This window comes from Agromyces bracchium (assembly GCF_009709675.1).
Taxonomy (GTDB): domain Bacteria; phylum Actinomycetota; class Actinomycetes; order Actinomycetales; family Microbacteriaceae; genus Agromyces; species Agromyces bracchium.
In genome coordinates this window covers 1-57671 of record NZ_WMLB01000042.1, presented here as the reverse complement: position 1 = coordinate 57671, position 57671 = coordinate 1, and the positions used below count along the sequence as shown (strand labels likewise).

The following is a 57671-nucleotide window of genomic DNA, read 5'->3' as shown; positions in this document are numbered from 1 at the left end:
GCGCCGGGGCGCCGCGCCGCACCGCTGGACGCGAGTCCCGCGAAACGGCGGCACTGGTCGCCATTCGACGGGACTCGCGGGCGCCGGCCATGGTGCGCGCGAGCGACCTGATCGTCAACCCCCGTGCCGCGTCGCGGGTCGCCGCGTAGCCTGCCCGGACGATCGCGATCGTCGATCGTGGAAGGGACGAAGACATGACCGTGGCACGCGACATCATGAGCACCGACCCGACCTGCGTGAACGAGGACCAGAACCTCATCGAGGCGGCGCGGATCATGCGCGACCTCGACATCGGGTCGATGCCGATCTGCGGCAACGACTCGAGGCTGAAGGGCATGCTTACCGACCGCGACATCGTCGTGAAGTGCCTCGCCGAAGGTGCCGACCCGGGCCGCATGACCGCGGGAAGCCTCGCCGAGGGCACGCCCGTGACCGTCGGCGCCGACGACGACATCCGCGAGGCGCTGCAGATGATGCAGCACCATCAGATCCGCCGGCTGCCCGTCATCGACGGGCACGACCTCGTGGGGATCATCGCCCAGGCGGACATCGCCCGGACGCTGCCCGAGATCGCGACGGGCCGAACCGTCGAGGAGATCTCGGTCCCGTGACCGCGCGCGCAGCAGCGCGAAGCGGCGTTCGGCGGCGGGTGGGACCAGCCGTGCTCTGCTTGGCGCATGCCCCGAAGGGAAGGCCGCCTGAAACCCGGTGCTCCCGCTCTTGTCTCACGGCTCGGCCGGACGCGGGCCACACGCTACTCGCGTGTCGGCCCGCGCCGCGCGGGTCGAAGGTCCCGGCGTCGACTCGGCCGGGCCCGGATCACTCCGCGCCGAGCGCGCGGCGCGCGTGCCGGTACTTCTCGGCGAGGCGCTGCTGCTTGGCGAACTCCAGGCGGCGCAGCCGCCACGGCGCGGTGTTGTCGTCGATGTCGGCGAGCTTGACGCGCAACGCGACCGGGTGGCGCCGGATGCGCGCGTAGTACTCGTCGGGCGCGACCTCGGGTCGGCGGGTCAGGAGCTCGACGACGCCGACGATCTCGATCAGCACGCCGGCCTCGAACAGCTCGCGCGAGGTGAGCGGGGTGTCCTCGAGCACGTCGTGCAGCCACGCGGCCGCCGCAGCGATCGGGTCGGTCACCGGATCGAACCGCTCGGCGATGCGGCCCGGATGGTCGATGTACGGCGTGCCGCTCTTGTCGAGCTGCCCGCGGTGCGCGGCGAACGCGATGCCCTTCGCGAGCGCCACCTGCGCGACGGCGTCGAGCGGTGAGAGCGGTGCGGTCGAACGGTGAGCGGCCGGCGCGGGCGCCGGCAGCGGTTCCGGTCCCGGCGCTCGCAGCGGCTCGGCATCCGGCTTCACGTGGTCGACGGACTCGGTCCGGTCCAGAGGGAGGGGCGGGGGCCCGATCGGGTCGACGACGTGATCGACGGATGCCTCGGAGACGTCGCTCGACTCCGGATCCGCCGGAGCGCACGGGGGAACCGGCTCGAAGGTCGACCGACGCGGCCCCGGCACCCCGGGTTCGGACGCCCCGGGGACGGGTGCGGCCGGGTCATCCGCCCAGAGCAGGGCGATGCCGTCCGCGGGGTCGTCGGCCGCGGCATCCGCCCCCGATTCGGCCGGAACGACCGGTTCGACGCCCTGCGCCGCGGATGACGCGGCCTCGGCCGACGTCCCGTCGACACCCAGCCCGGGCGTCGCGGCGTCGTCGTGCTCGGGCGTCGCGACGTCGTCGTGCTCGGGCGTCGCGTCGAGGTCGTCCTCGGGCGCCGCTCCCGCCATGTCGTCGGTCGTCGCATCGGCCGCCTCCACCCCGGGCGGCGCGACGGACACGATCGCCATCGGGCGGGTCGCCTCGAGCGACGCCTTCCTCGCGGCGGCGACCTCGGCGATCGGGTCACGACCGTCGAGCGGTCGCACGAAGATCAGGGCGCCCTCGAGCTCGCGCAGTTCGTGCTCGCCGATCTCGAGCATCGAGCGCGAGCCGCTCTTGCGACGCTGCTCGAACGAGAGCTCGTCGACCTCGATGAAGTGGGAGCCGTCGCGCGAGCTGAAGTACCGGCGGCTCGCTCCGTCGGTGATGGCGACGATGACGGCCTCGTAGTCGCCGCTCGGCTGCAGCGAGCTCAGGAAGTACCGGCGCCGATCGGGGTCCTGGTGCTCGGGCGCGTCGAACGCGAGCGTCGCGGCCCGGCGGCGCGGCCGCCGCCCGGGGTGCGCGCTCGCGCGCATGGCCCAGCGGTCGCGCTCGAGCGCGCTGTCGTCGGCGGCCGGGGTCTCACCCGGGCGGCGACCGTCGGACTGCCGGTCGCCGGGCTCGCCGAAGTCGGGCATGGGCTCGTCATCGGCGGGGGCTCTCAACGGGGTGCTCCGAGGGGATCGGGGGCGTCGTCTCGGCGGAACTGCTGGGCGTCGCTGGGTCGGCGTTCGGGGGTGGTCGGCGGCGCGGGCTCGCGCGTACGCCGATCGTACGGCTTCGCCCGATTCTCCGCTGCCCCTCGCCCGCGATTCGGCGAACTCGTGCGAACGCCGCAGCGGGGCGGATGCCGCAGCATCCGCCCCGCCCATGCCGTTCACCCGCCGAAGCCCGCCGGGCGCGCCGCGTCAGCTCCCGCTGGAGGTGACCTCGGGCGTCACGACGTCGTCTGCCGCGGACCGCACCTCGACCTTGCGCGGCTTCGCGCGCTCGGACACCGGGATGATCACGCTCAGCACGCCGTTGTCGTAGTGCGCGCTGATGCCGGTGGTGTCGATGCCCTCGCCGAGGGTGAGCTGGCGCAGGAACGACCCGCTCGGCCGCTCGTGCACGAGCCAGCGGACGTTCTCGTCGTTGCGCAGGGTGCGCTCGGCGCGGATGGTCATCAGCTGGCCGTCGACGTCGATGTCGATCGAGCCGGGGTCGACCCCGGGCAGGTCGGCGGACAGGACGTAGTGGTCGCCGTCGCGGTGCAGGTCGATCGGCATCATCCGCGGCCCCCGGCTCGAATCGATCATGCTCGCCGCGAGACGGTCGAGGTCGCGGAACGGGTCCCAGCTCATTGCCATGAGCGTCTCCTCTCGTGAGATCTGGAGTTGAGTCACCTTGGCTCAACTTGTTCAGAGATTAGCACTCGACTCACGAGAGTGCTAAGACTTTGGGCCCGTCGTTCGCCGAGGGCGATCACGGCGGCGGCGCGCCCACCGGTCCGAGCTCTCGTGCATGAGGATCCGGGATTCGGGGCGCCTGGAGCGCCTCTGACCCGGATCCTCATGCATGTACCGCTTCCGACCAGCGGATGTCACATTCGAGCGCCCTGCGGGGTCGTATGTGTGAAGCCACTCACGAGGAGGCATCCATGCGCACCCCGGCTCCGAGCACCGAGATCGCCACCCGCGGCCACGACGGACCCGACGCCCGCCCCTCCGGCGCCCGTCCGGGCCGGCCATCCCTGACCGACCGGGTCGGCGAGCGGATGTCACGCGCCACCCTCTTCGGGCGGCGGCTCGGTGACATCCGCGCCGACCTCGCGCGCCGGCCGGTGCCGCAGCACTGGACGAACCTGTTCGGCGTGGTGACCGTCGCCTGCCTCGTGGTGCTCACCGTCACCGGCATCCTGCTCATGTTCTGGTACACGCCGTCGAGCGCGACCACCACGTACGACGGCGCGTACGCGCCGCTGCGCGGCGCCGAGGTCTCGCACGCGTTCGCGTCGACGATGCGGATCACGTTCGAGATCCCGGGCGGGCTGCTCGTCCGGCAGGCGCACCATTGGGCGGGGCTGCTGCTGCCCGCGGCGATCATCATGCAACTCGTGACGACGTTCTTCACCGGGGCGTTCCGGAAGCCGCGTCGCGGAATGTGGGTGCTGCTGTTCCTGATCTTCGTCGCGGCGCTTGCGGGCGGATGGAGCGGCTACGCGCTGCCCGACGACCTGCTCTCGGGCACGGGGCTGCGCATCACCGAGGGCATCGCGCTCGGCATCCCGGTCGTCGGCACGTGGCTGGCGTCGCTGCTCTTCGGCGGCTCTTTCCCCGGCGAGGTCATCGCGAACCTCTACCCGCTGCACGTCGTGATCGTGCCGGCGGTGCTGATCGGGCTCGTCGCGCTGCGCGCGTTCGCCGCGTGGCGGGTCGGGCCGGTGCAGTTCCCGGGCGCGGCAGGCGCGCGTGCGGAAGAGCATCGACCGTCGACCGGTGGGAGAAACGTATCCCCGGACCACCTTTCTCCCACCTCTGAAGCAGGAACTCCCTCTCCGAATCGTCTGGTCGGCGTGCCGCTGTGGCCGAACGCCGCGGCGCGCGCCGGCGGACTTCTCGCGCTCGTGACGGGCGTGCTCCTCGTCATCTCGGCGACGGTCACCGTGAACCCCATCTGGCTCTACGGCCCGGCCGACCCCGGCAACGCGGGCGCGGGCAGCCAACCCGACTGGTACACCGGGTTCCTCGACGGGGCGCTGCGGCTCGCGCCATCCGGGTGGGAGATCGTGCTCTTCGACCGCACCTGGACGCTCGCCCTGCTCGTGCCGCTCGCGGTCGTCACGGCGTTCCTGGTCGCGATCCTCGTCTACCCGTTCCTCGAGGCGTGGGCGACCGGCGACCGCCGCGAGCACCACCTGCTCGAGCGTCCGCGCACCACGCCCACGCGCACCGGCATCGGCGTGGCCGCGATCGTGTTCTACTGCACCTTGTGGGCGGCCGGCAGCGCCGACCTCATCGCCACGCAGTTCTCGGTGACGCTCGAGGGCGTGATCACGGCGCTGCAGGTGACGCTCCCGCTCGGCCCGGTCATCGGGTTCGCCGCGGCACGACGCGTGTGCCTCGGGCTGCAGCGGAAGGACCGCGACGCGGTGCTGCACGGCTACGAGACCGGACGCATCGTTCGCCTGCCCGGCGGCGAGTACGTCGAGGTGCACGCGCCGCTCTCCGCCGAGGCGCGGGCGCGCATCGAGCGGCCCGAGCCCCGCTTCCTGCTCGTCCTGCACCCGGATGAACGAGGCCGCCTCCCGCTCGCCCGGCGGCTCCAGGTGCGCCTGTCGCGCTGGTACCTCGCCGACAGCATCGACTCGGAGACGGGCGCGCGGATGGTGCCGGTCGGCGGCGCGGTTCGGCGGCCGTAGCCGGGGCGGCGCCGGGGCTCCTGTGCCAGCCACCGCCGCGCGAGTTCGCAGGACCAGGCGCACCATGGGTCCCGAGAGCCGGGGATGACGCAGCTCATCCTGCGAACGTGCGCACCCGCCGCCCCCGGGCGGGCCCTGCGGGCCGATCCGCCGAACGAGTTCGCAGGACCAGACGCACCATGGGTCCCGAGAGACGGGGATGACGCAGCTCATCCTGCGAACGTGCGCACCCGCCGCCGACCGCGCCCGTCCGGACGCGCGGCCGCCGCCCCGCGCCTCAGAACAGGCGCCGCTGCGCGACGACCTCCGCGCCCTCGAGCTCGAGCAGCCGCCGCTTGCGGTCGAGGCCGCCGGCGTAGCCGGTGAGCGAGCCATCGGCACCGACGACCCGATGGCAGGGCACGAGGATGCTGATCGGGTTCCGCCCGACGGCCCCGCCCACGCGCCTGGCGAGGTTCCGGTCGCCGAGTCGCAGCGCGAGCTCGCCGTACGTGACCGTCGACCCGTACGGGATCTCGCGCAGCATCCGCCACACCGCGTGCTGGAAGTCGTCGCCCGTCGGCGCGAGCGGCAGGTCGAAGCGGATGCGGCGTCCCGCGAGGTACTCGTCGAGCTCCGCGCCGAGCCGGCTGAACAGCTCGTCGCCGCGCGCGTCGACCTCGACCCCGAGCGCGTCGGCGGCGGGCGGATGCCAGTGGCCCGGGAAGTACAGCCCGGCCAGCCCGTCGGCGTCGGCGACCACGAGCAGGTCGCCGAGCGACGTGCGGAGCGTGGCGTGGCGGCGGGGCATGCGACGATTCTCGCGCGTCCGTGTTCCCGCAGCGCGCCATCCGTCGGCGGGAATCGGACCTGACGCTCCGCGGAGAGGCAACGGCGCGGCGCAGTCCAGCGCATGACAATCCGCCTGATGCGCCCGGGAGAGCGGCCATCCGCCGGATCCTCATGCAGCAGTTGCCGACGCGCCAGGAGACACGGTGCCGCTGGCCCGAGCAGCGCATGAGAATCCGCCCGATGCGCCCGTCAGGGCGCCCATCGGGCGGATCCTCATGCAGCAGGGTGCCGACGCGCGGTCGGCGGCGCCGCCTACTTCACCGTCACCTTCACCGGCTTCGACGCCGTCTCGCCGTTCGCGTTGGCGAACACGGCGACGATCGTGTGCACGCCGGGCGCGACATCCGTCAGCTGCACCGTCGCCGACTGGGCGTTCGGCGTGTCGGCGACGAGCGACCCCGAGCCCACGACCTCGCCGTCGAGCTCGAACCGGTACGACGTCGCGTTCGTGCCCCACCAGAGGTCGGCCGTCACGGTGAACGACGACTTCTTGCCGTTAGCGTTGTCGTGGCTGACGACGGGTATGCCGGGAGCGGCATCCGTCACCTGCACGGTCGTCGACGTCGTCGCCGTCGTGCCGATCGCGTTGATCAGCTCGCCCGTGTAGACGTACGTGCCGTTCGGCTTGCCCTCGACCGTGAGCCCCGTCGTCTGCGGAAGCCCACCCGAGGCGTCGAGCACGCGCGTCAGCACGAGCTCGCCGTTCTCGTAGAGCCGGAAGATGCTGCCCGGCGTGCCCGACCACAGGTTCATGACGACGTCGTAGTTCCCGTCGTGCAGGCCGTGCTCCCAGCCGCTCGTGTTCGACAGCGTGCCGCGGCCGGGGGCGGATGCCGCGCCCGTGTCGGGCACGACCAGCAGCGTCGACGAGGCCGACGACGCCAGTCCGGCGTGGTTCGTCGCCGTCACGACGACCTCCACCTCGCCCGCGAGGCCGAACTCCGCGAGGTCGACCGTCGCGTCGGGCGCGACCGCCTCGCCGCCGATCGTCACCGAGACCGAGCGGATGCCGCTCTCGGGGTCGTCGGCGGTGATCGCCAGCTGCAGCGGGTCGCTGTCCACGACCGTGCCGGACGGCAGTCCGTCGATGGCCGGAGCGGTCTCGTCGGGTGCCGGCGCGTTCGCATATGCGATCGACGGCATGGGCGGCTCCGCCATCCCCGCACCGATGAAGAACGACGGGTGCGGCGGCTGGTTGTACGACGTGTTCTGCCACGCGACGGCCTGCCGGTACTGCGAGTCGTGCATCAGCGTCGGGATGCGGTGCTCCGTGACATCCGTCGTCGTGTAAATGCGGAGGGCGTCACCGGACTGGTGCCGGACCACGAGCTCCTCGCGCCAGTCGCCGAACAGGTCGGCCTGGAGCATCGGGGTGCCCTTGGTCGTGTTGTTCGAGTACATGCCGTCGGCGCGCAGCAGCTCGACCTCGGTGTTCGTGGCCGGATCCCACTTCGAGATGGTCGGCACGCCCGCGCTGACCGCCTCGGAGTAGTCGTGGTCGGTGATCTCGCGAGTGAGGTCGCCGTCCCACCAGGTGACGAAGTTCGCCGCCGGGATGTCGGTCGCGATCTCCTCCCCGTCGGCCGTCTTCAGCGAGCCGACGGGCGAGTTCCACGCAGCGTCGCCGCCGACGCTCCACGCCTCGGCGCCCGGATGCGTCGGGTCGATGTCGGCGGCGGCGCCGCGGCCGGTGTCGCGGTTGCCGTTCGTCTGCCAGACGATCTCGCCCGTCTCGCCGTCGCGGAACGATGCGATGATGCCGCCGTTGCCGCTCGGCGACTCGTGCACGCCGAACACCTCCTGGCCCGGGCGTGCCGGGTCGAGGTCGCCGACGTGCAGCGCGTCGCCGTGGAACAGCCGCGTGTTGTAGAGCGGCGTGCCGTCGTCGTCGATCGTCATGGCGCCGAACACGACCTCGTCGAGGCCGTCGCGGTCGACGTCGGCGGTGACGAGCTGGTGGTTGCCCTGCCCCTCGTACGACGAGCCCGCTTCGTTCGAGTCGAAGGTCCAGCGCTCGACGAGCTCGCCGTCGCGGAAGTCCCACGCCACGAGCACCGAACGCGTGTAGTAGCCCCGCGTGAACAGCAGGCTCGGTCGCTCGCCGTCGAAGTACCCGACGCCCGCGAGGAACCGGTCGACGCGGTTGCCGTACGTGTCGCCCCACGAGCCGACGTTGCCGCGACCCGGCAGGTAGTCGACCGTGTCGAGCGCGGCGCCGGTCGCGCCGTCGAACACCGTGAGGTACTCGGGGCCGCTCAGCACATAGCCGCTCGAGTTGCGGTAGTCGGCTGCGGCGTCGCCGATCACGGTGCCCGTGCCGTCGACCGTGCCATCCGCCGTCTTGAAGCTCACCTCGGCGCGGCCGTCGCCGTCGAGGTCGAAGACCTGGAACTGCGTGTAGTGCGCACCGGCGCGGATGTTCACGCCGAGGTCCATGCGCCAGAGCTTCGTGCCGTCGAGCTCGATCGCGTCGAGGTAGACGTTGCCGGTGTAGCCCGACTGCGAGTTGTCCTTCGCGTTCGACGGGTACCACTGGAAGACGAGCTCGTACTCGCCGTCGCCGTCGAGGTCGCCGACGCTCGCGTCGCCGGGCGAGTAGGTGTACGCCTGTCCGGCGGGCGTCGTGCCGCCGGCGGGCCGGTCGAGCGGCACGTCGAGGAACTGGTCGCTCCACACGCCGAAGTCGTCGGTCACCGAGACCTCGCGGCCGTCGACGTCGACCGTCACGAGGTAGGTCGAGTCGGCCGTGCCGTCGGGGTCGACGAGGTTCGTCGCGCCCGTGACGGGCTCATCCGTGATCTGCTCGCCGTCGCGGTAGACCGTGAAGCCGAGGTCGCGGTCGTCGAGGCCGAGCAGGCGCCAGCCGACGTAGACGCCCTCGCCGTCGTCGAGCTCGACCGCGACCGGCGCGCGGTCGAGGTACTCGGCCTGGCGCACGAGCGTCGTCGCGACCTCGGTCGCGTGCGTCTCGGACGTCTCGGACGTGCCGCCCGCGTTCAGTGCGACCAGCCGGTACAGGTACGGCCGCGTCGTGAGCACGTCGGCGTCGGTGAACGTCGGCTCGTCGACGGTCGCGACCTGCTCGAACGGGATGTCCTCGCGCGTCGACCGGTACACCTTCCACAGCACCGCGTCACCCGGGTCGTTCCACGCGATGGTGAGCTCGTCGCGCGCGATCGCGGTCGTCTCGATGCCGGTCGGCGTCGCGGGCACCGCGACATCCGGGTCGACGACGGATGCCTCGATCGGCTCGCTCGGCCGCGAGACGCGCTGGCCCTTCACGGTCGCGACCGCGTACTCGTACGTCTCGCCGAGCGCGACGGTCTCATCGGTGAACGTGGTGGTCGCGCCATCCGCCACCCGGGCGAGCTCGGCGAGCTCGCCACCCGGCGCCGCGCGGAAGACGGCGTAGCCCGTGGCATCCGTCACGCCCTGCCAGTCGAGGGTGACCGAGAGGTCGCCGTCGGCGTCGATGGCGGATGCCGCGAGGCCCGCCGGCGCCGCGAGCGGCGTCTGGATGCGGATGCCGTTGATGCGGCCGTCGCCGCCAGGGACGCGGATGTTCAGCTGCCCGTCGGCGACCTCGATCGCCTCGAAGAACTGCTCGTGGATGGCGCCGCTCGACGTGCGTGGACCCGAGAACGCGGTGCCCTCGACGTCGAAGTTCGTGGTGTTGCCCGCGATGAGGTCGCCCGCCCAGGTCGTGACCTCGTAGGTGCCGTTCGGCACGTCGACCGCGAAGGCCTGCGTGTTGCCGATGGTGAAGTCGCGTGCCATGAGGTCGTCGCCGCCGCGGTCGCGGAATCCGTTGGAGGCGGGCGCGGTGGTGAAGCCGTAGCCGCGTTCGGCGGTGTAGGCGGTGCCGGGGTTGACGCCGGTCCAGCCGGCGGCGACCGGGGTGGACGGACCGCCGAAGTCGAAGGCGAGGTCGACCTCTCCTTCGGCCGCGGCGGCGGGTGTCGTGGTGAGGACGGCGCCGGCGACGAGTGCCGCGCCGGTGATCCCCGCGATGAGTGGCCGCGCGCGGCCACGTCGAACGTTCGGACCCACTGGATCTCCTTCGATCGGTGTCTAGGGTGTTCGCGTTCGCGGCGTCCGTGCTCGCCACGGTTCGTTGGGAAAGCGATTTCCCGCTGAATCGTGTCAATCCTCGCGCGCCGGGGGCGATGCCGTCAAGGGTCGCTGACTCCTGCCGCGTGTCGGCTGGCTCGGCACGCCTGCGCAGGTGCCCGGCCGAGGACTCCCCCGCATTCGCAGGACCAGCCGGCCGATAGGCCCCCCAGAGCCCCCACCCCGCAGCTCATCCTGTTTTCGCCGCCACACGGCCGACGCACGGCCGAGCCAGCGCCCCGCAGCACCATCGCATTCGCAGGACCAGCCGGCCGATGCGCCCCGCACAGCCCCCATCCCGCAGCTCATCCTGTTTTCGCCGCCGCCCGGCGGACGCACGGCCGAGCCAGCGCCCCGCAGCACCATCGCATTCGCAGGACCAGCCGGCCGATAGGCCCCCCAGAGCCGCCATCCCGCAGCTCATCCTGTTTTCGCCGCCGCCCGGCGGACGCACGACCGATCGGGGCCGCCATTCGCTGCTCGCCAGACCACCGCTGCCTCGCCCTCCGGGCCACCCCGGACCCGGCCTGCCCGCGGTCGGAGTAGCCTGCACCCGATCGGAGCGCGCCGCGGCGCGCCGGGCGCCGCGCGCCGCCTCCGCATGAGGGAACGGGGGCCCATCATGCTGTCATCACAGTTGTTCGCCGGCGACGCCCTGCTCGAGCTGATCGTGAGCGGTGCGCCCGACCGCATCTCGCAGACGCGGAACCGGTTCGATCCGGCCGTCGGCAAGGTGCAGCAGGCGCTGCTCCTGTGGCAGCCCGACGTGCTGCCGCTGCACGGCGCCGACGGCGAGTACGGCGACGAGACGGAGGCCGCGGTCGTCCGCTTCAAGGTCGAGGAACTCGGGGTCCCGAACCCGTTCCCCGACGTGGGGCCGCTCACCGTGCAGCGCCTCGACGCGATCGCGCTCGCGGCCGAGCAGCCGGCGCCCGCGACGGTGCGGGTGCGGCACGACATCTGGGCGCTGCAGCCGACGGCGGATGCCGCGTGGCATCCGTTCGTCGATGCGTACGAGCGGGCGGTGGCCGCCCTGCGCGACCCGGGCCAGGCGGCCCCGGCGCGCTGGGACTACCAGGCGGCGCTGCACGGCACGCCGTTCGCGACCGGCGACCCGCTCCTCGCGAACTGCCAGCACGGCACGTGGTACTTCCTGCCGTGGCACCGCATCTACCTCGCGCACTTCGAGCGGATCCTGATCGACGTGATCGCGGGCCTGCCCGAGGTCGACGACGATACGAAGGCGACCTGGGCGCTGCCCTACTGGAACTACCACCGGCCGGCGACGGCGTTCCTGCCGCATCCGTTCCGGACGCCGCTCCGGCCCGACGGCGCGCCGAACGCGTTGTTCGACCCGGCGCGTACGCTCGTCGACACGCTGATCGACCCGGCGTCGCTCGACACATCCGGATGGCTCGACCGCACGCTGCCCTTCAGCGGCGCGTTCAGCGCGGCCACGAACACGACGTTCGGCGGCGAGCGCACGCCAGCGACCCACCAGGCGGCGGGCGGCACCGGCCAGCTCGAGCGTTCGCCGCACAACGCGGTGCACAACGCCGTCGGCGGCAACATGCTGAACCCCGCGGTCGCGGGCCGCGACCCCGTCTTCTGGCTGCATCACGCCAACATCGACCGCCTCTGGGAGGTGTGGCGTGTGACCCAGGGCGTCGGCCGCGACGAGATCCGGCCCGCGTACCTGGACGAGCCGTTCCCCTTCCTCGAGCTCGACGGGGCCGTCGAGCCGTGGCATCCGTCGGACGTGGCAGACACCGCGCCGCTCGGGTACGCGTACGCCGACCTGTCGAAGCCCGCGCCGGTGTTCGTGCTCGGCGTGCTGCAGCCCGAGTGGGTCGACGCGCTCATGGGCGTGTTCGCGCCGGTGCCCGTGCCCGTCGGGCCGGGCGGCGCGCCGGTGCCGCCGGGGCCGCCCGAGCCGGTCGGCGGCGGCTTCGGCGTCGCCGAGGGCGAGGGCGGGGCGGATGCCGCGCCGCGGCGCCGCGCGCCCGACGCGGGTGGGCCCGTGGCGGGTGGGCCCGCCGGACCCCCCGCCGAGCCGCCGCGCGAGCCCGGCCGCGAACCCCTGCCCGAGCCGGAGCCGCGCCGCGTCGAACGCATCGGCGCACTCGACCGCACGCTGCGCCTGAGCGGCGGCGAATCGCCGACGTTCGAGCTTCCGCTCGACGCGCCCCCGCCGCCGGTTCGGCGCGAGCCGGCCGACCGCGGTCCGTTCGGCGTCGCGGAAGACGAGGAGGCGGGCCCTGCGGAGCCGCCCACGCGGTACTTCATCCGCGTCGAGCACGTTTCGGTCACGCGGAACTCCGACCGGATCTACTCGCTCTACCTCGACCCCGATGGCGACGACCCCGAGGCGGCGAGGTTCGTCGCGACGCTGCCGACCTTCGGCGCCGAGCGGGCCGACGAGCCCGACTCCGAGCACGGACTGTCGTTCACGTTCGAGATCACGGAGATCGTCGAGGACCTCATCGCGGCCGGCACCTGGAACCCGTCGGTCGCGCGCGTGACGCTCCGCCTCGGCGGCGAGGCCTCCGACCGGTCGCCCGACCCGGAGCTCTCGATCGGCAGCATCGACGTCTTCGCGGGGTGACGGATGTCGGGTCTCGACGTGAGGGCGATCGGCGCTGCCAGGCGCGGTGCCGGTGCAGCGCCGCGCGCGGCGGGCGCGACGGCCCGGTTCGGCGATGCGGCGCCGCGCGGTGTCGGCGCGCCCGGCGCTCGATCCCGCGCGCCGACGACTCCCCGCGCGCACGCGCCGTTCGGACGATTCGGCGCGGGTCTGCGCGCACTGCGGCGCGAGGAGCTCGCCGTGCTCGGCGTCGCCGCGACGGCGTGGATCGGGTGGTTCGCGATCGCGGTCGCGACGGATGCGACCTCCGGTTCGGGCGGAACGCCGGGTCACCGGCATCCGCCGCCCGGACTCGGCTCGCCGGTCGGCGCCGGCTCACCCCGCGCCGACGCGTCGACAGGTACCGGTGCGGATGCCGCGGCCTCGCCGCTCCCTGCCGCCGACGCGGCGGGCCTCGCCGAGGTCGCCCCGGCCCTCGCGATGTGGACCCTCATGGTCGCGGCGATGATGCTCCCGACGGTCCTGCCGCTCGTGCGGTACGTCGCCGACGTGAGCCGCCCGGCCCGGCGCGCGCCGATGGTCGCGACCTTCGTCGGCGCCTACCTGGCGGCATGGTCGGTCGTCGGCGCCGCGGTCGTCGGCGCCGCGCTCGTCGGCGCCGCCATCGCCACGACCGGTCTCGCAGCCAGGCCCGGTCTCGGGCCCGCGCCGCGGGCCGCCCTCGTCGTCATGATCGTCGCGGCCGCGCTCTGGGAACTCACCCCGGCCAAGCGCCACGCGCTCGCGCGCTGCTGCCGAACGGCACCGATCCGGCTTCGAGGTGCGGCGGCGTACGGCTCGGCCGCCGCGCTCGGCCTCCGGAACGCGGGAACGTGCGTGATCGCGTGCGGCCCGGCCATGGCGGTGCTGGCGCTGGCGGGACATCCGCTCGTCGCCACCGTCGTCGTCGCCGCGCTGCTCACGGGCGAGAAGCTCTGGCGCCGCGGAACGCAGCTCCGGGCGTGGGCGAGCGCGGCCGGGCTGCTGCTCGCCGCGGCCGCCGTCTTCGCATGAGCTCACGACGTCCGCGTCGCGGGGGCCGTGGCATCCGCTCGCCATGACCGTCGTACCACCTGCCGCCGCAGGGGTCGCGCTCGCCTCGCTTGACGAAGGCGAGTACGCAGGACGACACGAGTCAACCCGCGGCGGATTCACACGGCGGGCATCGCGCGGCTCATCCTGCGAACCCGCACAGCGGTCCGATCTGCGAGCGCCGCGCGTCATGGGGACTCATCCGAACCAGGTGGAGAAGTGAACGCGGAATACCTTTCCACCACGTTCGAGAACGGAACCATCGGGCGATCGGGCGCGGCCGCCACGCCGATCGCGCTGCCCGCGCTGCCGCGGCATCCGCCGATCGGACGGCGCAGGACCAAGTCCCCGTGATCACCTGACCGCGGCCTCCAGACTCGGAGACGGGGCGCCGCGTCGATGCCGGGCCCTCGATCCCACCGATCCACAGGAGGAACATCATGCGTGCAGCCGTCGTGACGGCGTTCGACCGGCCCGTCGACCTCGAGGACCGGCCGATCCCGGAGCCGGGACCCGGGCAGGTGCTCGTGCGCCTCGAGACGTGCGGGCTCTGCCACACCGACATCCACGCGATGCGCGGCGACTGGCCGGTGAAGCCCGGCCTGCCGTTCGTGCCGGGGCACGAGGGCGTCGGCATCGTCGAGAAGGTCGGCGAGGGCGTCACCTCGCGGTCGGTCGGCGAACGTGTCGCGATGCCGTGGCTCGGGCACGCCTGCGGCGAGTGCCGCTACTGCGTCTCGGGACGCGAGAACCTCTGCGAGGCACAGCAGAACACCGGGTATTCGATCGACGGCGGGTACGCCGAGTACGCGATCGCCGACGCGAAGTTCGCGTCGCCGGTGCCCGAGGGCGTCTCCGCCTTGGATGCCGCGCCGCTGACCTGCGCGGGCGTCACGACGTATGCGGCCGTGAAGAACGCCCGGGTCGTGCCCGGTGAGCGTGTCGCCGTATTCGGTGTCGGCGGTCTCGGCCACCTCGCGGTGCAGTACGCGCGGCTCGTCGGCGCCGAGGTCATCGCTGTCGACATCACCGAGGAGAAGCTCGACCTCGCCCGCGAACTCGGCGCCGACCACACCGTCGACGCGTCGAAGGTCGACCCGGTCGCGGCGATCGCCGAGGTCGGCGGGGCGGATGTCGCGATCGTCCTCGCCGTCGCGCCGCAGGTGTTCGACCAGGCGTTCTCCTCGCTGAACCGCGGCGGTCGGATGGTGCTCGTCTCGCTGCCCGCGGAGGGCACGCTCACCGTTCCCATCTTCGACACCGTGCTGAAGGGCATCTCGATCATCGGCTCGATCGTCGGCACCCGTCAGGATCTCGCCGAGGTGTTCGCGCTGCACGCGCTCGGGCGCACGCGCGTGGTCGCGGTGCCGCGGGACCTCGGCGACGTGAACACCGCCGTCGACGAGGTGCTGCACGGCGACGTTCCGGCCCGGCTGGTGTTCGAGTACGGCGCGAGCTGACCTCCTGCGCGCCGGGCCGTCTGCCGCGGTGCCCGGGGCGGTGCGTTCGCCGCCGCCCGTCCGCCGGACCGCGCAGTTCGCAGGATGAGACGTGCGATGACCTCCCGTGAAGCGAGATGACGGGGCTCATCCTGCGAACTCGCACCATCACGCCCCGCCGGGGCCCCGCTTGGGCCCGCCGGGCCGATCGGTTCGTAGGACGAGCGGTGCCATGGGTCTCGCTGGTGACCTCTGACGCAGCTCATCCTGCGTATTCCGGAACCCCGACAGTGGCAGATCGTTGAGTTCGCAGGGTGAGCCGTGCCACGGCCTCGCCGGGACCCGGGGTGACGCGGCTCATCCTGCGTACTCGCTACCGCCCGGCCGCGCGCCCGCCGTCCTGCTGCGTCGGCGCCTTCGCCTGAGCGGATGCCGCGGCATCCGCTCGCGCGCCGACCGGCGTGTGGCCGGGCGACGCCAGCCACTCGTCGAACGTGATCGTGGCGCGGTCGGCGTCCGCGCCGCCGCGCAGCACGCCCGACGCCGAGGCCCGCCCGTACGCCCCGGGCAGCGGGAACTCGACGATCGCACGGCTCACACCGTCGCGGGCGAACATGCGTCGCACCATCTCGACGAGCCGCTCCTCGCGCGGGCCCGTGAGGTCGCGCGCACGACCGACGGCGCCGCCCTCGGCGAGCGCGACGAGCCGTGCCCCGACCTCGCGCGCCGCCACCGACCGGTACCGCCCGACCGGAATCGGGGTGATCAGACGACCGAGCGAGAGCCGGGCCGTCACCTGCTCGGCGAACTCGTGGAACTGCGTCGCGCGCAGGATGGTGTGCGGCACCGGGCCGGACTCGATGAGGCGCTCCTGCGCGTGCTTGCCGGCGAAGTACGACGCCTCGACGCCGTCGATGCCGACGATCGACAGTGCGACGTGATGGCGCACGCCGGCGTCGCGCTCGGCGGCGAGCAGGTGCTCGGTGACCGCGGTGAAGAATGCGCGCGACCGCTTCGCCGCGGTGGTCTGCACGCTCGTCACGTCGATCACGGCGTCGATGCCGTCGAGCGCGGCAGCCAGTGTCGCACCCGCGGGTCCGGTGCCGCGCTCGAGGTCGTAACCGGCGCGGCGGGTGAGCGACAGGATGTCGTGCCCGCGGGCTTCCGCGGCGGCGACGGTATGGCGTCCGACGACACCGGTCGCCCCGGCGATAGCGATCCTCATCGGGTCACCTCCGTCGTGGGGGCGGCGATTCGGCCCGAGGGCGGGGCGGATGCCGCGGGGCCCGAGCCTCGGGCGTGCGGCGCGCGGCCCGCGGCATCCGCTCCGGTCGCGGCATCCGCTCGGCCCTGGTCGCGCCCCGGGATCAGCAGGAGGACGCCGAGCACGAGCGCGAACGTGAGGGACGTGATCGCGGCGATGTCGTCGGCGACGCCCTGGTGGCCGAGGTGCGTGACGTGGTAGCCGAGGTGCAAGGCACCGAAGGTCGTCCAGGCGAGGCCGAGGATGCGGAACACTACCGGGCTCCGCCAGACCAGCCCAGCGACGCTCGCGACGCCCAGCCCGAGGTAGAAGGCGCCGACGTCGCGGATGAGGTGCTCGTTGAAGGCTCCGTCGGTCGAGATCCAGGTGCCGAGGATGCCGGGGAAGGAGTCGTAGAAGGATCGGGGCGCGAAGAACGCCCATCCGCCGACGATGAGTGCAATGGCCGCCGATGCTGCGAGCGCGGCCGTGTGGATTCTGCTCATGCACACTCTGACGAAACAGCGGGCCGAAGTGTGACGAATCTCACGGTTCGGGGCGCTGTGTCGTCATGCTGGGTGGGAGGGAATGGGAATGACGATGACGGATGACCCGGAGCGCGACGCCCACGGCACCGACGCGCGAGAGGACGACGGCGACGGCGACCCGCGGGATGACGCCCGCGCCGAGCTCGCCGACGTGATCGACGAGCGACGCCGGCTGCTCGCGCTCGCGTACCGCATGCTCGGCACGACCGGCGAGGCAGAGGACGCCGTGCAGGAGACGTACGTGCGCTGGTATCGGATGTCGGATGCCGAGCGCGATGCGATCGCGAATCCCGCGGGCTGGTTGACCCGCGTCGCGGGGCGCGTGTGCCTCGATCTGCTCGGCACCGCGCGGGCGCGGCGCGAACGGTACGTCGGCCCGTGGCTGCCCGAGCCGCTGCCGGCCGGGTACTTCGCTGCGGGCTCCGGCGCGGCCGCGACATCCGCCCCCGCCGTTTCCGCCGGTGTCGCCGGCGGATCGGTCACCGCCCAGACGGACGCCGCACCCGACCCGCTCGACCGCGTGACCCTCGACGAGGCGGTGAGCAGCGCGCTGCTCGTCGTGCTCGAGGCCATGACGCCGCCGGAACGGGTGTCGTTCGTGCTGCACGACGTGTTCGCGGTGCCGTTTCCCGAGATCGCCGAGATCGTCGGCCGCTCCCCCGCCGCGGTGCGCCAACTCGCGACCTCGGCCCGGCGCCGCGTGGCCGCCGAGCGTTCCCGTCAGGTCTCGCGCGCTGAGCACGATGCCGTGGTCGCCGCGTTCGCCGCCGCCACGCAGGCGGGCGACCTCGCCGCCCTCACCCGCGTGCTCGACCCCGACGTGACGCTCCGCTCCGACGGCGGCGGCCTCGTCTCGGCGGCCCGCAAGCCCGTGTTCGGCGCCGAGAACGTGGCGCGGTTCCTGCTGGGCCTGCTCGCCAAGAACCCGGCCGACCGGGTCGAGCCGACGGCGACGACGGATGGCACGGGCTTCGCGGTGCTCCGCGACGGCGTGGTCATCGGCGTCGTCAACCTGAACGTCGTCGCCGGCCGCGTCGCCGACCTGTGGATCGTGATGAACCCGGAGAAGCTGGGGGCGTGGCGGGACTGAGGTGCTTCGGCTACCTCGGCCCTCAAAGCGAATGCGGGTCGCGCAGCGTCGAGACTCCGAGGTCCTCCTGGTCGGCGCGGAAGCGATCGAGATCGATCGAGGCAACCATGCGCGATCCCGCGTCGAACTCCGACCTCGACACGAAGGTGCGCTCAGAAAGGGGGATGAATCGCCCGATCGCGTGCCCATCCCGCGTCAGCATGATCGCCTCCCCGCGTTCCATCGCCTCCAGAACCCTGCCCGAGCTTCGGCGAAGCTCGCGTCCCTCGATCTCACCATGCGGCATGGTCGAAGAGTAACGCCACCGTGGCCTGCGCTCCAGAATCATCACGACCCCACCGCTCGCCGCACCACCACGCGATCGACGAGCCGCTCGACGATCGTGCCCTCGGGCAGCACGCCGGCGATCGCCACGAGGTTCCATGCCTGAGCGACCGCGTCGAACTCGCACGTGCACCCGAGTTTCCGCTTGAACCGGTGCGTGGCGTCGAGACAGTCGACGTACGCCGCGAAGTCGAGATCGGACATCGTTCGCACGACCGCGGTCGTCGTGACCCCGTCGCTCGTCATGCCGCGGAACGTGCGGCCGCAGTCGCACGAGCCGTACGGATGTCGCGCGCTGTAGGGGCACGCCTCGATCATGTGGACGAGCTCACCCTCGACGCACCGCATGACGTCGGTCGATCTCGTACCCTGGGCCTCGCCGGTCGCGACCAGCACCTTCATGTTCCACTCCGAGCCCGGCACGAGTTCACGAGTAAGTACGCCCCACGCTAGGCGGCCCCTCCGACATCGCCGGCCGAAGCGTCTACGTCGGAGCCTCGGCCACCGTGCCGACTCGGCCAGGCCGCCACCCGTTGACGCCCCGTCGAACCCCGACGAGGCTGACCCCATGGCCGACCCCACCCTCGCGAACTGGCGCCGCGTCGACGACTACCTCGCCGCGGCCCTGCTCGACGACGATCCCGCCCTGACCACCGCCCGCCGCGACTCCCTCGCCGCGGGCCTTCCCGCCATCGAGGTCACCCCACTCGCGGGCCGGCTCCTCGAGTTGCTCGCCCGCATGACGGGAGCCCGACGAGTGCTCGAGATCGGCACGCTGGGCGGCTATTCGACGATCCACCTGGCCCGTGGCATCGGGCCTGAGGGTCTCGTGGTGACGCTCGAGCTCGAGCAGCGGCATGCCGACGTGGCGCGCGCCAACCTCGAGCGAGCGGATGTCGCGGGCCGCGTCGAGATCATCGTCGGCCGCGCCGCCGACACGCTGCCGCACCTCGCCGAGCGGCTCGCCGAGCACGGACGCGCCGACGCCGCCGCCGACCCCTTCGACCTCGTCTTCATCGACGCCGACAAGGAGTCGAACGCGCTCTACCTCGACTGGGCGATCCGGCTGGGGCGCCCGGGCACGGTCATCGTCGTCGACAACATCGGCCGCGCGGGCGAGGTCGCCGAACCCGACAGCGTCGACCCGATGGTGGTCGGCACGCAGCGCGGCCTCGAACTGCTCGGCAGCGACCCGCGGGTGGATGCCACGGCGCTCCAGACCGTCGGCGCGAAGGGGTGGGACGGGCTCGCGATCGCCCTCATCCGGTAGGCGACGCGCGGGTGCGACTGCGAGTTCGCAGGATGACACGCCCGATCCATCCGCCCGCGCCCCCATCGCCCGGCTCGTCCTGCGAATTCGACCGAACGAGCACCCGCGGGGTGGACACCTTGCACGGACTCGACGCCGCCCGCCCGACCCCGTCCTACGCTGGCGGTGGAATCGACCGGGAGGGGTGGTGAGTTCCATGACTGCGACGAAGCAGTGGAGCGTCACCGTCGACATCGACGAGCAAGAAGACAGCACCTGGGCGCACGTCAGCCTGCGCACTCCGGCAGGGATGGACGTGACCGGCGACGGCCACGCGCAGCGCAATCCGCTCGATCCGAGCGTGCCCGAGATCGGCGACGAGCTCGCCGTGTCGCGCGCGCTGCGCAACCTCGCCGAGCGCATGCTGCACACCGCGGAGAAGGACATCCGCGGCGCGACCGGCCAGCCGGCGCACCTGCATCGATAGGTGCGAGCAGTCGCCGCCTGCGCCGATGAGGTGGCGATGACGGATGCCGCGGCGCGCCCGCGCACGCCCGGTCGACTCTGCTCCGACGCGGCGAGTCCGAGTGTGCTGCCGGCCGGCCGACGGTGTCGCGTTCGCTCATGTGCACGACCGTGCACATGACGAAACCGGCAACGGTCGGCCGGGACGTCGCGGGGCCATGCGGAGCCGCAGGACCTGCACGGGGCGGGGCGGCCCGCGGGGCGGCCCGGCGCGCCGCCCGGGCGGAGCCGCGGGACAGGCGCGGCGCCGGACGGAGTCGCGCCCGGGCCCACCCTCGCCGTCATACGCACGAAACATTCATCGGTTCTCGACGCAGTCCGCCGATCAAGGTGACCATTTCCGGCCGAATCGGTTAATTCCAGCGATTCTTTCGCCCTGATTTGGCAAAGTCGCACCCGAGCCGTGAGGCAACCTCGATTCACCGGCACCGATCCCGCCGGCCCCATCGCCTCACGACATCGAAAGGGAGTCCACCGTGACCACGAACATCCTCTGGCTCTCCGACCTCGGCCTCGACGACATCGGGAAGGTGGGCGGCAAGAACGCCTCGCTCGGTGAACTCATCCACAACCTCGGCGCCGCCGGCGTGAACGTCCCCGAGGGGTTCGCGACCACGGCCGACGCGTTCCGCAGCTTCCTCGCGCAGACCGGCCTCGAGGACCGGATCGCCGCAACGCTCCTCGGGCTCGACAGCTCCGACACGCTCGCCCTGGCCCGCGCCGGCCGCACCATCCGCGAGGACATCATCGCGACCCCGCTGCCCGACGACCTCGAGTCCGAGATCCGGGGCGCGTACGCGACCCTCACCGAGGGCGAGGACCCGGCCGACCCGGTCTCATGGGCCGTGCGCTCGAGCGCGACCGCGGAGGACCTCCCCGACGCATCCTTCGCCGGCCAGCAGGAGACGTTCCTCAACATCCGCGGCATCGACCAGATCCTCCAGGCCGTGCACGAGGTGTTCGCGTCGCTCTACAACGACCGCGCGATCTCGTACCGCGTGCACCACGGCTTCGCCCACCTCGACGTCGCGCTGTCGGTGGGCATCCAGCGGATGGTGCGCAGCGACCTCGCCTCGTCGGGCGTGATGTTCACCATCGACACCGAGTCGGGCTTCTCGAACGCGGTGCTCATCACGTCGGCGTACGGCCTCGGCGAGGGCGTGGTGCAGGGCGCCGTGAACCCCGACGAGTTCGTCGTCTACAAGCCGGCGCTGAACGCGGGCCGCCCCGCCATCCTGAAGCGCACGGTCGGCGAGAAGGCCACGAAGATGATCTACACGAAGTCGAAGCACGTCGGCCGCACGGTCGAGTTCGTGCCGGTCACGCCGCCCGAGGCGCGACGCTTCAGCCTGACCGACGCCGAGATCGAGGAGCTCGCCCGCTACGCGGTCAGCATCGAGAAGCACTACGGCCGGCCGATGGACATCGAGTGGGCGAAGGACGGCATCGACGGACGCCTCTACATCGTGCAGGCCCGCCCCGAGACGGTCGTCGCCCGTCGCACGGGGCGCACCGAGCGATTCGTCCTCGGCGAGCGCGGCACGGTCGTCACGGAGGGTCGCGCGATCGGGCACAAGATCGGCGCCGGCCCGGCGCGCGTGCTCTCCTCGATCGAGGACATGCACGAGTTCAACCCGGGCGACGTGCTCGTGGCCGACATGACCGACCCCGACTGGGAGCCGGTGATGAAGATGGCGTCGGCCATCATCACCAACCGCGGCGGCCGCACCTGTCACGCGGCGATCATCGCCCGCGAGCTCGGCGTGCCCGCCGTCGTCGGCACGGGCGATGCGACATCCGCCCTCATCGACGGCCAGCAGCTCACCGTCTCGTGCGGTGAGGGCGAGACCGGGTACGTCTACGAGGGCACGCTCGACTACTCGATCGAGTACACCGACCTCGGCGACCTGCCCGAGATCCCGACGTCGGTGATGATGAACGTCGGCACGCCCGAGCAGGCCTTCAACTTCGCGCAAACCCCGAACGACGGCATCGGCCTGGCCCGCCTCGAGTTCATCATCAACCGTCAGATCGGCATCCACCCGAAGGCACTGCTCGACGTCGACGACCAGGCGCCCGAGGTGGCAAAGGAGATCCGCAAGCGCATCGCGCCGTACGCTGGCGCGCGCGACTTCTTCGTCAAGCGCGTCGCCGAGGGCGTCTCGACGCTGGCGGCCGCGTTCGCTCCGGGCCCGGTGATCGTGCGGATGTCGGACTTCAAGTCGAACGAGTACGCCAACCTGGTCGGCGGCGACCGCTACGAGCCCGACGAGGAGAACCCGATGCTCGGCTTCCGCGGGGCGTCGCGGTACGTCTCGCCGGGCTTCCGGGAGTGCTTCGACCTCGAGTGCCAGGCCCTGAAGTTCGTCCGCGACGAGATGGGGCTGACGAACGTCAAGATCATGATCCCGTTCGTCCGCACGATCGCCGAGGCCGAGGCCGTCATCGCGGCGCTCGCCGAGAACGGGCTGGTCCGCGGGCAGAACGGCCTGCAGGTCGTGATGATGTGCGAGGTGCCGAGCAACGCGGTGCTCGCGCACGAGTTCCTCAACCACTTCGACGGCTTCTCGATCGGCTCGAACGACCTCACCCAGCTCACGCTCGGCGTCGACCGCGACTCGGCCGAGATGGCGCGCGTCTTCGACGAGCGCGACCCCGCGGTGCTGAAGATGCTGAGCATGGCGATCGAGGCGTGCGTCTCGCGCGGCAAGTACGTCGGCATCTGCGGCCAGGGCCCGAGCGATCACCCCGACTTCGCCGAATGGCTCATGTCGCAGGGCATCTCGTCGATCTCGCTCAACCCCGACACGGTCGTCGAGACCTGGCAGCGGCTGGGCCGGATGGAGGCCGCGAAGCGGGAAGCGGCGCTGGTCTGAGGGCGGCCAGCCCGAGCCCGGTCTCGGAGCGGCAGCGGATGCCTCGGGGCCGCGTCGGTGCGGACGCACTCGCGCGGCCCCAGCATCAGATGGTGATCGGACCGGGAATGAACGGGGTTCGCATCCGAATGACGAGATCGTTCATGCACGACACGAAGCGATGCGAGGTCACCGGCACCTCGGAGAGATACCACGTCGGCACCGCAGCGCCCGCCTCGATGAGCGAGCCCAACCGGACGATCGGACCCTCGATGTCGAACAGCACCGCCCACGGAGCAGTCGTTCGCCGTCAGCGACGGAAGCGACGTCGACGGATCGCAATGCACCTCGCATCGACTCGGCGCGAGTGCGAAGCAGCTTCCCGGTGGAGTTGAGCGGTTCCAGTGACTCGGTACTCGCCTCGTACGGGACGGATGCCGCCACGATTGTGACGACGGCGAGCACCAGCACGCCGGTCGCGGCCCCTGCCGCGACGGCGGCGCCCGCGAACATCGCGATCACGAGCGCGACGAGGCTGCCCGCGCCCGCGATGACTGTCAGGATGCGGCCGACGCGCGACGGCGCACCTCGAGGTGCGGGGTCGGCGCGACCGAAGTCCGCGCGATACCGCGCCATGCATCGCGCGGACGACTCCGCCAGTCGCTCCTCGAGCATCGACGTCCGGATGAGTTCGACCCGATCACCTCGACGCGGGACGCCGGCGAACAGCGCACCCAGGAGTTGCGTGCCCGGTTCCTGGGCCGATCGCAGAAGGTCGACCGCGCCCGAATCCCGCGTGCATTCGAGGAGGAGGTCAGCCGGATACGTTGCGTCGCCGGCACGAACGTGGGCCAACCGGCGATCGACGTGACGATCGGGCCCTCCCGAGCCATCCCGCTCAGCACCATCACCGCGCTCATGCGCCACCATCCCCGGCATCCGCCGGGATCACACGGATGCCGCCACGCTGCGCACGCTACGCCGACGACACCTGTGCCGCGAGTCCCTTGAGTCGGCGGGAGAACGGGCTCGTGGTCTCGCGGGGCAGCCACCCGGTCGGGGTCCGAATGTGCTCGGTTCCGCACAGGCCACCTCGTCCCGACTGACCACACGCGCACCTCAGCTCGTACCGTCGCCATCGTCGCCACCGAGGCCGAGGATGCCGTCGGCGAACCTCCACCCGCGCTCGGCGGTCACCGTCGCGGAGGTGGCTTCGACCGCGAGCGTATCCTCACGGTCGGGACCGGCCATCCGGAATGCCTTCGCGATCGTTGCGACATCCGCGATGAAGGTGGTCGGTGAGAATCCGCCATCCGCTCGATACCAGTCGGGAGTGGTGCCGGCCTCGTCCGCGTTCCGCGCGAAGCGGGAGATCACGGCGGGCCATCGGAACAGCACCGCCCACGGGAGGACGCGACTGCCGTCGGCCCGACGCTCGGAGTCTGCGACTGCGAGCGCACGAGGTGTCGCATTCTGGCGCAGTCGGAGGCCTTCGCTGTTCAGCGTGGCCCACCGCGGGACGACGTAGATCCAGCAGTACTAGGCGACTGAACCCATCACCAATGCCGCGGCTGCGACGAGTGCCTCCTCCGGCCGATTCGCACGTGAGAGTACCACCAGGCCGGCGATGAACGCGAGGAGGTCGAGCGCGAACAGGGCCCTGCGCCATCGCTTCGGCACCGTGTCGACGTACGAGCGCGCGGCCTCCCGCGCGCCGGATCGCCCGACCTTCGCAAGACGTGCACGTGTCGCCGCGCTCGGCGCACCGGCAGCCTGGACGCCGTGCGCGAGCCGATGGCCGAACAGCGCTCTCGCGACAGCCGCATCGTCGTCTCCGGCGAGCGCGGCCGCCTCCACGGCCGTCGGATCTCCGATGAGTTCGAACCTGATCCGGTCGTGGCCACCGCCGATGTCCGCGCTGGACACGTGGTGGATGACGATGATGCCTCGCTCCGCGATTCGGAGGATCGTGGCGGCGACCCACCAGTCCGAGACGGACCGGGTGACGAGCGCGACCGGGATGATGCCGGCCGCTTCCGGGTCTACGGTCGCATCCACGCTGTTCGTGATCGTTCCCGCGAGCCAGAGCCTCCTCACGATGACGGTACCGACGATGGTGAGCACACCCGCCAGAACGCCGACTTGGGCTGCCCCGAGCGCGAACGTGCTCCCTCCGGTTGCCGCCCCAAGAGTGGCTGCACCCGTTCCGACCACGACTACCCCGGCGATGACGCCTGTCATCCCGGCCGGGGCGATCCTCCGCCCCACGGCCAACAGGCTAGACCCGCCGGCGTCGCAATCGCGAGGCTCGCTCAGACCAGCTCACTGCGCCGGGTGCGACCGACCTCGGCGACTCGTTCGACCAGCGCTGCCGACGGCATCACCGCCCCCGAGAGGTACGAGTTGAGTCGCGTGCGACTCGTGCCGATGCGCGCCGCGAGGTCGCCCTGGCTCATGTCGGTCTCGAACGCGAGCATGCGGAGTCGTTCGATGACGCGCTGCTCGGGCGTCTGACGGGCCCCCTCGAGAGCGCTTCGGAGCAACTGCGCCGAACCTCGGGACTCGGCCAGTTCGAGGGCCTCTTCGAGGTCGGCCGCGACCGGGCCGTACGGAGCGACCCGGATCGCGAGGATGATCTTCCGCCAGTCGTCCACGCCGCCGCGGTCGATCGCGGCGAGCATGCCTTCGGCACCCCACCGGTCGACGGGGTCCTCCGGCGTCACCTCGAGGTTGCGGAATCGCAGGGCCATCTCACACCCCCTCCGATCGGTCGCCCGCCCGGACCGTGATGGCGGCAGCGAGCGCCTGGCATGCTGCCGTCACGTCGTTCCAGTCGTGCCAGCGCGGGTTCAGGCCTTTGTATCCGGCGAGCCGCCGCGTCGTGCTGGCGTCGCGCGGTGAGGGATCGGCGAGTTGACGCACGAGTTGGTCGCGCACCGGCCGTTCCGACGCGGGCTTCGTGTCATCCGCGTAGTAGGCATCGATGTCGGCGAGTACGTCTGCCGCGCGGTCGACCCCATACCGCGCAGTGAGCGCGGCGACGTCGAGGTAGTCGCGAGTCTGGTTGCGGCGCACGATGAGGAATCCCTTGACCCGGAGTGTCTCCGCGAGGGTCGGCACCGCGACGCTCCGGCCGGACGGCAGATCGACGCGCTGCGTCTCGAGCGGTCGGGTGCGGATCAATTGGCGGATGCCGGTCTCGATTCCGCCGAGTTCACCGAGGATGATCTTGCCCGGCACGAGCCGATTCGTCACGAAGCCGCCTTCGCGTTCGAGCGCGTCGAGCAGCACCTCGAAGCGGTCCCGCAGATCGGCGACCACGTGGTCGTGGTCATACGAAGCGCGATGCCGCGCGTAGCGCGCTGCCACCGAACCGCGAACGGTCACAGTGTCGGGCACGAGTTCCTGCAGTCGGGCCGCCGACTCGAGGACGAGCCGAAGGTCGGGGTGGATGTCCGCGAGTTCCGGCGACCCGCTGCTACGGTCTTCGCCGTCCATCCGAATTAGTGTATCTGATCCGATACATATCGTCATCGGGTGACGGCGATCGGCACGGTGTTCGCCCGCGCGTCCCTGCGCGTATCGCGTCGCTCAGCGCACGTCGCAATATGTACATATTTCTGTACATTTTGGCTACAATCGACCCGTGACCCCACGTCAGCTCGACGACCTCGCCGACAGCCCGGTCATGCCGGTCGCCGTGGCGCGCGCCGGCCTCTCGGGCCTGCTCCGCGAGTTCCGAGCTCGTGGCGCGGAAGCGCGCCCGGTCGTCATCGGGTCGCACCGAAAGCCCGAGGCGGTGCTCGTGCCGTTCGCAGCGCTCGGCACGCCCTCCTCCGCCGTCGAGCGCGCACCGGAACCCGTGCTCGACCTCCTCCACCGCCGCAAGCCGCTCATCGAGCGACTCGCCCGCGCGAATCGCATCCGCTCCGTGCAGGTGTTCGGCTCGGTGGCGCGCGGCGACGAGACCGAGGACAGCGACGTCGACCTCCTCGTCGATCCCGACCCCGATGCGTCGCTCTTCGATCTCGCCCAATTCGAGCTCGACCTGGAGTCGCTGCTCGACCGAGCGGTGGATGTCGTGTCGCGTCGCTCGCTCGACCCGAAGCGCGATCGTGCCGTGCTGGCCGAGGCCGTCGACCTGTGAGGCCGGCCGCCCGCATCGACCGCTGGCTCGACGACCTCAGCGCGACGCTCGAGACCGCCTCGACGCTGGTCGCGCGCGGTCGCGACGACTTCGGCCGCGACCCGGCGATCCCCCTGGCGTTCGAGGCCCTGTCGAATCGCGTCGGCGACCTCGCGAAGCGCCTGGTCTCCGCGGACCCGTCACGCTTCAGTGACCCACTCTGGTCGCAGGCCGCGCGCAACCGCGACTTCGTGGTGCACCACTACGACCGCGTCGACGCCGACGGGCTTTGGGTCACCGTGTCGCGCAGCTTCCCCGAGTTGGCAAGGCTCGTCGAGCGCATCCGCGCCTGATCGGCGCGGTGATCGCGGCATCCGGAATCAAATGTCGGGGACCATGTCGATCGACCCGCTCGTCGTTCGACGTCTGAAGTGAGGGCGACCTCCGCCCGCTCACGAGAGGACAGAGCGATGACCCAGTACTTCCTGACCATGCCCCGACGAGCCGACGATGGAGTCGATGCAGGCCATGGACCCGGCCGAGCTCGCGGCCGTGATGGCCGCGGTCGACGAGTTCAACACCGCGCTCGTCGAGTCTGGCGCGTTCCGGTTCGCCGGCGGACTGCACCCGCCGTCGACGGCGAAGACCGTGGATGCCTCGGGCGCCGAGCCGCGCGTGCTCGACGAGCCGTTCGTCGAAGCGCCGCTGTACGTCGGCGGCTTCTGGGTGATCGAGGCCACGAACGAGGCGACGGCCGTGGAGTGGGCGACGCGCGCCTCGCGGGCCCTGCAGACCCCGATCGAGGTGCGGGCCCTGCAAGGGGAGTCGGAGGCGTAGGCCGACCACCGCACCGCGTCGGATGCGGTCATGCGTTTCGGTCAAGTGCACGACCATGCACATGAGCCGGAACCATGGGCGTCCACCTCCGCGCCGTCGATCCCGAGCAAGGCCGGTTCACCTTCGCGCGGCATCGCTGGAAAGGAGTGTCCGCCACGCGCAGCCCAGGCGCAGTCAATGGCATGTGCGTTCCGCTGAATCCTTGTCCCGATCAGTGCAGAACGCACATGGTCACCCGGTCGGGCGGTGACTACTTTGAGTCCAACCAGTCCCCCCAAACTCGAAGGACGCTCATGTCTCGCATGGTTCACGCTGACGACTTCGCGCTGTCGCGCGTCACCCGCGGCGCACAGAAGCATTGGTTCGGCATCGCAGTGCAGCGCTTCGGGCAGGTCTCCGCACTCTCGCAGTTCCTGCTCGGCGCCACCCTCGGCTACAGCATGACCTTCGGCGAAGCCGCCCTCGCCCTCCTGCTCGGGTCGATCATCCTCGAGGTGATCATGTGCATCGTCGGCATCATCGGGCAGAAGGAGGGACTGAACACCGCCCTCCTGGCCCGCTGGACCGGGTTCGGGGAGATCGGCGCATCACTCGTCGGGCTCGCGATCGGCATCAGCCTCATCGGCTGGTTCGGCATCCAGTCGGCGATCTCGGCGGAGTCGCTCGACGTGCTCCTGCCGGGCGTCATGCCCATCTGGGCCTGGAGCCTCCTGTTCGGCCTCGCCGTGACCGCGATCGTGGCGTTCGGCTTCAAGGGCATGCAGTGGCTCGCGAACATCACGGTTCCGCTCTTCCTCATCCTCGTGGGCTGGTCGATCATCAGCGAGCTCGCGAACCACGACATCGTCGAGCTGCTGACCGGCCCCGCCCCGGGCCCGACCATGACCGTGTGGCAGGGCACCGGCATCGTCGCCGGCGGGCTCATCGTCGGCGCGATCATCACCGCCGACATGACGCGCTTCAACCGGTCGCGAGCGGATGTCGTCAAGCAGACGGTCGTCGGCGTGACCCTCGGCGAGTTCGTGATCGGACTGGCCGGCGTCCTGCTCGCCCACGCCGCGGCATCCGGCAACATCGTCGCGATCGTCACCTCGTCGATCGGCTTCGTCGGCCTGATCATCGTGATCACCGGCACCCTGAAGATCAACGACTGGAACCTGTACTCCTCCACGCTCGGCCTCGTGAACTTCATCTCGACGGCGTTCAACCGCAACCTGCACCGCGTGACCACCACGATCGTGCTCGGCGTGGTCGGATCGATCCTCGCCGCCGTCGGCATCCTGGGTCAGTTCACCGAGTTCCTCATCATCCTCGGCGTCGCGTTCCCGCCGATCGCGGGCATCATGGTGGCCGAGTACTTCATCGTGAAGCGCTGGCGCGGCGACCTCGACGCGACGCGCGAGGCGGGCTCCCTCCCGGCGTCCGCGCCGCGGATCGTGCCGGCGACGATCATCATCTGGGCGATCTCGGCCCTGGTCGGCTACTTCGTCACCTGGGGCATCCCGCCGGTGCTCTCGCTCATCACGTCGATGGTGCTCTACGTGATCGCCGGCAAGCTCGGCTGGGTCCGCGGCATCGGCTCGGCGCGCACCATCCAGGCCGAGGGATCCGGTGCGGCGGACGGCGGCACCGACGCGGCGCGTGCAGCGGACGCAGCCGACGCCACCGCGACCTCCACGTCCACCGCCACCACGCGCTGACCCGGCGGCACGCTGAACCCGGTCACCCCAACCAGACGAAACGGAAGCGACACCATCATGCACATCGGCATCGACGTCGGCGGCACCAACACCGATGCCGTCCTCATGGACGGCACCACCACCCTCGCAGGCGTGAAGCACTCGACCACACCGGATGTCACGACCGGCATCGTCCAGGCGATCGAGGACCTGCGCTCGATGCACCCGTTCGAGGGCGGGCAGATCGACGCGGTGATGATCGGCACGACGCACTTCATCAACGCGCTCGTGGAGGCCAAGCGGCTGGCCCCCACCGCGGCCCTGCGGCTCGGGCTGCCTGCGACGAAGGCGCTCCCGCCGCTCGTCGACTGGCCCGAGGCGCTCGCCCAGGCGATCAGCGCGAGGAGCTACCTCGCGCACGGCGGCTACGAGTTCGACGGCCGCCCGATCTCGCCCCTCGACCCCGACGAGCTCCGCGCGCATGCGGCCGACATGAAGGCCAACGGCATCCGCTCGGTCGCGATCTCATCGGTCTTCAGCCCGGTCAACCACGACCTCGAGGTCGAGGCGGGGCGCATCATCGCCGAGGAGCTCGGGCCGGACGTCGCGATCTCGCTCTCGCACGAGATCGGCCGCATCGGCCTGCTCGAGCGCGAGAACGCGACGATCATCAACGCGGCGCTCCGCGAGCTCGCGTCGGAGATCGTCGACGGCCTCACGGCCGCGGTCCGCAAGCAGGGCATCGACGCGCAGATCTTCCTCAGCCAGAACGACGGCACGCTGATGGACGAGGACTACGTGCGCCTCTACCCGGTGGCGACGTTCGCGTCGGGCCCGACGAACTCGATGCGGGGCGCCGCCATCACGAGCGGACTCGAGACGTGCGCCGTGGTCGATGTCGGCGGCACCACCGCCGACATCGGCCTGCTCATCAACGGGTTCCCCCGCGAGACCGCCAACGAGGTGAAGGTGGCGGGCATCCGCACGAACTTCCGTATGCCCGACGTGCTCTCGATCGGCATCGGCGGCGGCAGCATCGTCGACCCCGAGACCGGCGAGGTCGGGCCCGAGTCGGTCGGCTACCGGCTCACCACTGAGGCCCTCGTCTTCGGCGGCTCCACCCTGACGGCGACCGACATCGCGGTCGCCGCAGGCCGCGCCGAGGTCGGCGACCCGTCGAAGGTGGCGCACCTCGACCCCGCGCTCGTCTCGAAGGTGCTCGCGCGCATCGCCGAGCGCGTCGCCGAGGCGGTCGACCGCATGCGCACCTCGCCCGAGCCGATCCCCGTGGTCGCGGTCGGGGGCGGATCGATCCTCCTGCCCGAGCTGCTCCCGATGTTCGGCAAGGTGCACCGGCCCGAGAACTACGCCGTGGCGAACGCGATCGGCGCGTCCATCGCGCAGGTCGGCGGCGAGATCGACAAGGTCTACGCCATCGAGCCCGGCCGGCGCGAGGAGGCCCTCTCCGAGGTGCGCGCCGAGGCCGTCGACAAGGCCATCGCCGCGGGCGCCGCACCCCGATCGGTCGCGATCGTCGACTTCGACGAGGTCCCGATCCCCTACCTGCCGGGCAACGCCACGCGAATCCGGGTCAAGGCCGTCGGCGACCTCGACATGGCGGTGTGACGATGAGCTGGACGATCACTTCCGACGACATCCACGACCTCGCCCGCGGTGCGGCCGTCCTGGGCACCGGCGGAGGCGGCGACCCCTACATCGGTGCGCTGCTCGCCGCCCAAGCGCTCGCCGAGCACGGCGACGTGACCGTGGCCACCCTCGACGAGGTGCCGGCCGACGCGGTCGTGCTCACCGTCGCGATGATGGGCGCCCCGACCGTCATGGTCGAGAAGCTGCCGAGCCTCGACGAGGTGGTTGCGCCGGTGCACGCGCTCGGCACCCACCTCGGCCGACCGGTGACGCACATCGCGTGCGCCGAGGTCGGCGGCGTGAACTCGACGATCCCGATCGCGGCGGCCGCCGCGCTCGGCCTGCCGCTCATCGACGCCGACGGCATGGGCCGGGCGTTCCCCGAGCTCCAGATGGTGCTGCCCACCCTGTACGGCATCACGGCCTCGCCCCTCGCCTTCGGCGACGAGAAGGGCAACGTGGGCGTGCTGCAGACCGTCGACAACAGCTGGACGGAGCGCATCGCCCGGGTGGCCTGCGTCGAGATGGGCTGCTCGGTGATGATCTCCGGCTTCCCGATGTCGGGAGACCAGGCGCGCGCCGCACTGGTCCCCGGATCGCTCGCGCACTGCATCGAGATCGGGCGCGGCATCACCGCCGCACGCGCCGAGAAGGCCGACCCGGTCGAGCGCACGGTCGCCCTGCTCGGCGGCCGCGAGCTGTTCGCCGGCAAGGTCGTCGACGTCGAGCGCGGCACCACGGCCGGCTTCGCGCGCGGCCGGGCCCGCATCGAGGGGGCGGATGCCGCGCAGGCGCCATCCGCGATGACGCTCTCGTTCCAGAACGAGCACCTCATCGCCGAGGTCGACGGCCGCACCCTCGTGACCACGCCCGACCTCATCATCGTGCTCGAGCACGACTCGGGCCTGCCGATCACGACGGAGGCGCTTCGCTACGGCCAGCGGGTGCGGGTCATCAGCGCGCCGAGCGACGAGCGCTGGCACTCGCCCGAAGCCCTCGCCCTCGTCGGGCCGGAGTACTTCGGCTACGACCGGCCGGCCCATCGCTTCGACGGCACCGTCGACGCGGACCTCGAGGAGACGGCGGCATGAGCTGGCGACTGACGGCGGCCGACCTGCCCGATCTCGCGCGCGGCGCGACCCTGCTCGGCACGGGCGGCGGCGGCGACCCGTACATCGGCGAGATGCTCGTCGAGCGCGTGCTGGGCGGCGGGTCGATCACCATCCTCGACCCGGACGAATTGGCCGACGACCTCTTCGTCATCCCCACCGCGCAGATGGGGGCGCCGACGGTCATGGTCGAGAAGATCCCAGCCGGAACCGAGCCGACGCTGTCCCTGCGCATCCTCGAGGACCACCTCGGCCGACGAGCGGATGCCACGATGCCCATCGAGTGCGGCGGGATCAACTCGATGATCCCGCTCGTCGTCGCCGCGGAGACCGGCCTGCCGGTCGTCGACGCCGACGGCATGGGCCGGGCGTTCCCGGAGCTCTCGATGGAGACCTTCGCGGTCTACGGCGTGCACGGCTCGCCGCTCGCCCTCGCGGGCGAACGCGGCGAGCGCGTCATCATCGACACCGGTGACGACGACCGCCAGATGGAGTGGTTGGCCCGGGCCATCACGATCCGGCTCGGCGGCGTTGGCCACATCGCCGAGTACGCGATGTCCGGTGCCGACGTGCGGCGCACCGCGGTGCCGCGAACGATCTCGATGGCGCTGGCGCTCGGCCGCAGCATCCGCCTCGCTCGCGAGCAGCACCGCTCGCCGTTCGAGGCGATCGCCGAGACGCTGGCGCCGACGCTCTACTCGCACGTGCGCGAGCTCTTCGTCGGCAAGGTGACCGACGTCGAGCGACGCACGACCGACGGGTTCGCGAAGGGGCGCGCGGTGATCTCGCCGCTCGATCCCGCCGACGGCGGCACCTTCGAGATCTCGTTCCAGAACGAGAACCTCATCGCCCGTCGCGACGGCGAGGTCGTCGCGATCGTGCCCGACCTCATCTGCGTCGTCGACCACGAATCGGCCGAGCCCATCACGACGGAGGGGCTGCGCTACGGGCAGCGGGTGCGGGTGCTCGGCATCTCGACGCCCGAGATGATGCGCACCCCGGCGGCGCTCGCCGCGTTCGGCCCCACGGCCTTCGGGCTCTCCGAGCCCTTCGTTCCGGTCGAGCACGTTCCGGTCGAACGCATTCCGGTCGAGCACGTTCCGGTCGAGCGCTCAGCGGAGGCCGCCCGAGTCTAGGCTTCAGGCATGGCGAGGACCCTCGAGCTGGCGCAGTTGCCCGCGCTCGGCCGCGGGTTCTCGCTGCTCGGCTCGGGCGGGGGCGGCAGCACCACGATGCTCGAGCTGCTGCTCGCGGATCCCTCGCTCTGGCCGATCACCATCCACGACGTGCGCGACCTCGACCCGTCGCTGCCGTGCCTCGGCGGCGCGTTCGTCGGCTCCACGATGCTCCTCGGCGAACGCCTGGTCGGCGACGGCCCGTTCGACGAGCTCATCGCCGCTGCCGAGCGCTGGGTCGGCGAGCCGGCCGCCGCCGTGTGCTCGCTCGAGGGCGGCGGCATGAACGGCCTCACCCCGATGGTCGTGGCCGGCGAGCGCATGGTCCTCGACGCCGACCTCACCGGCCGGGCGGTCCCCGGCCTCGACCAGATGTCGCTCCTCGTCGACCAGGTGCCCGGGGTGATCGCGACCTGCGACACCGGAGCCGGCGGGGTCATGCTCGTGGACGCCCGGCGACCGGTCGACCTCGAGACCCTCATCCGGTCGGCGATCGTGCAGGCCGGCGGGGTCGGCGGCACGGTGTTCGCCGGGTTCACGGTCGGCGACCTCGTCGAGCACGCCGTGCACGGCAGCACCGAGCGCGCCCTGCGCCTCGGCGAGGGCTACCTCGCCACGCGCTCCGCATCCCTGCCGGAGCTCGCCGCCGCGCTCCACGGTCGCGTGCTCGGCCAGGGCCGCATCACCGCGATCGAGCCCGACGCCCGCGATCCGCACGTGAACGCGGTCGACGTCGAGGGGATGCACGGCGAGGTGCACCGGATCGTCACCCGCTCCGAGACGCTCGCGTTCATGACCGACGGCCGGCTCGAGGCATCCGCCCCCTCGATCATCGTGACGCTCGACGCCGTCTCGCGCGACATCCTCGAGGTCACCGACCTGACCATGTCACGCAACGTCGCGGTGATCGAGCTCCCTGCACCCGGGTGGTGGTCGGCCGACCCCCGGCGCCTGCGACACGTCATGCCCTCGGTCTACGGGCTCGCCGGACTCGACGGGCTCGCCGGACTCGGCGGGCTGGCCGGGCTCGTGGGGCCGACCGGACTCGACGGTGCGGCATGACCGAGCGACTCGGCCTCGGCGCCCTGCTCGCCCACCCGGCGAACGGCGGCCTGCGCCTGATCGCCGGGCCGCCCGACGCCGGGTGGAGCGAGGTCGCCATCGAATCGACCGAGGCCGACCTGCCAGACGAGGGCGCCGACCGCCTCGCGATCCTCACCGCGCCGCCGCCCGATTCCCCATGGCAGCAGGACGCCCTCGTCCGCCGCACGCGGGACCGCGGCTACGCCGCCCTCGCACTGCCGCACGCCGACGGGTTCGGCACCGGCACCCGAACGCTCGCCGACCGGCTCGGGCTCGCGATCCTGCACGTCGACCGACCGATGGTGCTCGCGAAGGCGTGCTGGCACCTGCTCGAGGCGCGCGACGCCCTCAGCCTCGAGGTCGTGCGGAAGGTCGCCCAGTCGATCGAGTACCACGCCGAGGGCCTGCGCGACCTGCTGCGCAACCTCTCGGCGAACGTCGGCCACGGCATCGCGCTCGTCGACTCCGAGGGCGTGCTCTCCGAGGCGGGCGGACACCTCGATCCCGCCGTTCACGCCGCGGTCGACTTCGCGCCGTGGGTCGACATCGCCCGCACCGGCGACGGCGGCACGTTCGCGTCGGTCCGCGTCGACAGCCCGAGCCGGGAGGGGCTGCGCCTCGGATTCTTCGGCACGGGTCTCGGCGAGGCGCAGGTCAGCGCGCTCGCGGTGGCCGCGGAGGTGGCCATGCCGGCCGTCGCGGCCCGGATCCTCATCGACGAGGTCGCCGACGTGAACGACGCCTCGGTGTCGTCGGGCGTGCTGCGCGACTTCGTGGACCTGCGCGGAGCCCCCGAGGCGGACGTCGAGCGCCGGATGCTCGAGCGCGGCTGGCGCACGGCCGGGTACCACCTCGGGTTCCGCATCATCGGGCGCTCCCGTCTCGATGCGCTCCAGCTCCTGCGTTTCGTGACCGGACGGCTCGGCGACATCCCGGCCGACTCGCACGCCACGACGAGCGGCCGCGGCGTCAGCGGGTGGCTGACCTTCGTCGAACCGCCGACGCCGACCCAGGTCGAATCGCTCATCTCCGCACTGCGCGACCTCCACGTCGCGTGTCGCCGCTCGTTCAACGTGGCCACCGGCGTCGGGTCGCTCGAGAGCGGGTCGACGGGTCTCTTCACCACCCTGAACGAGGCGACGGATGCCGCGCGCGTCGCGATGGGCCGGTCGGCGACGGGCTGGTTCGTGCGGGTCGACGGCCTCGGGCTCGAGCAGCTGCTGCTGGCGTGGACCGACAACGACACGTTCGTGCCCGCGGCGCAGTCACTGCTCGCCCCGCTTCAGGAGGGCGGGGGCGAGTTGCTGACGACCCTCGCCGCCTACCTCGACCACGAGTCGGGCATCGCCCCGACCGCCGCCGCCCTCGGCCTGCACCGCAACACCGTCTCGAGCCGGATCCAGCGGGTGCAGGAACTCCTCGGGATCGACATGGACGACCCCGAGGCGCGGCTGGCACTGCACCTCGCCTGCCGGGTCGTGCGGCACTGAGGGCCGCGCACCGCGTCGGGTTGGTCGTGCGATTCCCTCATGTGCGCGACCGTGCACATGACGAAATCGGCAACGGTCGCGCGCGCGGGGCGGAGACTGATGCTCGAATCAAGCGCATGAGAATCCCGCCGATGTCACCCTGTGGGCGATCATCTGCAGGATTCTCACGCGGCATCCTCTGCCGAGGTTCACCCTCACCGCCCCAGCGTCTTGAACGCCTTCTCCGCGATCCGATCCAGCTGCTTCGCCGTCAACCGCCCGTCGAATGCCCGCGCCTCGCGCGCGATCGCCGCGACGAGCTCCCGTCGCCCGCGCACCGCGACGTCGCGCCAGTCCGGATCCACCGGCACCGGCCCCTTGCCCGGCACCCAGATGAGCCCGGGCGCATCGTTGATGATCCCGAAGAGGATGTAGACCCAGTACACGAACCGGTCGTCGATGCCCTTGAACCGGTCGTTCCACTCGATCCGCTCGCAGATCGCCTTCAGGTCGGGCATGACCCCGATGCGGTCGGTCGCCGGGTCGGCGCTCGGCGTGTTGAGCGACGACGACAGCCAGGTGCGCACGGTGCCCGGCGAGAACGGATGCCCCGAGCGCGCTCGCTGCCAGCTCTGCAGCAGCACCGCGGCGCCCGTGACGATCGGGCTGGCACCGGACGTTCCGCCGAACGACCCGGTGTAGGCCGTGGTCGAGGTGCCGGTCCATCCGTCGCCCGTGGTGTCGACGTTCTGGCCCCACGCGTAGCAGTCGATGCGGCTGCCGTGGTTCGAGAACGACAGGCGCGAGTGCGGCGCGGCGGATGCCCCGGCGCCGACCATGATCGCCCCGGAGTCGCGGTAGTCGGCGTCGCCGACCTTCAGCAGGTGCCGGCCGGAGGCATCCGCCCAGTCGTCGAGGTCGTTGCCGCCGTTGCCGGCCGCCTCGACGACCACGATGCCGACGTCGACCGCATCGCGGATGGCGTCGAACACCGCCTGCTCGACCTCGACCGGAAGGTACGTCGTCGACGACCCGGCCGCGGTGGTCTGCGCCTCGAGCAGCAGCACGTCGCCCGGCGACATCGCGTCGGCCGCCGAGATGATGGCCGCCGCGGTGCTGTACGTCGACGACGTGCGGAACTGCGACACCACCCGGGCGGATGCCTCGGGCGCGATGCCCACGCCGCCCTTCGCGTTGTCGACCGCGACGACCTCGCCGAGCACCGCCGTGCCGTGCCCGTGGTACGCCTGGCTCACGCCCGAGATGATCGTGATGCCGGCCGCCGCGAGGTCCTCGTGGTTCAGCGTCCACCCCTGCTCGAGGTCGACGAACCCGATGCCCGTGCCATCCGTCGCACCCCACGCCCACCGCGCGTCGATGCCGTCGGGCGCGGCATCCAGGTACCCCTGGTTCCCGCTGCGCGGGTCGTCGCCAGCATTCACCGGCGGCGGCGTCGGCGGCGGCGTCGGGCCGCCCTCGACGTAGGCGGTCTCGACGTCGTCGCGCGCGTCGAGTTCCTTGGCGAGCTCGGCAGCGGATGCCTCGTCCCGCACCGTGATCGCCGCATACCCGTCGAACCGGGCCCGCCGCCCGCGCCCGAGCCGCTCCTGCTCGTCGCGCCCCACCATCGGCTCGAGGTACGCCTCCGCGGCCACCCGATCCTGGTACTCCGCGATCACATCCCCGAGGTACGCGAACGCATCGACCATGTCGCGGCCGACGTCGTCCTCCCGCTCCCCCGCCCGCCGCTCACCCGGACGCTCCTTCAGCGCCCGCTCGCGCCGCGCCGCGTCGGTGACCTTCACGACCACCCGCCGCTGCACCTCCGGCGCCTCGACCGGGTCGAGTTCCTTGCCGTCGATCATGCCCATGATCCGCTCCCCTCCGTTCGGGATGGCGGTCGTGCGCGCGCGTGCGCTGGGCGCCGCGCGCGGGCGGCCGGCCACTTTCGATGGTTACGTGGGGATCATGCGCCGGGGTGCGGGCGGATGCATCGGGGTGGGCCCGGAGGCTATGACAACTGGGGGGCGGATGTCTCGGCCGGCCGCGACCGCATAGAGCCGTACCGATTGCCGCCACGCCATGCGCGTACGCTGCATTCTCGCCGTCGGGAGAAACTCACAGGTGTCGTTGATGAGGCGCTGATTGGCGCAGCTTTACCCGGCTCGGGTAGTCCGGGCAGAAGAGAGGGAATGTCCGCCTGATCAGCAACCGATGAGCCCGCGTCTTGCCGCAGCACGCGGCCCGCGCATTCCGAACCTACAAGTTCGCGAGGATCCAGGCCCGAACGCGTCATCGAACTCGAACCGACTCCGGGCACCAAACCACTGCAATATCACTGGCATCGCGGCTTCATGTCAGAGTGGAAGAACTGGCCGCCCCCTTTGGCTGTCCGGCCTGAGATCGGTGCCACACTGCTCACAGAAGTTGGCATCCCGTCTCTCATCAAAATTGCAGACGAAGCATGGATATGAGTCGAGATAGTTGGCGCTGGAGATGCGAGGAGCATGCGAGTCTTGTTGGTTCGCCGGGCGATTGTCGAGGCCACACCTCCAGCAGTACGTCGCTTCGCGCCTGCCATCTGCATGACATCGTGAGCAGGGGTAGAGATCGAGGTCGCTGTCGCCTGGCCCGGTCATAGCCGCCCCCTTGCTTGCCCAAGTGCGATGAGACGACAGTATCTCGATAGGACGGAGGAAGATAGAGCCATCAACCGGCCCATGCCCTAGCGGATGGCCGCGGCGATACCCGCGCCGCCCGAAAGCATGGGGCCGCCCCCAAGCGCACTCAACCGGCTCTCTCCGCAGGCTGGCAGGTCGCGAAGGAATCTGACCCCGGGTCGCTCGCTGCACACGACTGACTGATTCGCCACGTTGTGCGCCCCCGTAGCGTGCGACGAACCAGTCTCTGGTTAGGTTCGACCGGTTGGACCCCATCGCGGATATGCCCGAAGATCGGCCTTTGATCGCTCACGTCGTCAGTTTCACGCATATTCTCTATGAGGCCCGGACGCGCGTCATGTGATGCGCCTAGCCATCAGGACCGCACGATCCCACTTCGGTCCGAACTTCGCGGAGGCAGCAATTGACTTCGACCTGGCTCCCTTCTTCGTATCAAGCTCCACGGACTGAGCCGAAGAGTCAACGCCGACAATCTGTCGCACTTCTTTCCGGATACCGTCCCGGATCTGCACGCGATGCGCACCTACCAAGTCCGCGTCAGCGAGCACCGCCAGATCGAACGCCGCAATTGCGTCCTTGTATGCCTTCGATCGTAGCTTCGGATCGGCGATGGCAGCCTCCATGACCTTTGACTTCAAGCGGTTCAGCGTTGGGAACCTCCGATAGTCAGGCATTTCACCCGTCGCCTCAATCCGGAACACTAAGTAGTCGAAATCGACCGGCCGAGTCTTCCCATCCTTGTACTCAGCCATGAGCTGATCATTCTGATAAGGCAGCCACGGGCCAAAGTTCTCAGATTCATCGACGTTTACAACCGCATAGAGGCCAGTCTTGAGTACCCCAATGCCGCCATCCTCGGCGGCATCGAAGCCGTTCTGTACTCCAACGATGGGTCGAAGATCGCCGATGCCCAGCAGCGACTCCGCTCCTTCTTTGAGCGGCTCCACCATGTTGAGCGACTCACTCAGCGCTTTGCCGCCCAGCGCGTCACTGAATGATTCCAGCACGCCGACGAGATTGTCGAAGTAATCGTTCGCAACGGAAGCGACGAGACCAATCGCAACGTTCACCGTGCCGCCGATGTAGGGCGTCGGGCCAAGGATCTCTACGTTGCGAACGACGAGCGTCTTTTCGACGCCCTCGTCGGAGAGTTTGGACTTACCCGCCACAAACGGAATCGTGACCTTGTTCTCTCCCTCTCGCGACAACTCGACGAAAGGGTCTGGTGCACGCGTAGGTGACATCTGAGTTGGCTTGTCCTGCGGGACGGGCTTGAAGGATGTCATCGTGCCCGAGCCATGGCCGGGCACAGTTCAGGCGCTTCGCTCAGTCGCCGCCGAACTCCGACCATCCGAGATACAGCGTGCGGAGCTTAAGCGCTCGTGCGACGGTGTCGAGGTAGTCCTCGCTGGTGAGAAACCACTCGCGTCCCACCTCGCTGCGGTTCAGGCCCCGCCTCCGCGGGTTGCCGTGACCGGCTGCCTCGAGGAGATCGTGGAAGAGGCGTTCCGTCTCGGTGAGGCTGCCGGGCTCCTGGGCGTAGACGCGGAGCAGCGCGAGCGGCTCGGGCATGTGGGCACGGGCTCCGGAGGTGTGCTGCTGAATCCGCAGCGCGACGTCGTCGGCTCGACCGACCTTGATTAGCGTCGTTCCGCGAGCCGGGTCGACCGGGCTCTCCAGGTACCAGCCGTAGGAGAACGCGTAGATCCCCGACACCCCGCGCAGCTCGGCGAGCGTGAGCATCGCCTGCTTCTTCTCCTCCACGTCCGCGGCGGCCTCGGCAGGCGAGATCTCCTCATCCCTAGCGGCCCGTTCGACGGCGGCACGGTTAGCCTGCAGCAACTGCATCGCCCCCGGCGAGAGCTCGTCGCGCCCGCGCTTCACGAGGGAGTTCAGTGCGCTGATCGTCCCGCGCCGAAGGTGCGTGCCGCCGGGCACCCTGCCGGTCAGCGCAGCGGCGGCGTACGTGCGATACGTGTACACGAACCCCACGGTGGCGACGTCGAGGCGCTGCGCGATCTCCTCGGGGCTCAATCCCTCCTGGGACAGCCGATGGACGTCGCCGAGCCGGCCCTCGTTGGCGAGGATGAGATCCTCGATCTCCTGCTGCGGCGAGCGAGCCGGAACGGGCGGTTCCTCGTGCACGGCCTCGCCGAACACGTCGCTCACGGTGTCACCTGGTCCAGGCCGGGCAGGTTGCGGACGATCTCGACCGTTCGGACGCTCAACGCGGTGACCCGACCGATGAGGTCGAGGATGTAGCGGGGGTCGTCGTGTTCCTCGGCCCAGGCGTTCGGGTCGTTGACGATCCCGGAGGCCTTGTCGGTCTTGACCTGGTAGCGCTCGAGCACCCAGTCGATCGCGCTGCGCGAGCCGAGCATGTACTCGTGCGCCTCAAGTGGGATGCCCGTGATCGTGATGCCGGCGTTGTAGACGATGGTCGTCTTGTCGACGTTCTTGCCACTCTTGCCGTAGCGCATCTTCGCGACCCGATAGCGGTCGAAGTCGTGCGTCGGTTCGCCGGCGGACTTCCCCGATAGCTCCAGCGGATACGGGTCGACGGACTCGTAGTCGCGGTGCAGGGCGGCGAGCTCGGCGCCGGCCGCGGCGAACTCGCGGAACGCGGTGACCTTGGGGATGCGTGGGAGCATCTTCTTCAGATCAGCGGCGTACGTTTCGCGGTACTCGGGGCTGTGGAGCAGGCCGTAGAGGTAGTGGAAGATGTCGTCCTTCGTGACGTCGGCACCGAAGCTCGCCTGGTAGTCGACGAGAATCTCGTCGGTCACGTTGTCGATGCGGCGATACCCAGCGCCGTCGTCTTCGAGCCCGGCGAGCAGATCATCGGATGCCACTGGCTCGAAGTGGTATCGCGGGAAGAACTGGCCGCCCTTGCCGTAAATGTCGAGGCAGGGAATTGAGTCCATCGCGAGTGCAGCGAACTCACTCGCGGCATGCGTGCCGTTGAGGTAAAAGCCCCAGTTCTCCGTGTCCGCATCCGGGAAGAACTTGGGTTGCTGGGAACGCTCGTGGTTCATGTGCGCGTCGAAATAGAGGTTCTGCGCGCAGAAGGGTCGATAGACCGAGCGCCTAATCGAACTCTTGTCGAACTCTACGTGCCTTTCGCGCGCGAGATGGTTTCGCAGGCTTCGCGACCAGCTGACGCTCGCCGGGTCCTTCGTAACGAACCCCTCGACTGGTCTCGGCCGCCCCTCGGCAACCCATCGCCGCACTTCGGCGTTGTAGTTCGCGATCATGCGCTGTACATTCTCGCGAACCGCGTCGGCTGAGAAGCCGTACACCCAGCTGTCACGGTTCGACTGGAGCCCGGCGGAATATGCCTGGAGGAAGCGCGGCCTCAGCTGATCGGCCCTGTCCTTGGACGCGAGCAACGTGAATTCTGCGAAGGCTGCGTTGCGCTGGTTCACCCAGTCGCCGTGTTCGTTCGGGGTGAGTTCGGTCCACTCGACGGTGGCGTGGTCGACGGCCTCGGCGAGGATGTCGAGTTTCTGTTCGCGGGTGCGGTAGTCGCCGATGTCGTGGTAGAACAAGCGACCATGCTCGGCGGCCGACGGGTTCTTTACGAGCAGGTAGATCGCCACAGTGGTGCGGCTACCACCGCCAAACACGTTGCCTGCTTCCTTCTTGCGCAACTCGCCAGCGCCACGTGCATTGCCTCGGAGGTTGAAAACGTAGAGCGAGGAGAACTCGTCGACGAGGGTCTTGCGGAGGCCGTCGGCGGTGTTGCCGTCGATGAAGCCGCCGTTGGAGACATAGGCGACGACGCCCTGCTCGCCGATGCGGTCGCTGGCCCAGCGGATGGCGCGGATGTAGGAGTCGTAGAGGCTGTTTTTGTTCTGCGCGGTGGAGAGCTTCGCGTACGTCTGCTCGATCTTGTAGTCGAGCGTCTTGTACTTGAGGTTCTGGTTGTCATCGTTGCCGCTGGCCTGTCCAACGGAGTAGGGCGGGTTGCCGATGATGACGCGGATGTCGCGGTTCTTCTGAGCGATAACGCGTTCGTTGTTCTCGGGGAACACGCCGGCGGAGTCGAACTCGTCGTCGTCCTCGTTCATCTGGAAGGTGTCGGTGAGCACGATGCCAGGGAACGGCGCATAGTCCGGAGCATCCGACCCCGCGTGCTCGGCGAGGAGCGCATGGTAGGTCTCCTCGATGTTGACGGCGGCGACGTAGTACGCGAGCAGCACGATCTCGTTCGCATGCAGCTCGGTCAGATACTTGCGCGTCAGGTCGGCCGGGCTGATGAGCCCGGACTGCAGGAGGCGGACAACGAAGGTGCCGGTGCCGGTGAACGGGTCGAGGACGTGCACGCCCTCGCTGGAAAGTGTGGAGCCGAACTCGGCGCGGAGCGTCTGGTCGACGGAGTGGATGATGAAGTCGACGATCTCGTTCGGCGTGTAGACGATGCCGAGGCGATCGCTCGTGCCGGCGAACGCGGTGCGGAAGAACTTCTCGTAGAGCTCCTTGACGATCGTCTGCTTCGCGGCCGCGGTCGCGATGCCTTCGGCGCGCACGCGGACGGACTCGTAGAAGCCCTCGAGCTGCTCGGTCTCCTTCTCGAGGTGCGAGCCGGCGAGGGCATCCAGCATCCCCTGCATGACCTGCGCGACGGGGTTGTGCTCGCTGAAGCGGTAGGTGTCGAACAGCGCCTCGAACACCGGGCGGGTGATGAGGTGCTGTGCGAGCATCTCGATCGCGTCCGACTCGGTGATCGCCGGGTTGAGGTTGTCCTGCAGGCCCTTGAGGAACTTCTGGAACTTGGTCTTCAGCTCGGCGTCGCCGTCGTGGACCGCGGTGCGGATGCGGGTGATCTGAGAAGTCGCGATGCCGGCGACATCCTTCGCCCAGGTCTCCCAGTACTTCTTCGTGCCGACCTTGTCGACGATGCGGGCGAGGATCGCGTCGTGGTAGCGCTCGAGAGTGAGGGTCCAATCGATGTCGAGCTCGGTGTCGGTCGCCGCGGAATCGCCCTCACGTTCACGGTGATCGCTGGTGCCGCCCTGGCCGATCACGCCGACCTGCACGCGGGAATCCTCGCGACGGGTCAGGTCGAGCTTGTTCACCTCGGCGTCGAAGCGCTCGTCATGGGCCCGGAGCGCCTGCAGCACCTGCCAGACGACCTTGTACTTCTCGTTGTCGTCGAGGGCGGTCGCCGGATCCATGTCGGCGGGCACCCCGATCGGCAGGATGACGTACCCGTAGTTCTTGCCCTCAAGCTTGCGCATCACGCGTCCGACGGACTGCACCACGTCGACTTGCGAATTGCGTGGGTTGAGGAACATGACCGCGTCCAGCGCGGGCACGTCGACGCCCTCAGAGAGACAGCGGGCATTGGTGAGGATTCGGGCGGTGCTCGCGTCAGCCTCCTCCTTCAGCCAGTCGAGGCGGCGGTTGCGTTCGAGGATGTTGTAGGTGCCGTCAACATGGTCGACTTCGCAGTGCAGATAGGTTTGCGGGTCCGTAGTCCTTTCGTTGTTCTCGGCGGTTTCGGCCGCTTCCTCCTCCAGCGCTTCAATTTCGGCCTCGACGACCTGCTGGAACATCCGGGCAATCTTCTTGGATTCCTTGATGTTCGCCGCGAACGCGACCGCACGTCGCATCGGGTCAGGGTCAGCGGCGAACGCCTCGGGCAGGAGCGAACGCTTCGACAGCCCGTTCCAGCAGCCGACGATCTTCGCGGCATCCTCAAGCCGCAGCTCGTTCTTCTCGTCGGCCAGCAATCGCTGGAAACGGCCCGACACATGACCCTCGTTCACCGCAAGGACCAGCACCTTGTAGTCGGTGAGCAGACCCTTCGAAACTGCGTCGCCGAAACCGAGCCGGTGGAACTCCGGACCGTAGAGCGTTTCATCGTTCATATCGGCGAGCACGGCGTTCTTCTCGCCGGCCTTCGCCACGGCGGCGTCGGAAAAGATCCGCGGCGTCGCGGTCATGTAGAGCCGCTTCTGCGCGGCGAGGTAGCTCTGATCGTGCACCTTCACGAACGCCGACTCGTCGCCGCCCGCGATCGTCACTCCCGTGGTTCTGTGGGCTTCGTCGCAGACAATGAGATCGAACGCGGGCACCCCGAGCGACTGCGCTTCGGCGACCACGCCGATCGACTGGTACGTGGCGAACACCACGACGATGCCGTCCGCGTGCTTCGGGATCTTCGCGAACTGCGCCGCGAGCCTTCGGGCGTTCGTCGTCGCGGGATAGGCCAAGTCGATGATGGTGAGGTCCTCATCGAAGCCCTGACCAGCCTTACGCTTGCCGACCGAGACGTCTGAGCACACCGCGAATGCCCGGATCGGAACCTCGGACTCGGCCTTCCACTCCTTGAGCGTCTGCGAGAGCAACGCGATCGAAGGCACGAGGAAGAGCGCGGTGCCACCCGTGGGCACCACGCGCTCCGTCAGCTTCAGGCTCGTGAACGTCTTGCCAGTGCCGCACGCCATGATGAGCTTGCCGCGGTCATGCTCTGCGAAGCCCTCGAGCGCGTCGGCGATCGCGGCCTCCTGATGCGGCCGCGGCTGCTTCTTCGGCTTCAGCGACAGGCCGGTCTCGGGGATCTCGATTGTGATATGCGCGCCCCAGTCGATTGGGCTCGCATCGAGGTCTTGCACCCGGATCCGGGTGATGCCCAGCGCCTCTGCGTGAGCCTCGGCCGCTTGATTCCAGTTGTCCGTCGTCGAGATGAACATGCGGCGCGCGAACTCGCCATCCTTCGCCGACGCGGACACGAAACCGTCGAGGTGGGGCTTCGTCAGGTACGTGCCCTCGTCGTAGAACTTGCACTGGATGGCGGTGAGCTCACCCGTGAGCGCATCCTTCGCGACGAGGTCGATGCCCTCATCCTTCCGGCCGTTCCGCCCCGGGTACTCGCTCCACATCCAGACGTCGGAGTACGTCGTGGCGTACGTCGGATCAGTTTTCAGGTACGAACGCATCAGCCACTCAAAACGGGTGCCCTGATCTCGCTTATCGATCGCCGAGTCGCGAATGTAGGACAGGACGTCGCGGATACCGACGGGCACAGAACCTCCAGTGTTCGGGTATTACGAATCTAGCGATGGTCCGAGGGCCGGGGTAGCTGGGCACGTGCCCCGGACGAGGTTCGTCGAACATGCCGTCATTGAAGAGCGCGTGCTCGCGAGGCGCAGGAATCTGGGATGATGGGCTCGGGCTCGTCCCCGCGCGCCAAGCGACCCGATTCATCATCTCCGCCTACTTGAGCAGGTGCTGGGCCGCCGGGCCCGGCGACGCGCGGCATGAATCTCCCGCCCGGTCCCGCTGAACGCCACGCTGCCGCCTCCCGTCCAGGAGCAGCGGAATTAGACCATCCCGCATCCCGTGCTGTCGCGTCGATGTGGATCGCGCGGTCAGTGGACTCGACCAGACATGCCCCCAGTTCGAGGGACCCAGGGCAATTCGCTCTCCCGCCAACTATTCGCCCACTCGTAGCCTCGAAGGCGTCGCCTCCCCTACGAAGGACCAAAGATGCTCGACCTCACCGCTTGGATCGAGACCCGACTCGATTCCGATGACGCGCTCACCGACGATGTGCAGCTGCTCATCGTCGCGGCACTCGAGGGCGACGCGGCACTCGCTGACGTTGCGAACTACCAGCCACCTGCGCGACAGCGGGCCTTGGAGAACGACGCCCAGCCCGAGCCATCCGGCGCCTTTCTCAAGCAGATCCGTGTTCAGGGCTTCCGCGGCATCGGCGAGCAGGCTCAGCTCGACTTCCGCCCGACGCCCGGACTCACCGTCATCGCCGGGCGCAATGGGTCGGGCAAGAGCAGCTTCGCCGAAGCGCTGGAGTTTGCGCTGCTGGGAACCACTGCGCGATGGCAGGAGCGGCGCGGGGCAGCGTGGGATGGCGCGTGGCGGAACCTCCACGACGGTGACCCCGCGTCCATCGAAGTCACGCTCACCGAGGAGCACGTCGGTCAGACGAAGATCGGGGTGGCGTGGGAGGCCGAAGCGGCGCGCGACGCGCACACGACCTTCCTGCAGCGCCCCGGGCAGAAGCGAGAGGCCGGACTTGCCTCGCTCGGCTGGGATGCGCCGCTCGCCACATACCGCCCGCTCCTCACGTACGACGAGCTCGGCGCCATCCTGACCTCTGAGCCCAGCAAGCTCTACGACAAGCTCGCGAACGTGCTCGGGCTCGAGCAGCTGGCCGGCGCGGTCAAGCGGCTCGAAGCGCACGCCAAGCAGCTCAGCCTTCCCGAGAAGGAGGCGACTGACCGCAAGCGTTCGGCTGTCGGTGCTCTCGAGTCGATCGCCGACGACGATGAGCGCGCCCAGGCAGCCCGCGCCGCGCTCAGGAAGCGTGACCCTGACCTGGCCTCCCTTCGCGCGATCGCCACGGGAGTCTCGGAGTCGACGGACCGCTCGGGCGATCCGCTGCACGCAGTACTCGGGCTGCATCTCCCGTCATCCGGCGAGGTCAACGAAGCCGTCGCGCGGTTGCGCACGGCCACAGAGCAGGCCGCAATCGTGGGCGACGACGCATCCACCGCACTCGAGCTCCGGGTCAACCTGCTGACGACCGCGCTGAAGCTGCACGACCATGACGGCGACAGCCCGTGCCCGGTCTGCGCGGTCGGGCGAGTGGATGGCGAGTGGGCGGCGCTTGCTCGTTCCGAGATCGACGGCGCGGAGGTGAAGGTGGCCAACCTGCGCGCCGCAACCGACTCGCTTCGGCGAGCACGGACGGATGCCGAGCGCCTCGTGCAGGCCGTGCCCTCGGCGTTCGATCACCTCGACGTGGGCGAGCTCGGCGACCTCGCCGCCCTCGCGCGCGAGGCGTGGACCGAATGGGCGACCTTGCCTGCTTCGCACCTCGACCTGGCCGATCACCTCACCACGAGGCATCCGGATGTCGCGCTCGCGCTTGCCGAGCTGCAGCGCGCCGCCAAGCAGGTCGCCGATGCCCGCGATGACGAATGGGTGGCCGCCGCGACGCGGCTCAGCGCGTACGTCGAGGCGCAGGAACGCTGGAACGCCCAGAAGGTCGACGCGGCGAGCGCCAAGCACGCGGTCAAGTGGCTGAAGGACCACGACAGCGTCCTCAAGAACGAGCGGCTCGCGCCCATCGCGGTGCAGGCGAAGGAGATCTGGTCGTACCTCCGGCAGGAGAGCAACGTCGAGATCTCGAAGCTGAAGCTCGACAGCACGAACACCCGTCGACATGTCGTCATCGAGGCATCCGTCGACGATACCGACGCGGCCGGCCTCACGGTACTGAGCCAAGGCGAGCTCCACGCGCTCGCGCTTGCGCTCTTCCTGCCGCGGGCGACCCTGCCCGAGAGCCCGTTCCGCTTCGTCGTCCTCGACGACCCGGTGCAGGCGATGGACCCAGCGAAGGTCGATGGGCTGGTGCGCGTGCTCGGCAGGATCGCCGAGACTCGCCAGGTCATCGTGTTCTCGCACGACGACCGATTCGCCGCGGCCGTTCGCCGCGCGCACCTGAACGCCCAGATCCTCGAGGTCACGCGCGAGTCGGGCTCGCGCGTGAGGGTGGATGTCGCATTCGACCCGCCGCAGCGGTACCTGCGCGACGCGGCCGCCTTGGTGCGCGACGACGAGGTCCCTGACGACGTGCTGCGCAAGGTCCTTCCCGGCCTCCTGCGGTTCGCGGTCGAGGCACAGGCGCGAGACCGCTACTTCACTGAGGCGCTCAGCACCGGGACGCCGCACGCGGACATCGAGACGACCTGGACCGACACGAAGAAGACCTCGCAGCGCATCTCGCTCGCACTCTACGGTGAGGTTCGATCGCTTGACGGATGGATCGACAAGCGCTCGCACTACCGGAAGGCTGGGGTCGGGGTCGCCACGTCTGCTGCGCACTCGCAGCTGAACGGCGACCCGCGCAATGCGCTCGAGGCCGTCGGGCGGATCGTCGAAGATATCAGGAACGGCGTGAGATGAGCGCTGAGCTCGACTTGGCTCGCCGCGCGCTGAGCGGTGGCAACCGCGTGCGTTCCCACTCCCTGCGAGTGGCGTGCTGGATGTCGCGACTCGCCCTCGAACGTGCCGTCACGTCGCTTCTCGCAGAACGCGGAATGTCGGCACCTCGCGCAACGATGAGGTCGAAGCTGAGCGCACTCGAGGTGGCCTACCGAGACGTCGACCCGACGCTCGCGCAGCGAGCGGAATACGCGTGGTCACGGCTTTCGAACGCGTCGCACTACCACGCGTTTGAACTCACGCCGAGTGCGGCGGAGGTCAGTGGTCTCGTAGAACTGGTGTCAGGACTGGAGTCAGACGCCAACGGTGGAATGGGGAATCGACATGCCAAGACGGGTCCTGATGCAGCGTGATGGCTCGACCTTCGACCTCGTCGAAGTTCCGGCACCGAACGAGCATCATCTCCAGGAGGTGCTGAAGGCGCAGCCGCAGCTCGTGCCATCCGACGATCTCGGCATCGATGGCGACTTGCTCGTGGTCGGGCGTGAAACGGCGCTTGCGTCGGGCTACATCGACTTGCTTTGCCTGTCGAGGTCCGGTGACATCGTGCTGATCGAGTTCAAGACTGGGCCGCAGAACCCAGACTTTCGGCACGCTCTGGCGCAGCTCATCGACTACGGGTCCGACCTGTGGCGACTCACCGTGGAGGACTTCGATCGTGGCATCGTGCAGCGGTATCTCGCGGGCGGACATGTCGTGCCTTCGTTCCGTTCAGCAGGGACGCTCGATGAGGCGATCGCACTGACTGACTGGCAACTGACGCCCGAGGATCATGAAGCCCTGTTCGTACGACTGGCGGAGGTGCTCGATACCGGCGACTTCCATTACGTCGTTGCCGCGCAGCGGTTCACTCCCGCCATGCAGACAAGCCTCGAATACCTGAACGCCACGATGCGAGCTGGCCGGTTCTTCCTCGTTGAAGTCGTGCAGCTCCAGGGCGCGGAGCTGCTTGCCCACGCCGCGCAGGTCGTCGCGGCTCCTCCGAAGCGGACTGGCGCTGCAGCTCGGACGTCATCCGTCGGGCAAGCCGACGAATCGGCACTCCTCGCGTCATTCCCCGAGGGCGAGAGCCGAGAAGCAATGCGCGACCTGATCGCCGCGGTAACGTCGCTCGGGCTGGAGGTGAAGTGGCGCGACAAGGGCGCGTCGATCCGCTTCACCACCATCGACCGGAAGCAGCCGTTGTCGATCGGCTGGCTGCTGCCCGAGGGCAGCCATTGGTACGGCGCGAAGTTCGCCACGTTCGGCTTCGACTCCGCTTCGTTGGAGCAGACGCCGAGCGTCGACGCCGCGGTTCGGCGTTTCGCGGAGCGGCTCGCGCGCGTGCCCGGCGCAAGACCAGTTGGGACGAAGCTGAACGGCTATGTATTCGAGCCGTCCGTCCTGCCCGGCGCACTTCGAGAACTCGTCGGCGTACTCGAACGCCTCATGACCGAAATTGGTGGGGATGAGTGAGCTCATCATCGCGACCCACCTCGATCGATAGGTTCAGCATCGTGACGTCCGAGACCGAGAAGACCGAACTGCAAGTTGTCGCCGCCGCCATCCGAGATGGCGAAACCGTGCTCGCCTGCCGGCGTGCCGCGGGGAAGGCAGCGGCAGGGCAATGGGAATTCCCGGGCGGGAAGGTCGAGCCCGGCGAAGATCCCCGAGCCGCGCTCCGAAGAGAGCTGCTGGAAGAACTGACGGTTGAGGTTGAGATCGGTGACCTGGTTGATCGTTCGCGAACCGAAGTCGGCAACCTCATCATCGACCTCGCTACCTACGACGTGACTCTTGCGGGCTCGCGCCCCAAGACGAGCACCGATCACGACATGCTGACGTGGGTTCATTTTCGGGATCTCAGTAGCCTGGGCTGGGCGGCGCCGGATCTCCCTGCGGTTGCCGCAATCGTGGAACGGGCGGCTCTGTCATGACATCGTCAGAGGTGCCGCACGACGAACACACGGTCGCCGAGCGCATCCGAATGATGCATGGACTGTATGAGAGCCCATTGACCGCTCACCTTCGTCGTGAACTTGACAGGGTGCCCGCCTCAATGCAGCGGTTGTCGCGCGTTTCGGATGGAGATGCCACTGAGCTCCTTGCGCAGCACGTTGCGCGCGCAACACATCGCGCCCTGGTCGACCTGCACACTGCGGAAGATCGCGTGCGCGCCGTGAACCGGGTCCTTGAGGAACTCGGCGTAATGGACGAGCTTCTCGAACCGGATCTTCAGGTCCTTGAACGACTCGCCCCCGAGACCGGCCCAGGCGTGCTGACGTACCCCGATGTGCGTCCGGTCATTCCACTCGGAGAGACTGCACTCCTGACCAACGCACGAGATGAGCCTCAGCTCGGCCACGAACTTCGAGCCGAGATCGATACCTCGGACAACGTCGATCTGCTCTGCGCGTTCGTGAAGTGGCAGGGCCTGCGGTTGCTCGAAGATCCGCTTGGCCGACTGCGCGAGCGGGGCGGCCGGTTGAGGGTCGTGACCACGACCTACATCGGGGCCACCGACCCGCACGCCCTCCGGCGGCTCGTGGAGCAGTTTGGTGCCGAGATCAAGGTCCAGTACGACATCCGGCGGACCCGACTTCACGCAAAGGCGTGGCTCTTCGAACGGAACACCGGGTTCGACACGGCGTATGTCGGCTCATCCAATCTTTCGAAGGCTGCGTTGCTGGACGGGCTCGAGTGGAACGTCCGTCTCTCCGCTGTCGCGACATCCGCCCTGATCTCGAAGTTCCGCGCCACGTTCGGCAGCTACTGGGCTGACGAAACGTTCGAGCCCTATGAGCCGGATCGAGACGAGGCGAGGCTGAAGGATGCGCTCGCCGAAGCGTCCGGACGCCGACAGACTGACCGCGTCACGGTCTCGCTCTCCGGGCTTGACGTGCGCCCCTACCCTCACCAGACCGAGATGCTTGAGGCGCTCGATGCTGAACGGGAGACTCACGACCGCCACCGCAACCTTCTCGTCGCGGCGACAGGTACGGGCAAGACCGTCGTTGCAGCAATGGACTATCGCAACCTCCGGGCGAAGGCCGACGGGCAAGACCTCAGTCTGCTGTTCGTCGCGCATCGCGGTGAGATTCTGACGCAGGCAATTCGGACGTACCGTGAAGTGCTCTCGGACGGAAGCTTTGGCGAGGCCTTCTACGGCGGTGCGATGCCGAGCCGGTGGCGACACGTCTTTGCATCGGTGCAATCGCTGGCACGCCTCGATCTCAGGGCCATCCGTAGAGACGCCTACGACGTTGTCGTGATCGACGAGTTTCACCATGCTGCGGCCCCGACGTACCGACGACTGCTCGACCATCTGCAGCCCAAGGAGTTGCTCGGCCTCACTGCGACGCCGGAACGAGGCGATGGATTCGACGTGCGACAGTACTTCGGTGGGCGAAGCGCCCACGAGCTTCGCGTGTGGGATGCCCTCGATGCTGACCTCCTCGTGCCATTCCACTACTTCGGGATCGCGGACGAAACGGACCTCAGCCGCATCGAATGGAAGCGCGGCCGATACGACGAGTCACAGCTCAGCAATCTCTTCACCGGCAACGACGCGCGCGCGCGAATCATCCTGAACCAGGTGCGGGACAAGGTCGGAGACCTCGCCGCGATGCGCGCAATCGGATTTTGCGTCAGCGTCGAGCACGCGCGGTACATGGCGCGTGTCTTCCAGGATGCCGGCGTGCCGTCCAGCGCGCTGACCGGTGACACCCCTGCGGATGAGCGGGAATCGATCCTTCGACGACTGCGCGACGGAGACCTGAACGCAGTGTTCGCCGTCGACGTCCTCAACGAGGGGGTCGACATCCCGGAGGTCGACACCGTGTTGTTCCTTCGTCCGACCGAGAGCGCAACGGTGTTCATCCAGCAACTCGGTCGGGGGCTCCGTCATAGCGATGCCAAGCCGGTGCTGACGGCACTCGACTTCGTCGGAATGCATCGCAAGGAGTTCCGATTCGACAAGCGTTTCCGCGCACTCACTGGCGCGAGCCGAAGAGATATCCGGCAGCAGATCGAGTCTGGATTCCCTTTCCTCCCCGCCGGCTCGCAGATCGTGTTGGACCGTGTCAGCCGCGAAGTCGTGCTGCAGAGTGTCCGGAACCAACTCAGCCTGTCCACGCGTGAGCTCGTTTCCGAGGCGCGCAGCGCAGATACGGGTAGCCTTCGACACTTCCTCGAGATCAACGGGCTCGAGCTCAGCGACGTGCTTCGATCAGGGACGCCGACTCGGACGTGGACGACCATCAAGCGGGAAGCTGGCCTTCCAACTCCTCCGCCTGGGCCGGGCGAACCAGCTGTACTGAAGCGAGTACGGGCAGTCGCACATGTCGATGACCCCGAACGCGCAGACTCGTATTCGCGTCTCCTTCGCGGAACGCGCAACTACAGGCAGCTCACGGGCCTGCAACGCGCGCACGCGGCGATGCTCTTCTACGCCGTCTGGCCGAACGGGGGTGGTTTCGCAGACGTTGAAACTGGTCTCGCCTCGCTGCAACGGGAACCTGCAGCTTCGGCAGAGATGGCCGAAGTGGTGGAGCTCAGCATGGATCAGACTCCGCGACTGACCCGCGTCATTGACACATTGCCCGCTCTCCCCCTTCGCGTGCACGCGCAGTACCAGCGGGAAGAGATCCTCGCCGGACTCGGATGGGCGCGTTCGGGCCGAACGCCGAACAACTTCCGCGAAGGTGTGCTCTGGATCGAGGAACTCCAATCGGATGTGTTCTTCGTGACGCTCAGGAAGTCGGAGCGCGAGTACTCGGCGACGACCCTCTACCGCGACTTCGCGCTCAGTCCAACACTGTTTCATTGGGAGTCTCAGTCGACAACGTCGGTCGACTCAAAGACGGGGCAGAGGTATCTGCGTCACCGAGAGCTGGGCACGAACATCCTCATCTTCGTTCGCGAGGCGAAGGAGAACGATCTCGGAACGGCCCCCTATATCTTCCTGGGGCCAGCCGAGTACGTCTCGCACGAGGGTGAGCGGCCGATCGCGATCACGTGGCGCTTGAAGTACTCGATGCCGATGGAGTTGTTCCTCGCGGCGAGCGCGGTGGCAGCGTGAGCACATTTATTGGCGTGGACCTTGCCTGGGGCGAGGGCAACGAGCGTAAGGCGGCAAACGAGACCGGCCTCGTCATGATCGACGACGCGGGCATCGTTCTCGATGCGGGATGGGTTCGGGGCATCGATGCAGTTGTCTCGTGGCTCACGGCGCGAGCAACGTCCTCCAGTCTGATCGCCGTCGATGCGCCGCTGGTCGTATCCAATGCGACGGGGATGCGCGACTGCGAGAGAGAGGTCGGCCGGGCCTACGGTCGCTGGCAGGTGTCAGCGAATGCGACCAATCTTGGTCGGGGCTGGCAGGCCGGTATCTCGCTGCGCGATCGACTCGAAGAAGCTGGCTTTCGATACTGGAGCGGTCTCGGTGCCCGCGAACCGAGCTCAGCGACCTTCTTCGAGTGCTACCCGTACACGACGCTCGTCGGCGCGTCCGAGTTCGGCTATGACGATGAGCGCCCCAGGTACAAGCGCATGGTCTCGACAATGACGCCCGCGGAGCGTCGAGAGTTTCGCGCTCGCGAATGCGATGAGCTCATTCGACGTTTCGCTGGATTCAGAGACAGCGATCCGCCGATTGACCTCGCTTCACATACGTTGACACAGACGTTGCTCGACGAGCATTCACCACTCGCTGACATTCCGTATAAGCATCGTGAAGACCTTCTCGATGCCGCGATCGCCGCTTGGACCTCCGCGCTGTGGGGCCGTTTCGGCATGGAGCGTTGCCAAGTGCTGGGTGCTGGCTCCGAGCCGGATGATGAGGGCAGAGTCGCGACGATCATCGCCCCAGCGCGGCCGGAGCAGCGAAAGTCAGGCCGGCCGGGTGGGAAGCGGATCAGCCACCGAGTTCACTCCTCGATGGGGAGGACGGCAACGAGTAGCGCTTTGAAGCTGCACATCGACGCAGACCTCGGCCGAGTAGACACGCTTGAGATTCAGACTTCTACTGGCGAAGTCCTGTCCTTCCCTGTGAATGGCAAGCTGCATCTCCGATTGAATGACGACGGACGAACACTTCGCGCAGAGACCGGCGCCCTCACACCTCTCGCCACGGATAGCGGATGCGTTTGAGAGCCCTATTGCTCGACCCACATCCTCGGTCGGCGAACGTGCAGCACCACGACAACATGAGCCGACATCGTCTGCTCGGCGGCGCGGGTTCTCGACTATCTCAATGAGATCGTCCGACGATGCTCAACCATTCCAGCCGGCGAGCGATACGAGCGTGCCATCGCGAATGAAGAGTTGGGGGTAGTTCTTGGTCCGGCCATGGATCTGGAACGCCGTGATAGCCGAGCCGTCTGCCTTCGAGTAGCCCGCGCTCCGGTTCAGCCTGTCGGCGATCTCCGAAGTCGTCAACGGATGCCCCACCTCCTGCAACAGTTGCTCTATCGCTTCGTGCAATGCCTTGGACATCCGGAGGCCCTTTCTCGGTGCGGCGAGGGCGACCATATCTCCGATGCCTTCGTCCAGGAACGTGCAGTCGGAGCCTACATCTCGGCGAACTCTCGATCGAGAGCCGGACCCGCCCGTCTCCGAGCGTGAAATTGGGGTGGCAGTTGATGCGCTTCCACTCCTACACCGGCACGCGGACCCACTCCGGGACCTGACTAATTACCCTGTGCATTCAACTCCTCGCGGTTCAGGAACGCGAAGTGCTGCGTCCACGTGAGCTCCGCTATGTACCGCGTGAACTCCGGCATGCCGTCAACCGGCGTGCGGCGCCGCCCGCCGAATGCACCGCGATCTGGGGACAGCGAGATCTACCTCGAAGTGGCTACCGTGACCGAATGTCCCCTACGACACCGGACGCCGAGCGATCGCGCCGATCCGTCACACCACCGCCCGCACCGAAGGGCTGGTACGTCGACTGGGAAGCAGAGCAGTGGCGTTGGTGGTCCGGGACGTCGTGGACCGAGCACGTACACCCGCGTCATCCCGATGCGCTCGAGACGTATCTCCCAGAAGGCGCGACTGAGACCCGCCTGATGACGGACCTGCGGGGCCGACTCCCCGCGCAGGCCCTGCTCGAGCACCTCGCCGCATCGGACGCCGGTTCTGCCGGCGTTGCCCCACCCGTCGAGGAACTCCGCTCATGGCACACCGGCGCGGTCGGAGAGCGGCATATCGGATGGCTGCTGGGGCGGCTCGGCCCGGAGTGGACCGTGCTCCATTCCGTACCGGTGGGCACCGATGGGAGCGACATCGATCATGTGATCGTCGGTCCGCCAGGGGCGTTCACGATCAACACGAAGCACCATGCCGGCAAGTCGATCTGGGTTGCGGGCAACGTTCTGCAGGTCAACGGCGAGTACCAGCCCTACATCCGCAACGCCGTTCACGAGGCTCGGCGTGCCCAGCAGCTCCTGGCTCGGGAGAGCGGGCTGACGGTGGAGGTGACGGGAATCATCGTGCTCGTCGGCGCACGTCAGCTCACCGTCAAGCAGGAGCCTGACTCGAGCGACGTACGGATCCGAGTCGTTCGGGACTCTGAACTCCTCGGTGCGCTACAGCAACGCAGGGCGTATAGCGACGCTCAGGTGCAGCGCATCGTCGCAGCAGCCGTGCGGCCCCAGACGTGGAGCCCTCGCCGGCTCGTCGCTTCCGACCCGGTGGCATTGCTCACCGCGTTCTCCTTGCTCGAGAAGCGTCTGGAGCAGAGTCATACGACCAGCGGATCGCGGCGCCCTACCAAGCCGGCCGCAGCCGCTCGCGCGTCGCGCGCCACCGCACCGTCCTCCCGCACGACCAGCCGGCGCCGGAAGCTCTGGGTTGAACTCGTTCGGACCGCACTGCTCGTCGGCGCCGCGATCATCGGACTGAACTATGTCGTGAACACCCGCGGAGGCGGGCAGTGACATCCGAAGCCGAGGTTCCCAGCGCCGACGAATCGATCGCCGTGCTGCATCGATTACTCGGCATCTGGCACGCACGTGACGGTGGCGCAGGCATCCCGTTGCTCGACGGAACCCCGATGCCCGGCATTGCGATCCACGTCCAAGTCGAGCACATCGCCGAACTGACCGCTTCGGTCATCGAGCTGATCCGCAGCAACATCTACCTGTCCACCGCGCCCCTGATCAGGCTCAGCCTCGAGTGCGCGGTCAACGCGGTGTGGTGGGCGTCGGACCCGACCGGCGTTCGCGCTTCGGTCCATGAGGCCGCTCGCCAAAGCCGCCATCTTGCGAGTGCGATGGCGCGCCTCCGACCGGACGCTCCCGCAGACACCGCCTCGATCGATCGGATCCTCAGCGCCAACGCGGACTTTGTGAAGACGGAGGCCCGCGTGTTCGAGCGTCGATGCAGGGCGATTCCTGATGGTCAGCGCCTCTACACGTATTACCGGATTCTTTCCGAGGCATCCCATGGCGGCGTGCCACTCCTGAACGAGTACTCCAGACAGGTCCCGGCGACGACGTCGAACCCTGAAGGCGTTGAGCTCGTCCAGCGGCCGCATTACGACCACCTCGAGTTCGCGCTCGGAACGCAGGTGATCAGCTTCGCGCTGGCGCTCGCTGCGTGGGATTCGGTGCTCCCGTCGCATCCGGATGAGGCTGAACTCTACGAACTCGCGGACTCGATCGGGCTCGGTGGGATGTTGCGGAGGGCGACCGGGAGAGCTGCGACTGCGTAGCGAGCCGGCGGGCAGTTCTGCTCGCCCACGTTCCGCTGCCGTGGGCGACGGAACGCCGCGACCCGCGCCCACCCGTCTCCGGGCGGGCGCGAGCCGCGGCATCCGTCACCTTCTGAGCGGTCACGAGCGACCCCGCTCAGTCCCCCTTCACGTTCACCACCTGCCGCAGCGTGTGCCGGACCCGCACGAGCGACGCGGCATCCGCCATCACCCGATCGATCGGCTTGTACGCC

The 57671-nt window shown here is 69.3% G+C and carries 44 protein-coding genes; 25 read left to right on the top strand and 19 right to left on the bottom strand.

Translation table 11 applies throughout. The annotated features are described in order from the left end of the window. The first annotated feature begins 194 nt into the window (after nt 1-194). A complete protein-coding gene (locus GJ743_RS17295) occupies nt 195-611 on the top strand; it encodes a CBS domain-containing protein (RefSeq protein WP_155053149.1) in 417 nt (138 codons plus the stop codon). 208 nt (nt 612-819) lie between these two features. On the opposite strand, the gene GJ743_RS19800 is transcribed toward GJ743_RS17295, so the two are convergent. Together GJ743_RS19800 and GJ743_RS17285 are read right to left on the bottom strand one after the other, a co-directional pair. Continuing rightward, on the bottom strand, nt 820-2361 hold the full coding sequence (locus tag GJ743_RS19800) for a hypothetical protein (protein WP_230386885.1): 1542 nt from the start codon (nt 2359-2361) through the stop codon (nt 820-822). A 243-nt stretch (nt 2362-2604) separates the two neighbouring features. Continuing rightward, entirely contained in the window at nt 2605-3045 is a 441-nt protein-coding gene (locus GJ743_RS17285) for an Hsp20/alpha crystallin family protein (protein WP_155053148.1), read from the bottom strand. A 290-nt stretch (nt 3046-3335) separates the two neighbouring features. On the opposite strand from GJ743_RS17285, the gene GJ743_RS17280 reads away from it, so the two are divergent. Beyond that, nucleotides 3336-5096 carry a cytochrome b gene (locus GJ743_RS17280; protein WP_155053147.1) on the top strand — a complete coding sequence of 587 codons (1761 nt, stop codon included), beginning with the start codon at nt 3336-3338 and terminating at the stop codon, nt 5094-5096. 277 nt (nt 5097-5373) lie between these two features. Here GJ743_RS17280 and GJ743_RS17275 read toward each other — a convergent pair whose 3' ends face one another. Both GJ743_RS17275 and GJ743_RS20285 read right to left on the bottom strand, forming a co-directional pair. Next, nucleotides 5374-5886, bottom strand: coding sequence for a methylated-DNA--[protein]-cysteine S-methyltransferase (locus GJ743_RS17275; protein WP_155053146.1), 513 nt, complete (start codon nt 5884-5886; stop codon nt 5374-5376). Nucleotides 5887-6179: 293 nt separating this feature from the next. Next, nucleotides 6180-9977 (bottom strand): rhamnogalacturonan lyase family protein, encoded by a 3798-nt coding sequence (locus tag GJ743_RS20285; RefSeq protein ID WP_155053145.1) that lies wholly within the window; start codon nt 9975-9977, stop codon nt 6180-6182. 682 nt (nt 9978-10659) lie between these two features. On the opposite strand from GJ743_RS20285, the gene GJ743_RS17265 reads away from it, so the two are divergent. The 3 genes from GJ743_RS17265 to GJ743_RS17255 all read left to right on the top strand — a co-directional run bounded on the left by GJ743_RS17265 (nt 10660) and on the right by GJ743_RS17255 (nt 15152). Next, complete coding sequence (locus GJ743_RS17265) at nt 10660-12642, top strand: tyrosinase family protein (RefSeq protein WP_155053144.1); 1983 nt, start codon at nt 10660-10662, stop codon at nt 12640-12642. A gap of 18 nt (nt 12643-12660) precedes the next feature. Next, nucleotides 12661-13674, top strand: a complete 1014-nt coding sequence (locus tag GJ743_RS20280) for a copper chaperone (RefSeq protein ID WP_196217044.1) — start codon at nt 12661-12663, stop codon at nt 13672-13674. A 458-nt stretch (nt 13675-14132) separates the two neighbouring features. Then, the gene (locus tag GJ743_RS17255) at nt 14133-15152 is read left to right on the top strand and encodes a zinc-dependent alcohol dehydrogenase (RefSeq protein WP_155053142.1); all 1020 of its coding nucleotides are present in this window, start codon (nt 14133-14135) and stop codon (nt 15150-15152) included. A 352-nt stretch (nt 15153-15504) separates the two neighbouring features. Here the strand turns inward: GJ743_RS17255 and GJ743_RS17250 are convergent, their stop codons facing one another. Both GJ743_RS17250 and GJ743_RS17245 read right to left on the bottom strand, forming a co-directional pair. Beyond that, the gene (locus GJ743_RS17250) at nt 15505-16356 is read right to left on the bottom strand and encodes an SDR family oxidoreductase (RefSeq protein ID WP_155053141.1); all 852 of its coding nucleotides are present in this window, start codon (nt 16354-16356) and stop codon (nt 15505-15507) included. Beyond that, entirely contained in the window at nt 16353-16880 is a 528-nt protein-coding gene (locus GJ743_RS17245) for a hypothetical protein (protein WP_196217043.1), read from the bottom strand. The genes GJ743_RS17250 and GJ743_RS17245 overlap by 4 nt, the downstream gene beginning before the upstream one ends. A gap of 88 nt (nt 16881-16968) precedes the next feature. Between GJ743_RS17245 and sigJ the strand changes: the two genes are divergently transcribed. Next, a complete protein-coding gene (sigJ, locus tag GJ743_RS17240) occupies nt 16969-18012 on the top strand; it encodes an RNA polymerase sigma factor SigJ (RefSeq protein ID WP_230386884.1) in 1044 nt (347 codons plus the stop codon). Nucleotides 18013-18034: 22 nt separating this feature from the next. Here the strand turns inward: sigJ and GJ743_RS17235 are convergent, their stop codons facing one another. Next, a complete protein-coding gene (locus GJ743_RS17235; protein WP_155053139.1) occupies nt 18035-18298 on the bottom strand; it encodes a type II toxin-antitoxin system Phd/YefM family antitoxin in 264 nt (87 codons plus the stop codon). A 41-nt stretch (nt 18299-18339) separates the two neighbouring features. Beyond that, nucleotides 18340-18738: a DUF7715 family protein gene (locus GJ743_RS17230; RefSeq protein WP_155053138.1), complete on the bottom strand. Its 399-nt coding sequence runs from the start codon at nt 18736-18738 to the stop codon at nt 18340-18342. A 166-nt stretch (nt 18739-18904) separates the two neighbouring features. Here GJ743_RS17230 and GJ743_RS17225 point away from each other — a divergent pair, with 166 nt between their 5' ends. The 3 genes from GJ743_RS17225 to ppsA all read left to right on the top strand — a co-directional run bounded on the left by GJ743_RS17225 (nt 18905) and on the right by ppsA (nt 22986). Next, a complete protein-coding gene (locus GJ743_RS17225) occupies nt 18905-19606 on the top strand; it encodes an O-methyltransferase (protein ID WP_155053137.1) in 702 nt (233 codons plus the stop codon). A 196-nt stretch (nt 19607-19802) separates the two neighbouring features. Continuing rightward, a complete protein-coding gene (locus GJ743_RS17220) occupies nt 19803-20072 on the top strand; it encodes a DUF1876 domain-containing protein (RefSeq protein WP_155053136.1) in 270 nt (89 codons plus the stop codon). A 514-nt stretch (nt 20073-20586) separates the two neighbouring features. Next, a complete protein-coding gene (ppsA, locus tag GJ743_RS17215) occupies nt 20587-22986 on the top strand; it encodes a phosphoenolpyruvate synthase (protein ID WP_328289309.1) in 2400 nt (799 codons plus the stop codon). 85 nt (nt 22987-23071) lie between these two features. Here ppsA and GJ743_RS17210 read toward each other — a convergent pair whose 3' ends face one another. The 5 genes from GJ743_RS17210 to GJ743_RS17190 all read right to left on the bottom strand — a co-directional run bounded on the left by GJ743_RS17210 (nt 23072) and on the right by GJ743_RS17190 (nt 26463). After that, the gene (locus tag GJ743_RS17210; RefSeq protein WP_155053135.1) at nt 23072-23251 is read right to left on the bottom strand and encodes a hypothetical protein; all 180 of its coding nucleotides are present in this window, start codon (nt 23249-23251) and stop codon (nt 23072-23074) included. Between the two features lie 833 nt (nt 23252-24084). Then, nucleotides 24085-24342 carry a hypothetical protein gene (locus tag GJ743_RS17205; RefSeq protein ID WP_155053134.1) on the bottom strand — a complete coding sequence of 86 codons (258 nt, stop codon included), beginning with the start codon at nt 24340-24342 and terminating at the stop codon, nt 24085-24087. A 162-nt stretch (nt 24343-24504) separates the two neighbouring features. Continuing rightward, the gene (locus GJ743_RS17200; RefSeq protein ID WP_196217042.1) at nt 24505-25233 is read right to left on the bottom strand and encodes a hypothetical protein; all 729 of its coding nucleotides are present in this window, start codon (nt 25231-25233) and stop codon (nt 24505-24507) included. Nucleotides 25234-25277: 44 nt separating this feature from the next. Then, nucleotides 25278-25715: a helix-turn-helix domain-containing protein gene (locus GJ743_RS17195; RefSeq protein ID WP_155053132.1), complete on the bottom strand. Its 438-nt coding sequence runs from the start codon at nt 25713-25715 to the stop codon at nt 25278-25280. A gap of 1 nt (nt 25716) precedes the next feature. Continuing rightward, nucleotides 25717-26463, bottom strand: a complete 747-nt coding sequence (locus GJ743_RS17190) for a hypothetical protein (RefSeq protein ID WP_155053131.1) — start codon at nt 26461-26463, stop codon at nt 25717-25719. A 148-nt stretch (nt 26464-26611) separates the two neighbouring features. Here GJ743_RS17190 and GJ743_RS17185 point away from each other — a divergent pair, with 148 nt between their 5' ends. The 9 genes from GJ743_RS17185 to GJ743_RS17145 all read left to right on the top strand — a co-directional run bounded on the left by GJ743_RS17185 (nt 26612) and on the right by GJ743_RS17145 (nt 36111). Further along, nucleotides 26612-27112: a nucleotidyltransferase family protein gene (locus GJ743_RS17185; RefSeq protein ID WP_328289308.1), complete on the top strand. Its 501-nt coding sequence runs from the start codon at nt 26612-26614 to the stop codon at nt 27110-27112. Beyond that, nucleotides 27109-27444, top strand: a complete 336-nt coding sequence (locus GJ743_RS20275; protein ID WP_155053130.1) for a HepT-like ribonuclease domain-containing protein — start codon at nt 27109-27111, stop codon at nt 27442-27444. Before GJ743_RS17185 ends, GJ743_RS20275 begins: the two co-directional genes overlap by 4 nt. Before the next feature lie 157 nt (nt 27445-27601). Then, on the top strand, nt 27602-27928 hold the full coding sequence (locus GJ743_RS17175; RefSeq protein WP_230386883.1) for a YciI family protein: 327 nt from the start codon (nt 27602-27604) through the stop codon (nt 27926-27928). 293 nt (nt 27929-28221) lie between these two features. Beyond that, complete coding sequence (locus tag GJ743_RS17170) at nt 28222-29628, top strand: purine-cytosine permease family protein (RefSeq protein ID WP_155053129.1); 1407 nt, start codon at nt 28222-28224, stop codon at nt 29626-29628. Nucleotides 29629-29685: 57 nt separating this feature from the next. Further along, entirely contained in the window at nt 29686-31233 is a 1548-nt protein-coding gene (locus GJ743_RS17165) for a hydantoinase/oxoprolinase N-terminal domain-containing protein (RefSeq protein WP_155053128.1), read from the top strand. A gap of 2 nt (nt 31234-31235) precedes the next feature. Continuing rightward, a complete protein-coding gene (locus tag GJ743_RS17160; RefSeq protein ID WP_155053127.1) occupies nt 31236-32345 on the top strand; it encodes a DUF917 domain-containing protein in 1110 nt (369 codons plus the stop codon). Next, a complete protein-coding gene (locus tag GJ743_RS17155; protein WP_155053126.1) occupies nt 32342-33499 on the top strand; it encodes a DUF917 domain-containing protein in 1158 nt (385 codons plus the stop codon). The genes GJ743_RS17160 and GJ743_RS17155 overlap by 4 nt, the downstream gene beginning before the upstream one ends. A gap of 9 nt (nt 33500-33508) precedes the next feature. Continuing rightward, nucleotides 33509-34600, top strand: coding sequence for an S-methyl thiohydantoin desulfurase domain-containing protein (locus GJ743_RS17150; protein WP_155053125.1), 1092 nt, complete (start codon nt 33509-33511; stop codon nt 34598-34600). After that, a complete protein-coding gene (locus GJ743_RS17145; protein ID WP_155053124.1) occupies nt 34597-36111 on the top strand; it encodes a PucR family transcriptional regulator in 1515 nt (504 codons plus the stop codon). The genes GJ743_RS17150 and GJ743_RS17145 overlap by 4 nt, the downstream gene beginning before the upstream one ends. Before the next feature lie 194 nt (nt 36112-36305). Here the strand turns inward: GJ743_RS17145 and GJ743_RS17140 are convergent, their stop codons facing one another. The 4 genes from GJ743_RS17140 to GJ743_RS17125 form a co-directional block, all read right to left on the bottom strand. Next, on the bottom strand, nt 36306-37961 hold the full coding sequence (locus GJ743_RS17140; protein WP_230386882.1) for a S8 family peptidase: 1656 nt from the start codon (nt 37959-37961) through the stop codon (nt 36306-36308). A 1145-nt stretch (nt 37962-39106) separates the two neighbouring features. Next, nucleotides 39107-40057: a hypothetical protein gene (locus tag GJ743_RS17135; protein ID WP_155053123.1), complete on the bottom strand. Its 951-nt coding sequence runs from the start codon at nt 40055-40057 to the stop codon at nt 39107-39109. Nucleotides 40058-40097: 40 nt separating this feature from the next. After that, on the bottom strand, nt 40098-40940 hold the full coding sequence (locus tag GJ743_RS20270) for a GIY-YIG nuclease family protein (RefSeq protein ID WP_155053122.1): 843 nt from the start codon (nt 40938-40940) through the stop codon (nt 40098-40100). Further along, nucleotides 40937-45802 carry a DEAD/DEAH box helicase gene (locus GJ743_RS17125; RefSeq protein ID WP_328289307.1) on the bottom strand — a complete coding sequence of 1622 codons (4866 nt, stop codon included), beginning with the start codon at nt 45800-45802 and terminating at the stop codon, nt 40937-40939. Before GJ743_RS17125 ends, GJ743_RS20270 begins: the two co-directional genes overlap by 4 nt. 463 nt (nt 45803-46265) lie before the next feature. Between GJ743_RS17125 and GJ743_RS17120 the strand changes: the two genes are divergently transcribed. The 5 genes from GJ743_RS17120 to GJ743_RS17100 all read left to right on the top strand — a co-directional run bounded on the left by GJ743_RS17120 (nt 46266) and on the right by GJ743_RS17100 (nt 54875). Beyond that, on the top strand, nt 46266-48707 hold the full coding sequence (locus GJ743_RS17120; RefSeq protein ID WP_155053121.1) for an AAA family ATPase: 2442 nt from the start codon (nt 46266-46268) through the stop codon (nt 48705-48707). A gap of 381 nt (nt 48708-49088) precedes the next feature. Further along, nucleotides 49089-50201, top strand: coding sequence for a PDDEXK family nuclease (locus GJ743_RS17115; protein WP_155053120.1), 1113 nt, complete (start codon nt 49089-49091; stop codon nt 50199-50201). A 41-nt stretch (nt 50202-50242) separates the two neighbouring features. Then, complete coding sequence (locus tag GJ743_RS17110) at nt 50243-50662, top strand: (deoxy)nucleoside triphosphate pyrophosphohydrolase (protein WP_328289306.1); 420 nt, start codon at nt 50243-50245, stop codon at nt 50660-50662. 50 nt (nt 50663-50712) lie between these two features. Then, a complete protein-coding gene (locus GJ743_RS17105; RefSeq protein ID WP_155053232.1) occupies nt 50713-53805 on the top strand; it encodes a DUF3427 domain-containing protein in 3093 nt (1030 codons plus the stop codon). 14 nt (nt 53806-53819) lie between these two features. Continuing rightward, complete coding sequence (locus tag GJ743_RS17100) at nt 53820-54875, top strand: DUF429 domain-containing protein (RefSeq protein ID WP_328289305.1); 1056 nt, start codon at nt 53820-53822, stop codon at nt 54873-54875. Nucleotides 54876-54998: 123 nt separating this feature from the next. Here the strand turns inward: GJ743_RS17100 and GJ743_RS17095 are convergent, their stop codons facing one another. Continuing rightward, entirely contained in the window at nt 54999-55220 is a 222-nt protein-coding gene (locus GJ743_RS17095) for an HTH domain-containing protein (protein ID WP_155053119.1), read from the bottom strand. 374 nt (nt 55221-55594) lie between these two features. Between GJ743_RS17095 and GJ743_RS17090 the strand changes: the two genes are divergently transcribed. Both GJ743_RS17090 and GJ743_RS17085 read left to right on the top strand, forming a co-directional pair. Further along, the gene (locus tag GJ743_RS17090; RefSeq protein ID WP_155053118.1) at nt 55595-56662 is read left to right on the top strand and encodes an NERD domain-containing protein; all 1068 of its coding nucleotides are present in this window, start codon (nt 55595-55597) and stop codon (nt 56660-56662) included. Next, entirely contained in the window at nt 56659-57438 is a 780-nt protein-coding gene (locus tag GJ743_RS17085) for a hypothetical protein (protein WP_155053117.1), read from the top strand. Before GJ743_RS17090 ends, GJ743_RS17085 begins: the two co-directional genes overlap by 4 nt. Nucleotides 57439-57574: 136 nt before the next feature. Here the strand turns inward: GJ743_RS17085 and GJ743_RS17080 are convergent. Continuing rightward, nucleotides 57575-57671, bottom strand: a 97-nt coding sequence (locus GJ743_RS17080; RefSeq protein ID WP_155050424.1) for an RtcB family protein, incomplete at its 5' end; no start/stop codon positions are given.

What these genes read in the sequence shown, in the direction of transcription:
- GJ743_RS17105 (WP_155053232.1), top strand. Translation starts at nt 50,713, where the DNA reads ATGATGCATGGACTGTATGAGAGCCCATTGACCGCTCACCTTCGTCGT.
- GJ743_RS17245 (WP_196217043.1), bottom strand. Translation starts at nt 16,880, where the DNA reads ATGAGCAGAATCCACACGGCCGCGCTCGCAGCATCGGCGGCCATTGCA.
- GJ743_RS17295 (WP_155053149.1), top strand. Translation starts at nt 195, where the DNA reads ATGACCGTGGCACGCGACATCATGAGCACCGACCCGACCTGCGTGAAC.
- GJ743_RS17190 (WP_155053131.1), bottom strand. Translation starts at nt 26,463, where the DNA reads ATGGACGGCGAAGACCGTAGCAGCGGGTCGCCGGAACTCGCGGACATC.
- GJ743_RS17235 (WP_155053139.1), bottom strand. Translation starts at nt 18,298, where the DNA reads ATGCCGCATGGTGAGATCGAGGGACGCGAGCTTCGCCGAAGCTCGGGC.
- GJ743_RS17150 (WP_155053125.1), top strand. Translation starts at nt 33,509, where the DNA reads ATGGCGAGGACCCTCGAGCTGGCGCAGTTGCCCGCGCTCGGCCGCGGG.
- GJ743_RS17160 (WP_155053127.1), top strand. Translation starts at nt 31,236, where the DNA reads ATGAGCTGGACGATCACTTCCGACGACATCCACGACCTCGCCCGCGGT.
- GJ743_RS17280 (WP_155053147.1), top strand. Translation starts at nt 3,336, where the DNA reads ATGCGCACCCCGGCTCCGAGCACCGAGATCGCCACCCGCGGCCACGAC.
- GJ743_RS17225 (WP_155053137.1), top strand. Translation starts at nt 18,905, where the DNA reads ATGGCCGACCCCACCCTCGCGAACTGGCGCCGCGTCGACGACTACCTC.
- GJ743_RS17095 (WP_155053119.1), bottom strand. Translation starts at nt 55,220, where the DNA reads ATGTCCAAGGCATTGCACGAAGCGATAGAGCAACTGTTGCAGGAGGTG.
- GJ743_RS17140 (WP_230386882.1), bottom strand. Translation starts at nt 37,961, where the DNA reads ATGGGCATGATCGACGGCAAGGAACTCGACCCGGTCGAGGCGCCGGAG.
- GJ743_RS17135 (WP_155053123.1), bottom strand. Translation starts at nt 40,057, where the DNA reads ATGACATCCTTCAAGCCCGTCCCGCAGGACAAGCCAACTCAGATGTCA.
- GJ743_RS17155 (WP_155053126.1), top strand. Translation starts at nt 32,342, where the DNA reads ATGAGCTGGCGACTGACGGCGGCCGACCTGCCCGATCTCGCGCGCGGC.
- GJ743_RS17265 (WP_155053144.1), top strand. Translation starts at nt 10,660, where the DNA reads ATGCTGTCATCACAGTTGTTCGCCGGCGACGCCCTGCTCGAGCTGATC.
- sigJ (WP_230386884.1), top strand. Translation starts at nt 16,969, where the DNA reads ATGACGATGACGGATGACCCGGAGCGCGACGCCCACGGCACCGACGCG.
- GJ743_RS17170 (WP_155053129.1), top strand. Translation starts at nt 28,222, where the DNA reads ATGTCTCGCATGGTTCACGCTGACGACTTCGCGCTGTCGCGCGTCACC.
- GJ743_RS17145 (WP_155053124.1), top strand. Translation starts at nt 34,597, where the DNA reads ATGACCGAGCGACTCGGCCTCGGCGCCCTGCTCGCCCACCCGGCGAAC.
- GJ743_RS17175 (WP_230386883.1), top strand. Translation starts at nt 27,602, where the DNA reads ATGGAGTCGATGCAGGCCATGGACCCGGCCGAGCTCGCGGCCGTGATG.
- GJ743_RS17115 (WP_155053120.1), top strand. Translation starts at nt 49,089, where the DNA reads ATGCAGCGTGATGGCTCGACCTTCGACCTCGTCGAAGTTCCGGCACCG.
- GJ743_RS17090 (WP_155053118.1), top strand. Translation starts at nt 55,595, where the DNA reads ATGTCCCCTACGACACCGGACGCCGAGCGATCGCGCCGATCCGTCACA.
- GJ743_RS17275 (WP_155053146.1), bottom strand. Translation starts at nt 5,886, where the DNA reads ATGCCCCGCCGCCACGCCACGCTCCGCACGTCGCTCGGCGACCTGCTC.
- GJ743_RS17230 (WP_155053138.1), bottom strand. Translation starts at nt 18,738, where the DNA reads ATGAAGGTGCTGGTCGCGACCGGCGAGGCCCAGGGTACGAGATCGACC.
- GJ743_RS17285 (WP_155053148.1), bottom strand. Translation starts at nt 3,045, where the DNA reads ATGGCAATGAGCTGGGACCCGTTCCGCGACCTCGACCGTCTCGCGGCG.
- GJ743_RS17255 (WP_155053142.1), top strand. Translation starts at nt 14,133, where the DNA reads ATGCGTGCAGCCGTCGTGACGGCGTTCGACCGGCCCGTCGACCTCGAG.
- GJ743_RS17195 (WP_155053132.1), bottom strand. Translation starts at nt 25,715, where the DNA reads ATGGCCCTGCGATTCCGCAACCTCGAGGTGACGCCGGAGGACCCCGTC.
- GJ743_RS17120 (WP_155053121.1), top strand. Translation starts at nt 46,266, where the DNA reads ATGCTCGACCTCACCGCTTGGATCGAGACCCGACTCGATTCCGATGAC.
- GJ743_RS17250 (WP_155053141.1), bottom strand. Translation starts at nt 16,356, where the DNA reads ATGAGGATCGCTATCGCCGGGGCGACCGGTGTCGTCGGACGCCATACC.
- GJ743_RS17220 (WP_155053136.1), top strand. Translation starts at nt 19,803, where the DNA reads ATGACTGCGACGAAGCAGTGGAGCGTCACCGTCGACATCGACGAGCAA.
- GJ743_RS17165 (WP_155053128.1), top strand. Translation starts at nt 29,686, where the DNA reads ATGCACATCGGCATCGACGTCGGCGGCACCAACACCGATGCCGTCCTC.